The 56810-nt window shown below is 73.1% G+C and carries 53 protein-coding genes (2 of these 53 cut by a window edge); 26 read left to right on the top strand and 27 right to left on the bottom strand.

Translation table 11 applies throughout. The annotated features are described in order from the left end of the window. A protein-coding gene (locus tag ACZ619_RS26245) for an AfsR/SARP family transcriptional regulator (RefSeq protein ID WP_469603529.1) crosses the window boundary here: on the top strand, window positions 1-2207 show its 3' portion. It extends 832 nt beyond the left edge of the window; 2207 of the gene's 3039 nt are visible here — the last part of the coding sequence; the start codon falls outside the window, past its left edge; its stop codon occupies window positions 2205-2207. Window positions 2208-2390: 183 nt separating this feature from the next. On the opposite strand, the gene ACZ619_RS26240 is transcribed toward ACZ619_RS26245, so the two are convergent. Both ACZ619_RS26240 and ACZ619_RS26235 read right to left on the bottom strand, forming a co-directional pair. Beyond that, window positions 2391-3545, bottom strand: coding sequence for a damage-control phosphatase ARMT1 family protein (locus ACZ619_RS26240; RefSeq protein WP_469603526.1), 1155 nt, complete (start codon window positions 3543-3545; stop codon window positions 2391-2393). 64 nt (window positions 3546-3609) lie between these two features. Continuing rightward, the gene (locus ACZ619_RS26235; RefSeq protein ID WP_469603523.1) at window positions 3610-4257 is read right to left on the bottom strand and encodes a ScbR family autoregulator-binding transcription factor; all 648 of its coding nucleotides are present in this window, start codon (window positions 4255-4257) and stop codon (window positions 3610-3612) included. 441 nt (window positions 4258-4698) lie between these two features. Between ACZ619_RS26235 and ACZ619_RS26230 the strand changes: the two genes are divergently transcribed. After that, the gene (locus ACZ619_RS26230; protein ID WP_469603521.1) at window positions 4699-5634 is read left to right on the top strand and encodes a lytic polysaccharide monooxygenase; all 936 of its coding nucleotides are present in this window, start codon (window positions 4699-4701) and stop codon (window positions 5632-5634) included. A gap of 17 nt (window positions 5635-5651) precedes the next feature. Here the strand turns inward: ACZ619_RS26230 and ACZ619_RS26225 are convergent, their stop codons facing one another. Beyond that, entirely contained in the window at window positions 5652-6296 is a 645-nt protein-coding gene (locus ACZ619_RS26225) for a Tat pathway signal sequence domain protein (RefSeq protein WP_469603518.1), read from the bottom strand. A 612-nt stretch (window positions 6297-6908) separates the two neighbouring features. On the opposite strand from ACZ619_RS26225, the gene ACZ619_RS26220 reads away from it, so the two are divergent. The 3 genes from ACZ619_RS26220 (at window position 6909) to ACZ619_RS26210 (ending at window position 9468) form a co-directional block, all read left to right on the top strand. Further along, complete coding sequence (locus tag ACZ619_RS26220) at window positions 6909-7610, top strand: DUF6230 family protein (RefSeq protein ID WP_469603516.1); 702 nt, start codon at window positions 6909-6911, stop codon at window positions 7608-7610. Next, window positions 7610-8053 (top strand): DUF6114 domain-containing protein, encoded by a 444-nt coding sequence (locus ACZ619_RS26215; protein ID WP_469603513.1) that lies wholly within the window; start codon window positions 7610-7612, stop codon window positions 8051-8053. The genes ACZ619_RS26220 and ACZ619_RS26215 overlap by 1 nt, the downstream gene beginning before the upstream one ends. 395 nt (window positions 8054-8448) lie before the next feature. After that, entirely contained in the window at window positions 8449-9468 is a 1020-nt protein-coding gene (locus ACZ619_RS26210; RefSeq protein ID WP_469603510.1) for a sporulation protein, read from the top strand. Between the two features lie 79 nt (window positions 9469-9547). On the opposite strand, the gene tatA is transcribed toward ACZ619_RS26210, so the two are convergent. From tatA to ACZ619_RS26195, 3 genes are all read right to left on the bottom strand, one after another. After that, window positions 9548-9829: a Sec-independent protein translocase subunit TatA gene (tatA, locus tag ACZ619_RS26205; RefSeq protein ID WP_469603507.1), complete on the bottom strand. Its 282-nt coding sequence runs from the start codon at window positions 9827-9829 to the stop codon at window positions 9548-9550. A gap of 129 nt (window positions 9830-9958) precedes the next feature. Beyond that, window positions 9959-12463, bottom strand: coding sequence for a magnesium-translocating P-type ATPase (mgtA, locus tag ACZ619_RS26200; protein ID WP_469603504.1), 2505 nt, complete (start codon window positions 12461-12463; stop codon window positions 9959-9961). Next, a complete protein-coding gene (locus ACZ619_RS26195; RefSeq protein WP_469603502.1) occupies window positions 12453-12815 on the bottom strand; it encodes an ArsR/SmtB family transcription factor in 363 nt (120 codons plus the stop codon). The genes mgtA and ACZ619_RS26195 overlap by 11 nt, the downstream gene beginning before the upstream one ends. A 150-nt stretch (window positions 12816-12965) precedes the next feature. Between ACZ619_RS26195 and ACZ619_RS26190 the strand changes: the two genes are divergently transcribed. Next, on the top strand, window positions 12966-13421 hold the full coding sequence (locus ACZ619_RS26190) for a tellurite resistance TerB family protein (RefSeq protein WP_362322500.1): 456 nt from the start codon (window positions 12966-12968) through the stop codon (window positions 13419-13421). Between the two features lie 68 nt (window positions 13422-13489). On the opposite strand, the gene ACZ619_RS26185 is transcribed toward ACZ619_RS26190, so the two are convergent. The 8 genes from ACZ619_RS26185 to ACZ619_RS26150 form a co-directional block, all read right to left on the bottom strand. Further along, window positions 13490-14206, bottom strand: a complete 717-nt coding sequence (locus tag ACZ619_RS26185) for an ABC transporter ATP-binding protein (RefSeq protein ID WP_469603498.1) — start codon at window positions 14204-14206, stop codon at window positions 13490-13492. Continuing rightward, entirely contained in the window at window positions 14203-14976 is a 774-nt protein-coding gene (locus ACZ619_RS26180) for an ABC transporter ATP-binding protein (protein ID WP_469603495.1), read from the bottom strand. The genes ACZ619_RS26185 and ACZ619_RS26180 overlap by 4 nt, the downstream gene beginning before the upstream one ends. Next, window positions 14973-16583: a branched-chain amino acid ABC transporter permease gene (locus tag ACZ619_RS26175; RefSeq protein WP_469603493.1), complete on the bottom strand. Its 1611-nt coding sequence runs from the start codon at window positions 16581-16583 to the stop codon at window positions 14973-14975. Before ACZ619_RS26175 ends, ACZ619_RS26180 begins: the two co-directional genes overlap by 4 nt. Window positions 16584-16588: 5 nt before the next feature. Continuing rightward, the gene (locus ACZ619_RS26170) at window positions 16589-17494 is read right to left on the bottom strand and encodes a branched-chain amino acid ABC transporter permease (protein WP_469603727.1); all 906 of its coding nucleotides are present in this window, start codon (window positions 17492-17494) and stop codon (window positions 16589-16591) included. 50 nt (window positions 17495-17544) lie between these two features. Next, window positions 17545-18771 (bottom strand): branched-chain amino acid ABC transporter substrate-binding protein, encoded by a 1227-nt coding sequence (locus tag ACZ619_RS26165; RefSeq protein WP_469603490.1) that lies wholly within the window; start codon window positions 18769-18771, stop codon window positions 17545-17547. 145 nt (window positions 18772-18916) lie between these two features. Next, entirely contained in the window at window positions 18917-20527 is a 1611-nt protein-coding gene (locus ACZ619_RS26160; protein WP_469603488.1) for a PucR family transcriptional regulator, read from the bottom strand. Between the two features lie 50 nt (window positions 20528-20577). Then, on the bottom strand, window positions 20578-22071 hold the full coding sequence (locus ACZ619_RS26155) for an aromatic amino acid ammonia-lyase (RefSeq protein WP_469603486.1): 1494 nt from the start codon (window positions 22069-22071) through the stop codon (window positions 20578-20580). 5 nt (window positions 22072-22076) lie between these two features. Continuing rightward, window positions 22077-23036 carry an ABC transporter substrate-binding protein gene (locus ACZ619_RS26150; protein ID WP_469603484.1) on the bottom strand — a complete coding sequence of 320 codons (960 nt, stop codon included), beginning with the start codon at window positions 23034-23036 and terminating at the stop codon, window positions 22077-22079. 320 nt (window positions 23037-23356) lie between these two features. Between ACZ619_RS26150 and ACZ619_RS26145 the strand changes: the two genes are divergently transcribed. The 4 genes from ACZ619_RS26145 to ACZ619_RS26130 are packed head-to-tail and all read left to right on the top strand — an operon-like array spanning window position 23357 to window position 27320. Then, on the top strand, window positions 23357-25813 hold the full coding sequence (locus ACZ619_RS26145; RefSeq protein WP_469603481.1) for an ATP-binding protein: 2457 nt from the start codon (window positions 23357-23359) through the stop codon (window positions 25811-25813). Further along, a complete protein-coding gene (locus ACZ619_RS26140; protein ID WP_469603478.1) occupies window positions 25810-26286 on the top strand; it encodes a roadblock/LC7 domain-containing protein in 477 nt (158 codons plus the stop codon). The genes ACZ619_RS26145 and ACZ619_RS26140 overlap by 4 nt, the downstream gene beginning before the upstream one ends. Before the next feature lie 34 nt (window positions 26287-26320). Beyond that, entirely contained in the window at window positions 26321-26737 is a 417-nt protein-coding gene (locus ACZ619_RS26135) for a DUF742 domain-containing protein (RefSeq protein ID WP_469603476.1), read from the top strand. Further along, window positions 26724-27320: a GTP-binding protein gene (locus ACZ619_RS26130; protein WP_469603474.1), complete on the top strand. Its 597-nt coding sequence runs from the start codon at window positions 26724-26726 to the stop codon at window positions 27318-27320. Before ACZ619_RS26135 ends, ACZ619_RS26130 begins: the two co-directional genes overlap by 14 nt. A 58-nt stretch (window positions 27321-27378) precedes the next feature. On the opposite strand, the gene ACZ619_RS26125 is transcribed toward ACZ619_RS26130, so the two are convergent. Genes ACZ619_RS26125 through ACZ619_RS26115 form a run of 3 tightly spaced genes read right to left on the bottom strand, consistent with a single transcriptional unit; the run spans window position 27379 to window position 29821 of the window. Then, on the bottom strand, window positions 27379-28047 hold the full coding sequence (locus ACZ619_RS26125) for an ABC transporter permease (protein WP_469603471.1): 669 nt from the start codon (window positions 28045-28047) through the stop codon (window positions 27379-27381). Beyond that, a complete protein-coding gene (locus ACZ619_RS26120) occupies window positions 28044-28694 on the bottom strand; it encodes an ABC transporter permease (RefSeq protein WP_469603468.1) in 651 nt (216 codons plus the stop codon). The genes ACZ619_RS26125 and ACZ619_RS26120 overlap by 4 nt, the downstream gene beginning before the upstream one ends. Next, window positions 28691-29821, bottom strand: coding sequence for an ABC transporter ATP-binding protein (locus tag ACZ619_RS26115; protein WP_469603466.1), 1131 nt, complete (start codon window positions 29819-29821; stop codon window positions 28691-28693). Before ACZ619_RS26115 ends, ACZ619_RS26120 begins: the two co-directional genes overlap by 4 nt. 278 nt (window positions 29822-30099) lie before the next feature. Here ACZ619_RS26115 and ACZ619_RS26110 point away from each other — a divergent pair, with 278 nt between their 5' ends. Together ACZ619_RS26110 and ACZ619_RS26105 are read left to right on the top strand one after the other, a co-directional pair. Next, window positions 30100-30945: a dolichyl-phosphate beta-glucosyltransferase gene (locus ACZ619_RS26110; RefSeq protein ID WP_469603464.1), complete on the top strand. Its 846-nt coding sequence runs from the start codon at window positions 30100-30102 to the stop codon at window positions 30943-30945. Continuing rightward, window positions 30942-33014: an ArnT family glycosyltransferase gene (locus tag ACZ619_RS26105; protein WP_469603461.1), complete on the top strand. Its 2073-nt coding sequence runs from the start codon at window positions 30942-30944 to the stop codon at window positions 33012-33014. Before ACZ619_RS26110 ends, ACZ619_RS26105 begins: the two co-directional genes overlap by 4 nt. 71 nt (window positions 33015-33085) lie before the next feature. Here the strand turns inward: ACZ619_RS26105 and ACZ619_RS26100 are convergent, their stop codons facing one another. Genes ACZ619_RS26100 through ACZ619_RS26090 form a run of 3 tightly spaced genes read right to left on the bottom strand, consistent with a single transcriptional unit; the run spans window position 33086 to window position 35578 of the window. After that, a complete protein-coding gene (locus ACZ619_RS26100; RefSeq protein WP_469603459.1) occupies window positions 33086-33826 on the bottom strand; it encodes an FAD:protein FMN transferase in 741 nt (246 codons plus the stop codon). A gap of 2 nt (window positions 33827-33828) precedes the next feature. After that, a complete protein-coding gene (locus ACZ619_RS26095; protein ID WP_469603457.1) occupies window positions 33829-34230 on the bottom strand; it encodes an FMN-binding protein in 402 nt (133 codons plus the stop codon). Between the two features lie 10 nt (window positions 34231-34240). Continuing rightward, on the bottom strand, window positions 34241-35578 hold the full coding sequence (locus tag ACZ619_RS26090; RefSeq protein ID WP_469603456.1) for a ferredoxin reductase family protein: 1338 nt from the start codon (window positions 35576-35578) through the stop codon (window positions 34241-34243). Window positions 35579-35729: 151 nt separating this feature from the next. Between ACZ619_RS26090 and ACZ619_RS26085 the strand changes: the two genes are divergently transcribed. Together ACZ619_RS26085 and ACZ619_RS26080 are read left to right on the top strand one after the other, a co-directional pair. Continuing rightward, window positions 35730-36425, top strand: a complete 696-nt coding sequence (locus tag ACZ619_RS26085) for a response regulator transcription factor (protein WP_469603453.1) — start codon at window positions 35730-35732, stop codon at window positions 36423-36425. Continuing rightward, entirely contained in the window at window positions 36422-37873 is a 1452-nt protein-coding gene (locus ACZ619_RS26080; RefSeq protein WP_469603450.1) for a sensor histidine kinase, read from the top strand. Before ACZ619_RS26085 ends, ACZ619_RS26080 begins: the two co-directional genes overlap by 4 nt. Window positions 37874-37883: 10 nt before the next feature. Here ACZ619_RS26080 and ACZ619_RS26075 read toward each other — a convergent pair whose 3' ends face one another. The 5 genes from ACZ619_RS26075 to ACZ619_RS26055 all read right to left on the bottom strand — a co-directional run bounded on the left by ACZ619_RS26075 (window position 37884) and on the right by ACZ619_RS26055 (window position 42737). Next, window positions 37884-39185 carry a PP2C family protein-serine/threonine phosphatase gene (locus tag ACZ619_RS26075; protein WP_469603447.1) on the bottom strand — a complete coding sequence of 434 codons (1302 nt, stop codon included), beginning with the start codon at window positions 39183-39185 and terminating at the stop codon, window positions 37884-37886. 76 nt (window positions 39186-39261) lie between these two features. Beyond that, window positions 39262-39669 (bottom strand): peptide-methionine (R)-S-oxide reductase MsrB, encoded by a 408-nt coding sequence (gene msrB / locus ACZ619_RS26070; protein ID WP_469603446.1) that lies wholly within the window; start codon window positions 39667-39669, stop codon window positions 39262-39264. A 15-nt stretch (window positions 39670-39684) separates the two neighbouring features. Then, entirely contained in the window at window positions 39685-41073 is a 1389-nt protein-coding gene (gene murC, locus ACZ619_RS26065; protein WP_469603443.1) for a UDP-N-acetylmuramate--L-alanine ligase, read from the bottom strand. A gap of 244 nt (window positions 41074-41317) precedes the next feature. Next, on the bottom strand, window positions 41318-41791 hold the full coding sequence (locus tag ACZ619_RS26060) for an indole-3-glycerol phosphate synthase (RefSeq protein WP_469603441.1): 474 nt from the start codon (window positions 41789-41791) through the stop codon (window positions 41318-41320). A 154-nt stretch (window positions 41792-41945) separates the two neighbouring features. Then, window positions 41946-42737: a pyrimidine reductase family protein gene (locus ACZ619_RS26055; RefSeq protein ID WP_469603438.1), complete on the bottom strand. Its 792-nt coding sequence runs from the start codon at window positions 42735-42737 to the stop codon at window positions 41946-41948. A 37-nt stretch (window positions 42738-42774) separates the two neighbouring features. On the opposite strand from ACZ619_RS26055, the gene zapE reads away from it, so the two are divergent. From zapE to ACZ619_RS26025, 6 genes are all read left to right on the top strand, one after another. Beyond that, entirely contained in the window at window positions 42775-43878 is a 1104-nt protein-coding gene (zapE, locus tag ACZ619_RS26050; protein WP_469603437.1) for a cell division protein ZapE, read from the top strand. Window positions 43879-44071: 193 nt separating this feature from the next. Further along, complete coding sequence (locus ACZ619_RS26045; RefSeq protein WP_469603434.1) at window positions 44072-44440, top strand: hypothetical protein; 369 nt, start codon at window positions 44072-44074, stop codon at window positions 44438-44440. An 87-nt stretch (window positions 44441-44527) separates the two neighbouring features. Next, a complete protein-coding gene (locus tag ACZ619_RS26040; RefSeq protein ID WP_469603432.1) occupies window positions 44528-45106 on the top strand; it encodes a carbonic anhydrase in 579 nt (192 codons plus the stop codon). 8 nt (window positions 45107-45114) lie between these two features. Continuing rightward, window positions 45115-46584, top strand: a complete 1470-nt coding sequence (locus tag ACZ619_RS26035) for a SulP family inorganic anion transporter (protein ID WP_469603430.1) — start codon at window positions 45115-45117, stop codon at window positions 46582-46584. 338 nt (window positions 46585-46922) lie between these two features. Then, entirely contained in the window at window positions 46923-47747 is an 825-nt protein-coding gene (locus tag ACZ619_RS26030) for a slipin family protein (RefSeq protein WP_469603428.1), read from the top strand. 53 nt (window positions 47748-47800) lie between these two features. Continuing rightward, the gene (locus ACZ619_RS26025) at window positions 47801-48664 is read left to right on the top strand and encodes a polysaccharide deacetylase family protein (protein WP_469603724.1); all 864 of its coding nucleotides are present in this window, start codon (window positions 47801-47803) and stop codon (window positions 48662-48664) included. A 176-nt stretch (window positions 48665-48840) separates the two neighbouring features. Here the strand turns inward: ACZ619_RS26025 and ACZ619_RS26020 are convergent, their stop codons facing one another. Beyond that, on the bottom strand, window positions 48841-49512 hold the full coding sequence (locus ACZ619_RS26020) for an ABC transporter (RefSeq protein WP_469603426.1): 672 nt from the start codon (window positions 49510-49512) through the stop codon (window positions 48841-48843). Then, a complete protein-coding gene (locus tag ACZ619_RS26015) occupies window positions 49509-50381 on the bottom strand; it encodes an ABC transporter ATP-binding protein (protein ID WP_469603424.1) in 873 nt (290 codons plus the stop codon). Before ACZ619_RS26015 ends, ACZ619_RS26020 begins: the two co-directional genes overlap by 4 nt. A gap of 75 nt (window positions 50382-50456) precedes the next feature. On the opposite strand from ACZ619_RS26015, the gene ACZ619_RS26010 reads away from it, so the two are divergent. From ACZ619_RS26010 to ACZ619_RS25985, 6 genes are all read left to right on the top strand, one after another. After that, complete coding sequence (locus tag ACZ619_RS26010; protein ID WP_469603421.1) at window positions 50457-51173, top strand: aminoacyl-tRNA hydrolase; 717 nt, start codon at window positions 50457-50459, stop codon at window positions 51171-51173. A gap of 105 nt (window positions 51174-51278) precedes the next feature. Continuing rightward, entirely contained in the window at window positions 51279-52073 is a 795-nt protein-coding gene (locus ACZ619_RS26005; protein ID WP_469603418.1) for a DUF4142 domain-containing protein, read from the top strand. Window positions 52074-52204: 131 nt separating this feature from the next. Then, a complete protein-coding gene (locus ACZ619_RS26000) occupies window positions 52205-53482 on the top strand; it encodes an MbnB/TglH/ChrH family RiPP precursor modification enzyme (RefSeq protein ID WP_469603416.1) in 1278 nt (425 codons plus the stop codon). A 220-nt stretch (window positions 53483-53702) separates the two neighbouring features. After that, window positions 53703-54491, top strand: a complete 789-nt coding sequence (locus ACZ619_RS25995) for a DUF4142 domain-containing protein (RefSeq protein ID WP_469603413.1) — start codon at window positions 53703-53705, stop codon at window positions 54489-54491. A gap of 96 nt (window positions 54492-54587) precedes the next feature. Then, a complete protein-coding gene (locus tag ACZ619_RS25990; RefSeq protein ID WP_469603411.1) occupies window positions 54588-55367 on the top strand; it encodes a TIGR04222 domain-containing membrane protein in 780 nt (259 codons plus the stop codon). Window positions 55368-55520: 153 nt separating this feature from the next. Next, on the top strand, window positions 55521-56810 hold the 5' portion of the coding sequence (locus tag ACZ619_RS25985; protein WP_469603408.1) for an alpha/beta hydrolase. 357 nt of this gene lie beyond the right edge of the window; the window shows 1290 of its 1647 coding nt (coding positions 1-1290); its start codon is at window positions 55521-55523; its stop codon lies off the right edge, out of view.

Here is a 56810-nt window from a genome sequence, read left to right as displayed (position 1 = left end):
AGGAACTGGCGCGGCTGGAGAAGGTGTTGCTGGGCGGGGCGGACCGGCCGTCCGCGGTGGTGGTCTCGGCGGTGTCGGGGACGGCGGGCGTGGGCAAGACGGCCCTGGCGGTGCACTGGGCGCACCGGGTCCGGGACCGTTTCCCCGACGGCCAGTTGTACGTGAACCTGCGCGGCTACGACCCCGAGCGGCCGATGACCGCGCCGGACGCGCTGGTGCGGTTCCTGACCGCGCTCGGGGTGTCCGGACAGGACATCCCGCTGGAGACGGACGACCGGGCGGCGCGCTTCCGCACCGAGGTCGCGGGCCGGCGCATGCTGATCGTGCTCGACAACGCGGCCACCGTCGAGCAGGTCCGTCCGCTGCTGCCCGGTACCGCCTCCTGCGCGGTGCTGGTGACCAGCCGGGACAGCCTGGCCGGGCTGGTGGTGCGGGAGGGCGCCCGGCGTCTCGACCTCGGCCTGCTGCCCGCGGACGCCGCCCGTACCCTGCTGCGCCGGCTGATCGGGCCCCGGGCCGAGGCCGAGCCCGACGCGGTCGACGTCCTGGCCGCCCAGTGCGCGCGGCTGCCGCTGGCGCTGCGGGTCGCCGCGGAGCTCGCCGCCGCCCGTCCGGCCACGTCGCTGGCCGAACTCGTCGCCGAACTCGCCGACCAGCAGCGGCGGCTGGACCTGTTCGACGCGGACGGCGACTCCCGGGCCGCCGTCGCGTCGGTGTTCTCCTGGTCGCTGCGGCAGTTGCCGGCGGACGCGGCCCGTGCGTTCCGGCTGCTCGGCCTGCACCCCGGCCCCGACCTCGACGCCCACGCCGCCGCGGCGCTGACCGGCGCCGACCTGGCGGACGCCCGCCGGGCCCTGGACGTCCTGGCCCGCGCCCATCTGGTGCAGCCGGCGGACGGCGGCCGGTACGGCATGCACGACCTGCTGCGCGCCTACGCCCTGCGCCTCGCCGCGGCCGAGGACGCGCCACCGGCCCGGGAGGCGGCGCTGGACCGGCTCTTCGACCACTACCTGGCCACCGCGGCCGCCGCGATGGACCGTCTCCATCCGGCCGAGGCCCACCTGCGGCCCGCCGCCCCCGGGTCCGCCGCCCCCGCCGTCGACCTGCCCGGCCCGGACGCCGCGCGCGCCTGGCTGGACGCCGAGCGGATGTGCCTGCTGGCGATGTCCGCCCACACCGCCGCCCACGGCCGGCCCGCGCACGCCGTACGGCTCTCGCTCACCCTGTACCGGCATCTGGTCAGCGGCCGTCACACCGACGGCCTCACGATCCACGGCCACGCCCGGGATGCCGCCCGGGCGACGGCCGACCCCGCGAACGAGGCACGGGCGCTGCTGGGGCTCGGGACCGCCTGCTACCAGCTCGCCCGGCACGAACCGGCGCGCACGCACCTGGAGGAGGCGCTGGCCCTGTTCCGGGTGGCGGACGAACCGACCGGCCAGGCCCGCGCCCTGGTCAACCTGGGTCTCGTCGACGAGCGGTGCGGCCGTTTCCTGTCGGCCGTCGAGTACCTGGAACGGGCCCTTGAGCTGTACCGGAGCGCCGGCGACCGGTCGGGCGAGGCGATCGCCCTCAAGGACCTGGCCAGTGTCGAGGCGCAGCTGGGCCGGTACGGGCAGGCCGCCGGTCATCTCCAGGAGGCCCTGGCCCTGCTGCGGCGGACCGGCAACCGGTATCTGGAGGCGCACGCGCTCAACGACCTCGGCACGGTCGAGGCGCGGCTCGGCCGGCTCGACCCGGCCGCCCGCCACCAGGAACAGGCCCTGGTCCTGCAACGGGAGATCGGCGACCGTTACGGCGAGGCGGGGGCGCTGCACGGCCTCGGCCTCGTGCACACGCTGCGCGAGGAGCACACCCGGGCCGCCGAGTGCCACCGGCAGGCGCTCGGTCTCTACCGTCACAACGGCGACCGGGACGGGGAGGCCCGGGCGCTGAACGGGCTCGGTGAGGCCGTCCGGGCCGCCGGGCGCCCGGCGGACGCGTTCGCCCACCACGACGAGGCCCTCGCCATCGCCGAGGACACCGGCAACCCGGGCCAGCAGGCCCGCGCGCACGAGGGCCTCGGCGACGCGCACAGCGCCCTCGGTGACACGGCCCGTGCGGTGGGCCGCTACGAGCGGGCGCTCGCCCTCTACGCCGGGCTCGGCATGCCCGAGGCCGACGCCGTCAGGACGAGACTGGCCGCGCTGACCGGCCCCCGCGCCTAGGCCGTCCCCTCCACGGGGCACCGGACCCGCGCCCTTGCCGCACCGCCCGTTCCCGGCGTCTTCGATCCGCGCCGGCAGGAGGCCGCCGTGGCGTGCGCCGACCACCGCGTGCTGCGCGGCCACCGCCCGGTGGCCCGGCACGCGGACGGGGTGCGGGTGTTCGAGCGCCCGGGCACGTCCTCGTCAAGCCACTGCCGACGGGCGTGGGTTGACCTGGATCAGGGCATGGGTGCCGGCCGTGCGCCAGCGTTGCCCCTCCGCCGCGTCGAGCGCCGCCACGGTGTCCGGGGAAAGCCCGGTGACCACATCGGACTTGAGGGTGCGCAGCGCGGCCACCGGCCCCGGGAACCAGTCCGTGACCCGGGTGAACGGCGTGGTCGGCGGCCACAGCCGATCGCCCACCAGGCGGCGGTAGTTGAGATCTCCCTTGAAGATCGTGAGCGCGGCTCGGGCGAACTCGGCGCGCAGGTCGGCGGGCATCTCGGCGTACGGCAGCGGGGCGCAGGAGAACGGGTGGGCGCGGACCGTGAGGCGGCCGTCGGCCATCGCGGACCATAGGGTGCGGCCGTGGCGGGCCGCGGCGCCCGGGGCCGCGGTGAGCCGGCGCAGGGCGTCGACGACGTCGGCGGTGGTGGCGTCGGAGACGTAGTAGGGGTACGGCTTGACGTGCAGGACCGCGTTCCGGACGCGGCGGGTGTCCAGGAGGTGGGCGATCAGCAGCAGGTCGGGGACGAGTTCGCGGCCCGCGTTGTCGGCGACGAGGCAGAGCGTGCCGCCGTCGAGCAGCGGCCACAGGGCGGCGCTGTCGTCGGCGACGAGCGCCGGGACGGCCTCGCCCGACTCGGCGGAGAGGCGAAAGCCGAGGTCGGCGCGGTTGCCCCAGAGGGAGCCGTGCAGGAGGGCCCGGTCCGCGTCGGCGCCGAGGGCGTCCAGCGCGGCCAGTTCCTCGTCGGTCTCCTTGGCGTCCAGCTCGGCGAGCTTGAACGGGCGGAACGGGTCGATGCCCTGCCAGGGTCCGGGGCCGAAGTAGCCGGTGGCGTCCAGGAGCCGGCGGTAGAACCAGCTCTCGGACCACAGCCACGGCACGTCGAACCAGGACTGTCCGGCGTAGGTGTCCAGGCCCCAGTCGCGCCACCGGGTCCCCGCGTCCGGGAGGGGTTCGACGGTGCCCTCGGTGCAGTCGCGCAGCAGCGCGTCGAGGGCGCGGTGCTGTTCGGGGCCGTAGGGGAAGGCGTCCCGCACCTGGCGGATGATCGCGGGGTGCCGTTCGGCCAGCACGCTGTGCGGGAACGGGCCGGTGGTGCCGAGGATCACGGGTGCGGCGGCGGAGTCGGGCATGGGCGTCACGCTACCGCGCGGGCCGCCCGGCCCCGCCGTCCCACGACGGGGGTGGCGGTGCCGGTCAGGCCGGCCGGATCTCGCGCTCCAGCTGGGTGGCGAGGGTCATGTAGCGGGCGCGCCGGTGCACCGGGACCAGGCCGCGGATCATCAGGTACCACATCTCGGCGACCCTGCGCGGCAGTCGTCCCACCGGTTCCAGGTTGCGGCCGGCGACACGGGTGCCGACGAAGAAGCAGACCAGCGAGTGCGCGACCGCGTTCACGTCTATGTCGGGGTGTACGTCGGACTCCTTGACGGCGCCGAGGAGTTTGCGGGTGGCGAACTCCAGCCACTCCGTGAACGGGTGCCGCAGCGGTGGCCGTACGGGGACGTCCGCGGTGGCGAGCCGCAGTCCGGCGCGCGGGATCGGACCGTCGACGGCGAGCCTGGCGATCGCGAAGGTGGTGCGCATCAGGCCCTCCAGCGAGGAGTAGCCGCGGCTGTCCATCTCCTTCACCAACTGGCCGGAGGTGTGCGACTGGAGCTCCATGATGGCGTGCGCCAGGTCCTCCTTGGCGGCGAAGTGGAAGTAGAGCGCCCCCTTGGTGACCTTCGCGTGTTCGACGATCTCGCTCAGACTGGTGGATTCGTAGCCGTGCCGGTCGAAGAGGTCGGCGGCGGCCGTGATGATCGTGGCGCGGGTCTGCTCCGCGCGTAACTGCCTCGCCATCGACTCGACACTCCTTCGCGGCTTCACGGCTCCCAAACCGACGGGGCATGCGGTTTGTTTCTTACCCCGTGCACACGATAGCTCACCGTGCGGCAACAGGAGCCAAGTGTGCGGACCTGGTGACCGACACGCGCAACTCGCGCACCTGACCGCACGATCGGCGTCCGTCCTGCGCAAACGGACCGGATCGGAACGGGTCGCCACCGTGTCGCCGTGGTGGTCGCGGGGAGCGGTGCGCCGGCCGGGCGCGCATCGGTGATCACCACGATACGAGCCGCGCGGTTGGTTCTCAACGGCGCCCGGGCGTCCGCGAACGGGACGAGCCGGTCGGCGCCGCCCACATCGACCGGCGCTGTGATCAACCGCACTGAACAGTGCGCCCGCGGTTCCCGTACTCATTGCGCAGACCCTGTACCCGCGCCCGCCGAGGAGGCGTCCCGGATGACTCGGACCGCCCAACTGAGAGTCACGGGAGCCGCCCTGGCGGCCCCGCTCCTGCTCCTGTCGTGGGCGGCGGGGACCGCCCGGGCGCACGGCGCGCCCACCGATCCCGTCAGCCGCGTCTACGCCTGCTCACCGAGCGGCGGCAGCGCCACGACGGTGGCCTGCAAGGCGGCGATCGCGGCGAGCGGGCAGAACTTCGTCGCGTGGGACAACCTGCGGGTGGCGGGCGTCGGCGGCCGGGACCGGCAGGTGATCCCGGACGGGAAACTGTGCAGCGGGAACCTGGCGGCGTACAAGGGGCTCGACCTGGCGCGCGCGGACTGGCCCGCGACCCGGCTGGCCCCGGGCGCCCGGCTGACGATGACGTACGCCTCGACGATCGCGCACACCGGCACGTTCAAGCTGTATCTGACGAAGCCGGGTTACGACCCGACGAAGCCGCTGAAGTGGTCGGACCTGCCGGCGCAGCCGTTCGCCGAGGTCAAGGACCCGCCGCTGACGAACGGGGCGTACCACTTCAGCGCGACGCTGCCGGCCGACCGGACGGGCCGTCAGATACTGTACACCATCTGGCAGAACAGCAGTACGCCGGACACCTATTACTCGTGCTCCGACGTGGTGTTCACGGCCGGCGGGAAGAAGGCCACCGCCTCGGCGAGCGCGCGGGCGCGGTCGAGCGCCACGCCTTCCGCCACCGCCTCGACGGCCGCCGCGACGACCGCGGGCGCGTCGAGCACCGGGACCCCGGCACGCCGGAAGGCGGCGGCCCCGGTCGCCCCAACGACCGGAACCGCCGCCGCCGACAGCACTCCGGTGGCCTCCGACACGGACTCCGGTGCGAGCCCGTCGGCGCCACTGCTGGCGGGCGGCGCCGCCGCGGTGCTGGTGCTCACCGGCGGCGCCGCCCTGGCGTTGCGCCTTCGTCGACGCTGACGCCTCGCGTCCTCAGGTCAGTTGACGAAGACGGCGGCGCCGTTGTCGCTGACCGGGGCGTACTTCGCGGTGAAGTAGCCGGCGGACGGGCAGAGCACGGAGCCGGAGGACTTCGTGAACGCCTGGTTGCTGAAGGCGAGGCTGTTGTCGCTGTTGGCGCTCGTGCCGGCCAGGCCGGAGGCCTGGTAGACGCAGGTGATGCTGCCCAGCAGGGTGGTCAGCTTGACCGTGGTCTGGATGGTCGAGCCGCTCGGCGGGGTGACCGCGACCGAACCGTCCGAGGACACCGTGGTGGTGTACGGCAGGTTGTCGACCGTGATGCTGGAGACGCCGGTCACGCCGGTCACGTTGCTGGTGCAGCTGCCGAAGGTCTGCGCGGTGGCCGACTCGGTGGCGGTACCGGTGGCGGCGGGGTTGTCGGTGACCGTCGCGGTGAAGGTCGAGTCCGCACAGGTGATGCCGCTGGTGCTGGTCGAGCTGGAGTACAGGGTGGCGCTGGTGCCGCTGGCCAGCGAAGCGGTGAGGGTGTCGCCGACCGCGACGGCGGTGCCGCCGGCGCTGCCGGTGGTGAGCACGGCGCCGTCGGCGGAGGCGGGGACGGTGGCCGCGACCGAGAGGGCGACGACGGTACCGGCGAGGGCGAGGAGGGATCGCGTACGCATGCGGGTTGCCTCTTTCCTTGGGGGGACTTGCCTGAGGTGAGGTGGGGGGTTGGGGGGCGCATGATGCGGCGCCAGCCGTTGCCGGCTCGTCACGCCTTCTCCGTACGTGACGGACCGGCAACGGCAGCCAGCCCGGACACCGGTCGAAAGCCTGGGGGGGTTAGGCCTCCGGCCGGGCCGGTCGAGGGCGTCCTGCGCACGGCCCCTGGGGGGAAGCGACCGTGCCGACGCCGCTGACGGAGCGGTGAATCGAGGAGGCCGGGAAGCGGTCGATGCCGCTCAGCGGATCCGGCGCCACGGATCCGAAGAAACCAGGGAGATTTGTAGACCTGATCAACCGTCAACGTCAAGACTGATCAAGGGAGTTGAGAAATCCGATCAAGGTAACGCATGGTCGGAACACGGCTGACGCATATTCGACACCCTTTTTTCACAACTGCCTTGACCCCGAAAAGTAACCGCCGGTAACTTTCGGCGTGGCTACTGCTGCGTAACGAGAAAGCCCTTGCGCCCGCCGGGAGTTGTGAGGAGGCGTGCGCGGCAGCCGCTGTCCGCGCCAGGACAACGCGCCAACTGAAGCCCAACCAGCGTGACTAATGCATGGGAGCAGACATGGCCTCGTCCCCGGACGTTCCGTCCGCCGACAACACGCCTGAGAACCCGGGAAGCGGTTCTCCTTCCGCAACAGCAGACACCACCGGGGCCACCGGAGGGGGACAGAGACGGGGACGGGTCCGGGCACGCCGGGCCGCGGTCATGGCGGTTCCCGCCACCCTGGCCGCCGTCGGCCTCGCGATCTTCACCGCGCAGGGGGTGCTGGGAGTGCAGTTCGCCATCTCCGGCATGCCCTTCGTCGTCACCGCCGACCGGCTCGACGGCACCGGCTTCGAACAGTTCGGCGCCCTCGACAACATGATCGACAACAGCCCCAACGCCGGCGACACCGGCGGCCAGGAGCTGGTCGTCACCTCGGTGGTGAAGAACGGCACGATCACCAACATGTGCCAGAGCGTCGACCTCGGCGGCATTCAGCTGCTGCTCACGGCCGGCGGCGGGTCCAAGCCGGTGTCCGTGAACAACCTGGCGATCGACTCCGACGACATCAAGGGCGACGCCACCTTCAACAACATCGAGATCGGCCGCGACGCCAGCACCTTCGACAAGGGCGGCGTCCAGGGTCCGAAGGGCGTCTACGGCCAGCAGGCCGACACCGTCGTGATCGAGCACCTCTACCAGCACAACTACGCCGCCACCGCGGCCGTCTTCAAGCTCCCCAACCTGCACATGAGCTTCGCCGACCACGGTTGCAGCTGATGGGCGGCCCGGGGACCCGCGGGGAACGCTTCCGGCGGTGGCGCGGCGAGCGCCCGTTCGCGGGCGGCGTACTGCTCGTGCTGGCCGGCGCCGAGATCCTGGTGACCATGAAGGCACCCCTTCCGGTCATCCTGCACATCGGCGTGCAGGGCCTGGCAGGCTACCTGCTGCCGGCCCTGATGGTCGTCTGCGGGCTGCTGATCGTGTTCAACCCGGCTCAGCGGCTCTTCTACTCCATCCTCGGCATCCTGCTCTCCCTGGGCACCTGGCTCACCTCGAACCTCGGCGGTTTCATGGTCGGCCTGCTCCTCGGGGCCGTCGGCAGCTGCATCGCCTTCGGGTGGCTGCCGGACCAGGAACCACGCATCAGCCGACGGCAACGACGCAAGGCGGCGCGAGCCACCGCGCAGAGCTTCGGGGACGGCGCGGGAGAGCCTGCCTGAAGCACACGGGAGCGGCGGACCGGCACACCTGCGGTCCGCCGCTTCCGCGTGTCCGGACAGATGAGGACACCCGGGGAACCGTAGGCCACCGCCCTCGACGACGGCGCCGCCGCCCGGGTGCGTCCCCGGCCGCGCGCCGTATACGACCCGGACCCGGCGGACCGGCACCCGTACGGCAACGGCGCCCGCGCCGCACGCGCCTCGCCCACACCCGCACCCGCACCCGCACCGGAGCGGCGGCTCCTGTCGCGGCCGGGCCCTCGCCGGCGCGAACATGTCCTCCGAACAGGTGACTTGGGAACTTCTTTGCCGTCGCCGGGAGTTCATCGGGCAGCCGGAGGGCGTGTGGCCGTCCGGGGTGTGAGTGACGAGAGCGGCGAAGGAGCGGCGGCTTCATGGTGTTCAAACGGCTGCTGGGGGCGATCGGGGTCGGCGGCCCCTCGGTGGACACGGTGCTGGACGGCGGCCCGGCGCTGCCCGGCGGGGCGTTGTCGGGCCGGGTGCGGCTGAAGGGCGGCTCGGCGGCGGTGGAGGTCGAGCACATCGGCCTGGAGCTGCTCGCGCGGGTGGAGGCGGAGCACGAGGAGGGGGAGAGCGAGGGCGCGGTCGTCTTCGAGCGGTTCACCGTGGGCGGCGGCTTCCGGCTGGACGCGGAGGCCGAGCTGGAGGTGCCGTTCAGCGTGCCGCTGCCGTGGGAGACCCCGGTCACCGAGCTGTACGGCCAGCCGCTGGGCATCGTGCTCGGGGTGCGCACGGAGGTCGGGGTGGCCGGCGCCCGGGACAAGGGCGACCTGGACCCGCTCACGGTCGGCCCGCTGCCGGTCCAGGAGGCGATCCTGGAGGCCCTCGGCCAGCTGGGCTTCGGCTTCCGCTCGGCCGATCTGGAGTACGGCCGGATCGGCGGCACCGGCCAGCGGCTGCCGTTCTACCAGGAGGTCGAGCTGACCCCGGCGCCGAGATACGCCCACGCGGTCAACGAGATCGAGCTGACCTTCCTCGCCTCCCCCGCCGGGCTGGAGGTGGTCCTGGAGGCGGACAAGCGCGGCGGTCCGTACTCCTCGGGTCACGACACGCTGACCCGCTTCACGGTGCGCCACGAGGACACCCACACCCTCGACTGGAACACCGAGGTCGACACCTGGATCGGCCAGCTGATCGCCCACCGCGAGGCCTACGGCGCCCACGCGGCGTACGGCCACGGCGAACACCGCGGTGAGTACCACGGCGGGTACCACGGTGAGTACCAGGGCGACCACCACGGCGGGCACGACGACGGCCGCCACCACTCCGGACCCGGCATCGGCACGGCGGTCGCCGCGGGTGCGGCGGGCCTGGCGGTGGGCGTGGTCGGCGGAATGGTGGCGGCCGAGGTCGTCGACGAGATCGGGGACTTCTTCGAGGGCGACGAGGACTAGGACAGCGCCCGGTCCGCGGGCCTGTCGGCGGGCACCGGTCCGCGGGGCCCGGTCCGCGGGCCCCGTCCGGTGGCCGGTGTCAGCCGGCGGTGACCGTCGGCTCGCCGGCCGTCGTGGGCTTCGCCTGGGCGGTGGCGGGGGCGGGTGCCTCGGCCGGCTCCGCCGCCATCCGTACCGCGGTCGGCTCGACCGGCGCCGCCTCGGCGTCGTCGGTCTTCATCGCCTTCGCCTCGCTCTTGAGGATGCGCATCGACTTGCCCAGGGCCCGGGCGGTGTCGGGCAGCTTCCGGGAGCCGAAGAGCACGATGAAGACGATCGCGACGATCAGCAGGTGCCAGGGTTCCAGTCCGTTGCGGAGCATGACCGCCCCCTCCCTTTCTCACGTTTTCCGGTACCGACGGAGGGTGCTTCGTACGCCTCGCCGGGCAGCGATGGTTGCTACATTGCGCAACTGTACAACCCGGGAGGCGGACAGAACCCTGACACGTGCCTACGGATGTTCCCGTCTTCGCCGCTCGTGGCGGGCCCGCAGTGCCCGCAGCGCCACGGCGTACAGCCCGAGGACGGCGGCGAGCAGCAGGTGGTAGGCGGGCGGCAGCCCGGTCATGCCGAGGGCCGCGCCGAGCGGGCCGGGCGGGAGCAGCAGGCCGACGGCGGCGAGCGCGGCGGCGGCCCGGCCGATGGCCCCGGACCGGGTGCCCCCGCGCAGCAGGAACATCACCAGCGCCTGGGTGAGCAGGTTCTCGGTGAACCAGGCGGAGTGGAAGACGGCCTGGTCGTCGAGGGCGTCGGGGCCGCGCAGGGCCAGCGCGAGGACACCGAAGGTGGCGAGGTCGGCGATCGCGTTGAGGGCGCCGAAGCCGGTGATGAAGCGCAGGAAGGCACGGGGCCGCAGCACGGTGGGGCGGCGCAGGGCCGCCGGGCCGGGCCGGTCGTGGGCGAAGGCGAGCTGGGCGGCGTCGAAGCAGAGGTTCTGGGCGAGCACCTGGGCCGGGAGCATCGGCAGGAAGGGCAGGAGGAGGCCGGCGCAGAGCATCGCGACGACGTTGCCGAGGTTGGAGGAGAGCGTGACCCGCAGATAGGAGGCGATGTTGGCGCCGCTGTGCCGCCCGGCGGTGACGGCGTGCCCGATCGCGCCGAGGTCCTTCTCGGCGAGGACGACGTCGGCGGTCTCCCGGGCGAGGTCCACACCGCCGCGCGGGGCGATCCCGACGTCGGCCGCGCGCAGGGCGGGGATGTCGTTGACCCCGTCCCCGAGGAACCCGACGGTGTGCCCGGCGGCGCGCAGTCCGGTGACGATACGGGCCTTGTCGGCGGGGGTGCAGCGGGCGACGACGGTGGCGTCGAGGTCGTCCGGATCGCCCGCCACGGCGACCCGCGCGGCGTCGAGGCCGAGGTCCCGGCAGGCGCGGGCCGCCGTCGCCGGGTGGTCGCCGGTCAGGATCCGGACCGTGACGCCCAGACCGGTCAGGCCGCGCAGCGCCTCGGCGGCGCCGGGGGCGAGGGCGTCGCGGAAGGTGACCAGGCCGCGGAAGGCGAGGCCGCGTTCGTCGGCGGGGGTGTAGGGGCGGGTGCGGGCCGGGACCTCGGCGGTGGCGACGGCGAGGACGCGCAGTCCGGCGCCGGCCTCGCGGGCGGCGAGGGCGAGCAGCCGCGCGCGGGCGGCGGGGTCGAGGTCGCAGCGGTCCAGGACGTCCTCGGCGGCGCCCTTGGTGACCAGGAGGTGGGTGCCGAGGGCGGTTCCGGCGACGACCGCGGTGGCGGTGCGCCGCTCGGGGCCGAAGGGGACGGCGCCGAGGCCGTCGTACTCCTCCCCCACCGGTCCGGCCGCCGTGAGCAGGGCCTCGTCGAGGGCGTCGGGGGCGGGCAGTTCGGCGAGCTGGAGGGTCCACCAGGCGCCGACGGCGGCCCAGCGCAGCACCTCGGGGTCGTCGCGGCCGTCCGGTCCGAGCACGCGCTCGACCACCGGCCGGTCCTGGGTGAGGGTGCCGGTCTTGTCGAGGCAGAGCACGTCGGCCGCGCCCAGGTCGTGCAGCGCGGGCAGCCGCCGTACGACGACCCGGTGGGCGCGGGCGAGCAGCGCGGCGCCCCGGGCCAGACAGCCGGTGACGACCACCGGGAGCATCTCGGGGGTGAGCCCGACGGCGACCGCGACCGCGAAGGGCAGGGTCTCCAGGCCCCGGCCGCGCAGGGCCGCGTTGGCCATCAGGACCAGCGGCGGGGTGAGCAGCATGAACCGGATCAGCACCCAGGAGATGCCGTGCACGGACCGGTCGAAGGCGCTCGGCTCACGCGGCCCCGCGGTGCCCTGGGCGACGGCGAACCGGGTCCGCGCCCCCGTCCGCACCACGACCGCCGTGGCGCTGCCCGAGGCGACCCCGCTGCCCTGGAAGCAGAGGTACGGCTCGTCGAAGGGGCCGCCGTCCACCGGTGCGGGGACGTCGGCGGCGGTCTTGGCGACGGGCACCGACTCGCCGGTGAGCACGGCCTGGTGCACGGTCAGGGCGCGGGCGCGCAGCAGCCGTACGTCGGCCGGGACGAGGTCGCCGGGGCCGAGCCGCACGACATCGCCGGGGACCAGGTCGGCGACAGGTACCTCCCGGGCCCTCGGCTCCGTGTCCGCCCCGGCGCGGCGCAGCACGGTGGCCGTGCCGGCGACGAGTTCGCGCAGGGCGGCCAGCGAGCGGTCGGCGCGGTGCTCGCCGGCGGCGCGCAGCCCGCAGCTGACCGCGACCAGGGCGAGGATCACGACGGCCGTGCCCCAGGAGGCGACGAGCGCGGAGACCAGGCCGAGGGTGAGGAGGACGGCGGTGAAGGGGTCGCGCAGCGCGCGGGCGCAGCGCAGCGGCCAGGAGGCGGGGCGGGCGAGCGGCGGGGTGTTCTCGCCGGCGTCCGCGAGGCGGGCGGCGGCCTCGGCCTCGGTCAGCCCGCGCGGTCCCGTCTCCAGTCGGCGCAGCACCTGCAACGAGGTGGCGGCCTCGCCCTCAGAGGCCACGGAGGCGGCGGGGTTCCGGGATGCCGGCACCGGTGGTGCGGGTGGTGAGCCGGTCGACGAGGAGCCGGACGACGTCGACGACGTCGGGGTCGTCCACGAGGTAGACCTGGCGGCGGCCCTCGCGGCGGGAGCGGACCAGTCCGGCGAGCTTCAGTTTGGTGAGGTGCTGGCTGACGGCGGGCAGCGCGCCGCCGACGCGTTCGGCGAGGCCGGTGACATCGCTCTCGCCCTGGGCCAGCGCCCAGACGATGTGCAGCCGGGCGGGCGAGGCGAGCAGCCCGAAGGACGCGGCCGCCTCCGTGAGGACGTCCGCGGTGGGGTCGTCGTGTGCGCTGCCGGGCGTCGTCGCCACCGTCGTTGTCCTCCTGTCCACCGCGTCGTAGGGACCGGCCGTCGAGGAGAACAGTCTAGGGCGCGGGAACTTATCGGCCGCCGGGTCGGTTTCTACGTTGTTGTAGAAGTTATTTTCCGGCGAGCGTTACCGACCGAGGAGTGAGCGCGCATGGCCCTGTGGGACCGCATCAAGGATTCCGCGACGCAGATGCAGACCCAGCTCGTGGCGAAGAAGAACGACCTGAAGAGCGGTGCGTTCCGCGACGCGAGCATGGCGATGTGCGCGCTCGTGGCGGCGGCCGACGGCACCATCGATCCGTCGGAGCGGCAGCGGGTGGCCCAGCTCATCGCCACCAACGAGGTGTTGCAGAACTTCCCGGCGGACGACCTGCGCCGTCGTTTCGAGGAGAACCTGAACAAGCTGACCACCGACTTCGCCTTCGGCAAGGTGAGCGTGCTCCAGGAGATCGCCAAGGCGAAGAAGAAGCCGGCCGAGGCGCGTGCCGTGGTCCAGATCGGCATCGTGATCGGCGGCGCCGACGGCGACTTCGACAAGACCGAGCAGGCCGTGGTCCGCGAGGCCTGTTACACCCTGGACCTGCCGCCGCACGAGTTCGACCTCTGACGGTCCGCCAGGAGCGGGGCGGGGGCGCGGCCGGTGTCCCGGCCGCGCCCCGTCCCCGCCCGGCGCGGTCAGTCCTCGCCCAGGTAGGCCTTCCGGACGCTCTCGTCGTGGGTCAGCTCCGCACCCGTGCCCTCCAGGACGATCCGGCCGGTCTCCATGACGTAGGCGCGGTCCGCCAGGGCCAGGGCCGCCCGGGCGTTCTGCTCGACGAGCAGGATCGTGGTGCCGGTGCGCTTGAGTTCGGCGACCGTGTCCATGATCTTCCGCATCATGATCGGCGAGAGGCCCATGGACGGCTCGTCGAGCATCAGCAGCGTCGGCCGGCACATCAGCGCGCGGCCCATGGCGAGCATCTGCTGCTCACCGCCGGAGAGGGTGCCGGCCGCCTGGGCGCGGCGTTCCCGGAGCCGTTCGAAGAGGGTGTAGGCCCGCTCGACGTCGTCGGCGATGCCCTGGGCGTCCTTGCGGAGGTACGCCCCGAGCAGCAGGTTCTCCTCCACGGTGAGGCGCGGGAAGATGTGCCGGCCCTCCGGGGAGTGGGCGAGGCCGAGGGCCACCACCCGGTGGGCGGGGACCCCGGCGAGGTCCTGCCCCCGGAACCGCACCGAGCCGCCGACGGGCCGCAGCAGTCCGCTGAGGGTGTGCAGGGTGGTGGTCTTGCCCGCGCCGTTGGTGCCGATCAGGGTGACCGCCTCGCCCTCCTCGACCGTGAAGGAGACGCCCTTGACGGCCTCCACCTTCCCGTAGGCCACGCGCAGGTTCTCGACTTCCAGCAGCGCGCTCACGCGGTCTCCTCGTGGGGTGCGCCGAGGTACGCCTCGACGACTCGGGGGTCGGCCTGTACGTCGGCGGGGGCGCCCTCGACCAGCTTCGCGCCCTGGACCAGGACGGCGACCCGGTCGCAGAGGTTCATGATGAAGCGCATGTCGTGCTCGATCACGAGGACGGAGACCCCCCGGTCCCGGATCGCGCAGACCAGTTCCTCCGTCTCCCTCGTCTCCTGGGGGTTCATGCCGGCGGTCGGCTCGTCGAGGAGCAGCAGGCCGGGGTCGGAGGCGAGGGCGCGGGCGATCTCCAGGCGGCGCTGACCGCCGTAGGAGAGGTTGCGGGCGGTGGTGTGCGCGTGCTCGCCGAGGCCGACGAAGTCGAGCAGTTCCCGCCCCACCGCGCGGGACTCGGCCTCCGTGCGCCGGTAGCGGGGGCCGCGTCCGATGGCGGAGAACAGGCCCTCCCTGGTGCGGGTGTGGCGGCCGACCATGACGTTCTCCAGGACGGTCATCCCCGCGAACAGGCGGATGTTCTGGAAGGTGCGGGCGATGCCCGCGCGGGTCACCTTGGCCGGCCGCGGTGGCAACAGCTCGTCGCGGAAGCGGACTTCGCCCTCGGTGGGGACGTAGAGCCCGGTCAGGCAGTTGAAGAAGGTGGTCTTCCCGGCTCCGTTGGGGCCGATGAGGCCGACGATCTCGCCGGTGCCGACGGTCAGGTCGACGCCGTCGACCGCGGTGAGGCCGCCGAAGCGCATGGTGACGCCGTCGGCCCGCAGCAGGGTGCTCATGTCGCGACCGCCTCTTCGTGGAACTCCAGCTGCCGCTTGCGGTCGGGGATCAGACCTTCGGGGCGGTAGATCATCATCACCACCAGGGCGAGTCCGAACAGCATCATCTGGTACTTGCTGAAGAACTCGAACTTGGCGGGGATCAGGTAGAGCAGCGCGGCGCCGAGCAGCGGCCCGGAGACGGTGCCCATGCCGCCGAGGACGACGGCGGCCAGCAGGAAGGCCGAGTTGGGCGGGGCCGTGTCGGCGAACTTGTAGTTGTCGGGTACGGCGTTGGTCTGGAGGTGGGCCATCACGGTGCCGGCCAGGCCCGCGAGGGAGGCACCCATGCCGAAGGCGAGCAGCTTGAAGCGGAAGCCCTCGATGCCCATCGCGGTGGCGGCCTTCTCGTCCTCGCGCAGGGCGATCCAGGCCCGGCCGATCCGGGAGTCGGTGACCCGGGAGTAGAGGAAGACGACCAGCGCCATCACCGCGAGGAGCAGCAGGTAGTAGTTGGCGAACCGGCCGAACTCGACGCCCAGGATGCGGTGTGCGGCCCCGAAGTCGAAGCCGAACAGCTCGATGTCCGGTACCGAGTTGATGCCGTTGGGCCCGTTGGTCAGGGACGGTCCGGAGCTGCCGTCGAGGTTGTTGACGGTGATCCGGAAGATCTCGCCGAAGCCCAGGGTGACGATGGCGAGGTAGTCGCCGTGCAGCCGCAGGGTGGGCGCGCCGATCACGATGCCCGCGACCAGGGAGACCGCCATGCCGAGCAGCGCGGTCGCCCAGAACGGCAGCGGGCCGATGTGGAGGGTGGAGAAGCTGGAGCCGGAGACCAGGGCCGCGGTGTAGGCGCCGGTGCCGAGGAAGGCGACGTAGCCGAGGTCGAGGAGGCCGACCAGGCCGACGACGATGTTCAGGCCGAGGGCGACGGCGGCGAAGATGAGGATGTTGTCCGCGATCGCCGTGTACTGGCCGTTGGACTGGGTGAACGGGAAGACCAGCGCGGCGGCGAGGGTGGCGACGGCGGTGGCGGTGCGGTGGCGGGCGGTCAGCGTGGCGAGCCGGGCGCCGAGGCCGGAGACCGTCAGGGCGCGCCCGCCGAAGAGGGCGGCCGGCAGGAACGCCAGGAACTCCTCCGGCGAGCCGGTGGTGATGCCGTAGGTCAGGACGTACATGGCGAGCACGAACACGACGGTGATGACGAGGACTTCGGCCCAGCGGGGCAGCCGCCGGGCCGGGGGCGCCGGCTCCCTGGTGTCGTCGGGGAGCCGGTGGGCGCCGGCGGCGAGCAGGGCGGTGCCGCCGGCGGCGAGCAGCGCGCCCGGCTCCAGGTTGACCACTCCCCCGAGGTCGACGGCGATGGCGACGACGGTCACCCAGACGGTGCCGAGGGCGGCGAGGGAGGCGGCCCGCAGCGCGCGGACCGCTCCGGCCGGCGCGAGCCGGGGTGCGGCGAGGAGGACGGCGGCGGCCGACGCGCAGACGAGGACGACCAGCTGGGTGCCGCCCGGGTAGCCGTAGAGGGTGAGGTTGCCGGGGTAGGCGGCGGTCCACGTCCAGGCCAGGAAGGGCGAGACGAGGGTGAGGGCGGCGCCCGTGGCGGTGGCGGCGAGGGTCTTGTTCACGGGTATCACGCCCGGTCCGCGACGCGTTCGCCGAACAGGCCCTGGGGTCTGATCAGCAGGACGACGATGAGGATCACGAAGGCCCAGACGTCCTTCCAGACCGAGCCGCTGAACATGGCCATCGCGTCGATGTGCGGCAGCGCCCCGGAGGCCAGCGACTCGGCGAGGCCGAGCACCACCCCGCCGGCCATGGCGCCCTGGATGTTGCCGATGCCGCCGAGGACGGCCGCGGTGAAGCCCTTCAGGCCGGTGATGAAGCCCATGTTGTAGGAGATGGTGCCGAGCCTGAGGCCCTGGGTGACGCAGGCGACGGCGGCGAGCGCGGCGCCGATGGCGAAGGCGATCACGATGATCCGGTCGGTGTCGATGCCCATCAGACGGGCGGTGGCGGGGTCCTGGGCGGTGGCCTGCATGGCCCGGCCGGTGCGGGTGCGCCGGACGAACCAGGTCAGCGAGACCATGCCGGCGGCGGCCAGCGCGAGGGTGAGCAGCCCGGCGGCCGAGATCTGCACCCCGGCCGCCTCGAACGGCGCGCCCTCGAACTGCGGGAACGGGACGGGGGCGGTGATGCCCATCGAACTCCCCGGCAGGACGAAGAAGTTGAAGACGACCTGCTGGAGGAAGAGGGACAGTCCGATGGCGCTGATCAGCGGGGCGAGCCGGGGCGCGCCGCGCAGCGGGCGGTAGGCGAACCGCTCGGCGCCGACCGCCGCGGCGACCGACACCAGGACGGCCACCACGAGCAGGACGGGCAGCGCGGCCCACAGCGGGACCGCGCGCAGGCCCGGCACCCAGGCGTAGACGAAGAGGGCGCCGAAGCCGCCGAGCATGTAGATCTCGCCGTGCGCGAAGTTGATGATCTGGAGGATGCCGTAGACCATCGTGTAGCCGACGGCGATCAGGCCGTACATGGAGCCGAGGATCAGCCCGTCGGCGAGGAGTTGGGTGAGTTCGGTGCCGCTCACTTCTTGAAGACCTTGATCCCGTCCTGCCAGGCGCCGTCCTTCACGGTGTTGATGCTGATCACCTTGTTGACGCTGTCGCCGTACTGGTCGAAGCCGACCTGGCCGGTGGCCCCGGTGAAGGAGACGGACCCCATGGCCTTGACGACCTTGGGCCGCAGGTCCTTCACCGCGCCCGCCTTCGCCCCGGCGGCGGCCTTCACGGCCTGGATGAGGGCGTTGGTCGCGTCGTAGGTGTAGGCGCCGAAGACGCCGTACGGCTCGCTGTAACCGGCCGCCTTGTAGGCGCTGATGAAGCTCTTGGCGGAGGCGAGGTCCTCCACCGGCTGGCCGTCGGAGGTGGTGTAGAGGCCGTCGGCGGCCTTGCTGCCGGCCAGCGGGATGACCGCGTCGTCCTTGACCGCGTCGCCGCCGCCGAGCGGGCCGTCGAAGCCGGCCGCGACCAGCTGCTTCTTCAGCGCGCCGGCCTGCGGGTACTCGCCGCCGTAGTAGACGGCCTGGGCGCCCGAGGACTTGACGGTGCCGACCACCGACGCGTAGTCGCTCTCGTCCGGGTTGATGCTCTGGTGGACGGCGACCTTGCCGCCGAGCTTGAGGAACGCCTCGGTGAACTCCTTGACCAGGCCGGCGCCGTAGACCTTCTTGTCGTCGACGGTGGCGATCTTCTTGATGCCGAGGTCCTGGTAGAAGTACTCGGCGGCGACCGGGGCCTGCACGTCGTCGGTGGTGATGACGCGGAAGTAGTTGTCGTACTGCCGCTCGGGCGCCGTCTTGTAGTCGGCGCCGCGGGTCAGCGCCGGGTTGGTGTTGGCGCCGGAGACCTGGACGATCCCCGCGTCGTGCAGGGTGGACTGCATCGCCGCCGACACCGAGGAGTTGTAGGCGCCGACCACGCCGACGACGTCGTCGGCCGCGGCGAAGGCGGCCGCGTTCTGCTGACCGATGGTCGGGGTCGCCTGGTCGTCCTTGGCGGACAGCTTGAAGGTGACGCCGGGGACGGTGTGGTTCTTGTTGGCCTGGTTCACGGCGAGTTCGGCCGCGTTCTTCATGCCGAGGCCGACGGCGGCCAGGTCCTTGGACAGCGGGGCGTCGAACCCGATCGTGACGGTGGTGCCGGCGCTCGATGCCGAGTCGCTGTCCCCCTGGTCCCGGCTTCCGCACGCGCACAGGGCCATGGCCCCGGCCACGAACGGCACCCCGAAACGGAACAGACGGGTGCTGTGCATGGGTTTTCCTCCCCTTGACCGATCAGCGGTGGCTGAAACCTAGGCATCGGGGGGTGCGTCGCATCCTGTTGCGGCGGCAGACGTACGGCGCCGGATGTTGTCCGCCCGGACGATGCCGGGCGGCTCGCGATCCGGTCCGGCGCGGTCAGTGCGGGAAGTACGGGGTGTTCCGCACCCCTGTGTCCGGTCCGGTCAGCAGCCGCAGGCCGATCATGGCCGCCAGCCGGTGTTCCGGGTCCTCCAGGTCCAGGCCGGCCACCGCCACCGCCTTGCGGACCCGGTAGCGCAGGGTGTTGGGGTGGACGTTCAGCTCCTTCGCCACCACGCCCACGTCGCCGAACGCGTCGAGGTAGAGGAGGAGCGAGCGGGCCATCTCGGTTCCGTGCGCGGTGTCGTGGGCGACCAGCGCGGCGAGTCCCTCGTGCCGTATCCCGCCGTGCCGGGCCAGGGTGTCGAGGGCCTCGCGGACCATCAGGGACGAGGTGAGGCCCTGGTGCGAGGCGACCGGGCGGTCCGGCGTGCGGGCGAGGATCTCCAGGCCGTGGTGGCCGCGCAGCTTCACCTCCGGGATGTCGTCGAGGCGGGCGGCCGTCCCCGCGACCACCGCCTGCACGGGCGTCCTGGTGTGGCCGCGCAGCACCGCCACCAGATCGCCGGCCCAGCGCAGCAGCGCGTCCTCGGCGCCGGCCGTGCAGGTCTCCGGGAGCATCGCGTAGATCTGGCCGCAGGCCTGGGCGACCAGGGCGTTCCTGCGGTAGGCGGCGGCGTGCACGGCGACCATGCCGGCGGCCTCGGCGAGCCTCGCGTCCCGGGCGGCCGGGTCGCCGTCCGGGTCGTCCCTGAGGTCGACGGCGACGACGGAGGCGCCGGCCGTGGGCGGCACGCCGAGGTGGACGGCGAGGGCCCGCGCGTTGAAGCGGCCGGTGAGCAGGCCGTGCGCGAGGTCCTCGTGCGAGCGGACGCGGCCGGTGGGGTCGCCGAGGTAGTAGTGGTCGACCAGGCGGCCCGCGGCGAGCCGGGCGGCGCCGCGCAGGATCTCGGCGGCGTGCGCGGCGAGGGGGCCGGCGCCCTCCTGGAGCCAGATGGTGCCGAGCGGCCGGGAGCCGGCCCGGATGCCGGCGACCAGGCGGCGCCGGGCGCCGAGGTCGGGCCGGGCGCCGACCTCGACGACGTCCTCGCTCTCCCGGACCCTGCGGTACACGCCCTCCTCCCGCAGCACGGCGAGATACGGCTCGGGGCAGGAGCGGCCCAGCACGGAGCGGCGGCGCAGGTCGTCGGCGTCGTCCACGGACCCGGCGTGGGCCAGGACGCGGTGGGCGGTGTCCTCGATGCTGACGGGGCCGCCGGCGAGGGCGGCGACGGTCTGGGCGAGGGAGTAGAGGTCGCCGTGCGAGCGGTCGTCGGCCGCCGCGGCCCGGGCGAGTTCGCCCTGTACGGCGGCGGCGACCTCGTCCCAGCGGGTGCCGGGCGGGACGACCAGCAGGGTGGTGCCGGCCTTCTCGGCCGCCCGGCGCAGGGCGGGGTCCTGGCGGACGGCGACGACGGCACCGGCCGCCCGGCCGCCGACGTCCGCGGCCTGGGCGCCCACCGCGAGGACCAGGGTGCCGGGGGCGGCGGCGAGGTGGTCGCCGGGTTCGGTGATGACCACGTCGGTGACGGGCGTGGAGCGGCGGGAGGCGGGGACGACGGTGGCTCCGAGGAGGTCGGCTATGCGACCCAGCGGGGCGGGCACGGGGGTGCCGAGGTCGTGTGGCATGCGGGCACATTAGGGGACGGCGCTCCGCGGTGCGGGGGCGCGTGCGCTCCTCAGAGGCCGGCCAGCACCGGCAGCAGTTCCACGGCCGTGCTCACGTCTCCCGTCAGATCGCGGTCCGCCGGGTCGGACGGCAGCACGCGCGCCGCCGCCTCGAACGCCGGGATGCCCGGGGGGACCGGGGCGAGCCGCAGCGCCCGGACCGCCGTCACCAGCTCGCAGGCCAGTACCACCGCGTACGCGTCGGCCGCCCGCTCCGTCTGTTTCGCCGCCTGGCCCGCGAAACTCGCCGCCTCCTCCAGGCCGTGGGAGAGGACGGCGTGGCCCGCGGAGGCCGGGGCGGCGCTCGAACGGATCTCCGCGAGGGCCGAGTTGGCGGTGTACTCCAGGATCATCGTGCCGGAGCTGCCGGTCGGGCCCGCGGCCAGGAAGGCGGGCAGGCCGGTGAGGCCGGGGCGGGTGAGGGCCTGGAGGCGGGCCGCGGAGAGCTGGGCGGTCTGGAGGAGGGCCAGGTCGAGGCCGTCCAGGGCGAGGCCGAGCGGGGCCGCGAAGAAGCCGCCGTGGTGCTGGACGTCGCCCCCGGGGGTCAGCACGGGGTTCTCCGTGGGGCAGTTGGTCTCCGTCTCGATGATGTGGCGGAGCCGGTCGGCGGCTTCCAGGGCCGCGCCGTGCACCTGGGGGAAGGCGCGGAAGCCGTACGGGTCCTGGATGCGGCGGCCGGTGGTGAGGGGCCGGTCGGGGATCGCGAGCAGGCGCCGGGTCTCCGCCGCGACACGGGCCGGGCCCGGGTAGGGGCGCAGGGCGTGCACCTCGGCCGCGTAGGCCTCGAAGGAGCCGGAGACGGCGGCCAGCGAGAGGGCGGCCACCGCGTGCGCGGCGCGCAGCAGGACGTCGAGGTCGTGGCAGGCCAGGGCGGCGCGGCCGAGGGCCAGGGCGTTGCTGCTCAGCAGGGCGAGGGAGTCGCCGGGGCGCAGGGTGACGGGGGCGGGGAGCTCGGCGTCGGGGGACGCGGTGAGCCAGGGGCGTTCGCCGGTCAGGGTCAGACCGGTCTGGGCGAGGGCCGTGAGGTCGCCGGTGCCGACACCGCCGTACTCGTTGATCGCGGGGTGGACGCCGAGGCGCAGGGCCTCGGTGAGGGCCGTGACGAAGGAGGGGTGGATGCCGGAGCCCGCGGCCAGCAGCTGGTTGGCGCGGACGGCCATGAGCGCGCGGGCCTGGCGGGGCGTCAGCAGGGGGCCGGCGCCGCCGGCGTGGCTGCGCAGCAGGCGCAGGGCGTGGCCGGCCGCGTCGGAGGGGTCGACGGCCACCGAGCGGTGGGCGCCGACGCCGGTGCCGCGGCCGTACCAGCGGCCCTGTGCGGCGAGGCGGTCGGCCCGCTCGTGGGCACGCCGGACCCGGTCGAGCGCCTCGGGCCGGACGGCCGGGGCGGCGGTGGCGTCGGCGAGCCGGACCAGGGCGGGCAGGGTGAGGCCGCTGCCGTCGAGCACGACACGGGTGCCCGTGGGATCCGGCGGCACCCGTGTCGCTGCTTCGGTGGTGCGGGACAAGGGCGTCAGTCGAGACCCACGGACTTCAGCCAGGCCTTGGCGACGTCCAGCGGGTCCTTGTTGCCCGACTGCACCTGGGTGTCCAGGTCCAGCAGGGCCGCCGTGTCGAGCTTGGCGGAGACGGCGTCGAGGGCGTCGGTGGCCGTCTGGTTCAGGGCGCTCTTGTATACGAGGGGCTGGACGTTCTCGAAGCCGAAGAGGTTCTCCGGGTCCTGGAGGACGACGAACTTCTCGCTGGTGATGGTCGGGTCCGTGGTGAAGATGTCGGCGGCCTGCACCGCGTTCTTCTTCAGCGCCGCCTGGGTGAGCGGGCCGCCCGCGTCCAGGGCCTTGAAGGACTTGAACTCCAGGCCGTACACGGACTTCAGGCCGACCAGGCCCTGCTGGCGGGTCTGGAACTCCGGCGAGGCACCGATGACCAGGTCCTTGGCGATGTCCTTGAGGTCGGCGATCGAGGACTTCTCGGTGAGGTTGTACTTCGCCGCGGTCGTCGCGTTGAGCGTCACCGAGTCCTTGTCCTGCGCGGACGCGGGGTCGAGCAGGGTCAGCTTGGAGTCGAGCTTGGCCTCGATCGCGCTGGTGGTGTCCTCGACGGTCTTCGGGGTCGCCTTGGGGTCGAGGTAGGCGAGGAGCGCGCCGTTGTACTCGGGCAGGACCGAGATGGAACCGTTCTTGAGCAGGCCGTAGGTGGTTTCACGGCTGCCGATGTTCGACTTGTAAGTGACCTTGACACCCTTGGCCTTGAGTGCCTCGCCGTAGATGTCCGCTATCAGGATGCTCTCGGCGAAGTTGTTGGAGCCGACGACGACGGTGTCGCCGCCCGACTTATCGCCCTTGAGCGGGTCGGATCCACTGTCGTCGGAGGAGGAACAGCCCGCCAGCAGGGCCGTCGTCGCGGCGAGTGCGACGGCTGTCACACCTCGGTATGTCCGGATTGACCTGCTGGAAAGGGTGTTGGAAGTCACGGTTGCCGTTCCGGGAGCTGGGGAATGGTGGGGGTTGAGCGAACCACTCCGCCTGATCCAATCCAGCCCGTTCTTGGTCAGTCAAGTGCCTCCGGGTCACCGATTGGCTTCGATCCGTGGCCACTTGTGGACAGAGAGCGGTCTCTTTGTAACGGATTCTTGATAAAGCACAAGCGGAATCGCGCTTCAAGAACGCTGTAGTCTCACCGCAGTTGGTATCGGCCACAGCGGTGCACGGGGCCCGCTACACGGTGTCGTTCCGCAAGAGCACGGGGTGAAGACGCCCCCACCAGACCAGACACCCTCATGAAGGAGGCCCGGTGTCCACGAACCAGGTGGACGCGCCCGTCCGGCCCGCCCAGGCGCGGGGCGGGATAAGGGGATTCGCCGACCGCTGGCCTTTCCGGCGCAAGCTGAACCTGCTGGTCGGCGTGCCGCTCGCGGTGATCGTCGTCCTGCTGTCGTACGTCTTCACCGACCTGGTGCAGCAGTCCACCAGCGCGGAGTCCGCGGCGCAGATGGTCCGCGACAGCACCCAGGTGGCGCGGCTGGTGGACAAGGTCGAGGCGGAGCACCAGCAGGCGATCCTGCTCTCCGCGCGCTACGAGTCCGGCAACTCCGCCCCCTCGCCGACCGCCTACCGGACGGCCCAGGAGGATGTGAACTCCCAGGTCCAGAAGGTGCGCGACGCCTTCGGCGACCGGCTGCCGGACACCGAGGCGGACGCCCTCAAGCAGGTCGAGGGCCTGTCCAGCCTGCGCGACTCCGTCGAGGCGGCCTACCTGCCGGCCGACAACATCGACCCCGCGTACGCCAACGCGGCCAACGACCTGATCGACGGCCTCGGTCTGGACCGCAACAGCAACCTGGCCTCGACCTTCACCGGCAACCTGCTGGACTCGCTGCTGCGCGCGGACGCCGCCCACGGCGCCTTCGAGACCAACGTGCTCGCGGCGACCACCGGCGACACCAACGCGCTGATCGAGTTCACCAACGCGGTCGGCGCCTACGACCTCTACGAGCACCAGGTCGGCCGCTTCACCCGGTTCGCCACCGAGGGCCAGGCCCAGCAGCTCGCCGCGGTCGAGCACACCAAGGCCCAGAGCGCCATCGCCGAGTCCTACGCCGAGCTGCAGATCGACCCGAGCAAGCTGGAGTCCGGCAACCAGGAGCAGATCCGCCGGGCCGTCAAGGACGCGCTGTCCGACTACCCGGCCTATCTCGACCAGGCCGCCGCGCGACTGACCATCACCACCTCGCTGATCGGCCAGATCGCCGACCGGGCCGACGCCGCCGCCGACTCCGCGAAGTGGCGCGCGATCCTGCTGCTCAACGGCTCGCTGCTCGGCTTCGTGCTGTGGCTGGCCCTCTCCGTCCTGGTCCGCCGCTCGGTCATCCGCCCGGTGCAGGCGCTGACCGGGGTGGCGCACGAGGTCGCCGAGGTCGCCGGCCGTGAACTCGCCCGCGTCGCCGACGACGACGCCGAGGACTCCGGCCCGCCCCGGCTGCGGGACATGCCGGTCACCGCCCGCGACGAGATCGGCGACCTGGCCGAGGCGTTCAACAAGGTGCAGGCCACGGCCGCCGCGCTGCTGGAGCGCCAGGTGCTCAGCCGCCGCAACACCGCCGAGATGTTCGGCAACGTCGGCCGCCGCGTCAGCAACCTGACCACCCGCCAGCTCGCCTTCATCGACGCGGTGGAGCGCGCCGAGACCGACCCGGCGCTGCTCGAACGCCTCTACTCCATCGACCACATCGCGGTCCGTCTGCGCCGCAACGCCGACAGCCTGATGCTGCTGGCCGGCATCCGCGAGACCGTGCTGGCCTCCGGCCCCACCCCGATCTCCAACGTCGTACGGGCCGCGCTCGGCCAGATCGAGGGCTACCAGCGGGTACGGCTGTACGCCGGCACCGACGCCCTGATCGAGCCGGACATCATCGGCGACCTCACCCTGATGGTGGCCGAACTCCTGGAGAACGCGGTGTCGTTCTCGCCGGCCGGCAGCCCGGTCGAGGTGACCGTGCGCTCCAGCGACGAGGGCGCGCACATCGTCGTCACCGACCACGGCCTGGGCATGAGCGCCGACCGGCTGGCCGAGGAGAACGGCCGGCTGGTCCGCCGTGAGCGCCTCGACCTGATGCCGACCAAGGTGCTCGGTCTGTTCGTGGTGGGCGCGCTGGCCCGGCGCTGGGAGATCGGCGTCGACCTGACCCGCACCCCGGGCGGCGGTGTGACCGCCGAGGTGACGCTGCCCGCACGGCTGCTGCTGACGATGAGCGCGATGGCCGACACCGGCGGCAGCCCGGTCGCCGTGGAACCGGCGGCGCCGGCGACCGCGGCCGAGCCGACCGGGCCGACCCCGGCGGCCGAGGCGGCCGAGTCGGACAGCCTGCTCCCCCGCCGGGTGCCGCGCCGCGAACCGGCCGCCGAGGCGCGGCCCGCGCCGGCGCCGCTGATCCCGGCCGCCCGCGGCGGCGAACCGCCGGACGACGCGGGTGACCCCGGCGACGGCAACCGCCCGCTGCGCCGCCGGGTGCGCGGCGCGACCCTCCGCACCACCGTGGGCGCCGCCCAGTCCCTCTCCCAGGCGCCCCGCACCCGCGACGCCGAGGCCGAGCGGGACGAGCTGGACGAGTTCGAGGCCGCGGTGGAACGCGCCCGCCGCGACAGCGACACCGGCAGCCACGAACGGCCCGCCCCGCGCGTCGCCCCACAGATCCCCCCGCTGAACCCCCCGCAGGAACAGAACCACCTTCCGGAAGGAGCCGAGCAGTGAGCACGTCGACAGGTGACACCCCGACGGGCGGCATCACGCCGACCGACCTGCAGGCGGCCGCGGCAGACTTCACCTGGCTGCTGAACCGCTTCGCGACCGAGACCGCAGGCGTGGTCGACGCGATCGCCGTGTCGTCCGACGGTCTGCTGATCGCGGTGTCGGAGCTGCGCGAGCGCGCCCACTCCGAGCGGCTGGCCGCGATCGTCTCCGGCATCACCAGCCTGGCGGCCGGCGCGTCCGGCAACTACGGTCTGGGCGGCCTCAACAAGGTCATCATCGACCTGGAGGGCGGCCATGTGATCGTCTCGGCGATCGGCAGCGGCGCCGTCCTCGGTGTCGTCGCCGACAACGAGGCCAAGCTCGGCAACATCGCCTACGAGATGACCCTGTTCGCCAACCGGGCGGGTACGGCGCTCAGCCCGCAGCTCGTGCTGGAACTGAAGAACAGCGTCGGCGTCCCACAGACGCGCTGACCGGGGACACCGGTCGAGAGAGGAATACACAGCCATGGCGGACGGTTCACCTCCCCCGGGCAGAGACCCGGTAGGCCCCGCATCCGCCGTCAGGCCGTTCCTGGTCACCGCCGGCCGGGTGGCGGACAGCGCCTCCGGACCGGCGATGCCCGTGGAGACCCAGGTGGTGGCCACCACCGCCGGGCTCTACGCGCTCGAGCGGCTCTCCTTCGAGCAGCACGACATCATCGCCGCGTGCCGGATCCCGCTGTCGCTCGCGGAGCTGGCCGCCCGGCTGAGGCTGCACCTGAACGTCGTGCGGGTGCTGGCCGAAGACCTGCGCGAGGCCGGGCAACTGACCGTGCATGTGCCCGACTTCGAGGCCACCCACGACTCGTCCGTCCTGCGCAGGGTTATCGATGGCCTGCGGGCCATCCCCGACTCCCGAGGGGTACTCCGTGACACCGACTGACTCGCTGACCCGGGGCGCCGAGCGTACGGCCGTACGGCCGCCGCTGCCGGTGAAGATGGTCATCGCGGGCGGTTTCGGCGTGGGCAAGACCACCGCCGTCGGCTCGATCTCGGAGATCGAGCCACTGACCACCGAGGCGTCCATCACCGAGGTCGCGGCGGGGGTGGACGACCTCTCGCTCACCCCGCGCAAGACCACCACCACGGTGGCGATGGACTTCGGCTGCATCACCATCGACCCGACCCTGAAGCTGTACCTGTTCGGCACCCCCGGGCAGGAACGGTTCGGCTTCATGTGGGACGACATCGTGGAGGGGGCGCTCGGCGGTCTCGTGATCGTTGACACGCGTCGCCTGGACGACTGCTACGCCGCCGTCGACTACTTCGAGCACAAGGGGATCCCGTTCGCCGTCGCGATCAACGCGTTCGACGGGCGGGTGGAGCACACGCTGGACGAGGTGCGCTGGGCGCTGGACGTCGCCGAGGGGACGCCGCTGGTCGTCTTCGACGCGCGGGAGCGGGGTTCGGTGCGGGACGCGCTGCTCGTCGTGCTGGAACTGGCGCTGGCACGCAGCGGGGGGTAGCGCGGCGGACGGGGAACTGCGGGCCCGTCGTGGCGCGCGCAGTTCCCCGCACCCGGGGTCAGCTGCTCCGGCGCACTCCGGGGGAGACCGTCACCCGCGCCAGGGACCAGAAGATGCCCAGCGTGGCCAGGGCCATCGCCGCCACCAGGGTCGCGCCGCCCACGACCTTCTCGTAGTTCTTCTGGTAGAGGCCGTCGATGATGTAGCGGCCGAGGCCGCCGAGGCTGACGTAGGCCGCGATGGTGGCCGTCGAGACGATCTGGATCGCCGCCGAGCGCAGACCGCTGAGGATCAGCGGGAGGGCGACCGGGATTTCCACCTGGAAGAGGATGCGCGTCTCCGGCATGCCCATGCCCCGCGCCGCGTCCACCGGGGACGGGTCGACCGAGCGCAGCGCCTCGTACGTCGTGACCAGGATCGGCGGTACGGCGAGGACGACGAGCGGGATCATCACCGGCAGCATGCCGAAGCCGAGCCAGATGAACATCAGGACCAGCAGGCCGAAGCTGGGCAGCGCCCGGCCGGCCGTGGCGATCAGGGCGAGGGTGTTGCCGCCGCGGCCGTAGTGGCCGGTGACCAGGCCGATCGGCAGGCCGATGATGGCCGCGTAGAGAAGCGCCTCCAGGGAGTACTGGACGTGCTCCCACAGCCGGGTCGGGATGCCGTCGTAGCCGTGCCAGTGGGAGCCGTCGGCGAAGAAGGAGTGGATGAAGTGGAGGACGTTCACCGGGCGCCCTCCTTGGGCATCCAGGGGGTCAGCACACGGCGGACGAGGACGAGGAACGCGTCGGCGAGGATGGCCAGCACCGCCGTGGTGACGACCGAGTTCACCGCCAGTTCGGGGCGGTGGTAGATGTTCGCGTCGTTGAGCAGGTTGCCGAGGGCGCCCTGGTTGCCGATCAGCATGCCGACGCTGACCAGGGAGATGCTGGAGACGGTGGCGACGCGCAGGCCGGCGATGATCGCGGGGACGGCGATCGGCAACTGGACCTGGAAGTAACGGCGTACGGGGCCGAGGCCCATCGCGGTGGCGGCGGCCAGGGTCTCGGCCGGGACCGAGCGGACGCCGTCCACGATGGCCGGGACCAGGACCACCAGGCTGTACACCGAGAGCGGGATCATCACCGTCGTCTCGGTCTGGCCGGTGTAGTCGATGAGGACGACGAAGAAGGCCAGGGACGGGATGGCGTACAGGATCGTCGTGACACCCAGGACCGGCGGGTAAAGCCAGCGGAAGCGCACGCAGAGCTGGGCGATCGGGAGGGACACCAGCAGGCCGGCCAGGACCGGGATCAGGGCCTCGCGCAGATGGAGGCCGATCAGCCCGAAGTAGGTGTTCTGGAGGTCGCTGGGGATGTCGAAGAAACCGCTCATCCCCCGGCCCTCGCGTCGTCGCGGCCCGCCGCGTGGGCGGTGCGGATGGCGGCGCCGATGGCCTGCTGCGAGACGACGCCGACCGCGCGGCCCTCGCCGTCCACGGCCACGGCCCAGCCGGTCGGGGAGAGCACGGAGCCGTCGAGGGCGGCGCGCAGGGAGTCCTTGCCGGGCACGAAGGGCCGCCCGTACGGCAGCAGCCGCTCCGGGGCGATGGAGCCGGCCCTGAGGTCGCCCGGCTCGCCCCAGCCGAGCGGCCTGCCGTCCAGGTCGGTCACGAGGAGATAGGGGGTGTCGGCCGAGGCACGGGCACCGAGCTTGCCGGCGTCGGCGTCGACCGGGACGATCGGCGCGGTCCTCAACTCCAGCGCTTCGGACGGGAAGAAGGAGAGCCGGCGGATACCGCGGTCGGCGCCGAGGAAGTCCTCGACGAACGCGTCGGCGGGGTCGGTGAGCAGTTCGGCGGGCGGGGCGAACTGGGCGAGGTGGCCGCCGGTGCGCATCACGGCGACCATCGTGCCGAGCTTGATCGCCTCGTCGATGTCATGGGTGACGAAGACGATGGTCTTGCCCAACTCGCCCTGGATGCGTAGGAGTTCGTCCTGAAGCCCCTTGCGGACCACGGGGTCGACGGCGGAGAACGGCTCGTCCATCAGCAGCACCGGCGGGTCGGCCGCGAGCGCCCGGGCCACACCGACGCGCTGCTGCTGACCGCCGGAGAGCTGGTAGGGGTAGCGCTTGGCGAGGGACGGGTCGAGCCCCACCCGCTCCATCAGCTCGGCCGCCCGCGCGCGTGCCCGCTGCTTGCTCCAGCCGAGCAGCCGGGGCACGGTGGCGATGTTGTCGACGATCGTGCGGTGCTGGAAGAGACCGGCGTTCTGGATCACGTAACCCATCGACCGGCGCAGGGTGTTGACCGACTGCGCCTGGACGTCGGCACCGTTGAGGAGGATCCGGCCCTCGCTCGGCTCGACCATCCGGTTGATCATCCGCAGGGTCGTCGTCTTGCCGCAGCCCGAGGGGCCGACGAAGACGGTGATCGAGCGGTCCGGTATCTCCAGAGAGAGCCGGTCGACGGCGACCGTACCGTCCGGGTACCGCTTGGTGACTGAATCTATCCGTATCAAAACGCCGAATACCCTTCGGGTTTGGCAGAAAGTGCCCGGTTTTCGACCACGGTCGCCGTGGCGCAGGTCGTTGCGGGGAGAGTCTAGACCGGAACTGTTTCAGCACTTCGGCGTCTGACTGACTTTCTTCACCCACGGGTGGTTTGAAGACGCGACCCCGCCGAACCCTGGGCCTGCACCCGGCGACCGCTGTGCACAACCTGTGGGTTCCCTGATTCTCATTCCCCGCTCAGTGAAGCCTCACGGCCGCCCCAGACGGCACCCGGATCGTCATGGTCATGAACGAAACGAACGCGGGAGGCGTCCGGCGCCGGTCGGTCGAGATCGTGGTGCCGGTGTACAACGAGGCGCACGTCCTCGCCGACAGCATCGGCCGTCTCCACGCATACCTCGAAGAGTCCTTCCCGTTCCCGTTCCGCATCACGATCGCGGACAACGCGAGCACGGACGCCACCTGGACGGTGGCGACCGGCCTGACCCTGCGCCTGCCGCACGTCCACGCACGGCGGCTGGAGCAGAAGGGCCGGGGCCGCGCCCTGAAGCACGTGTGGAGCCGCTCCTCGGCCGATGTCGTCGCCTACATGGACGTCGACCTCTCGACGGGCCTCGAAGGCTTCCTGCCCCTCGTCGCCCCGCTCCTGTCCGGCCACAGCGACCTCGCCGTCGGCAGCCGGCTGCACCGGCAGTCGGCCGTGGTGCGGGGCCCGAAGCGGGAGTTCGTCTCGCGCTCCTACAACCTGCTGCTCAAGGCGGGCCTCGGGGCCCGGTTCTCGGACGCGCAGTGCGGCTTCAAGGCCGTGCGCACCGACGTGTTCCGCGCCCTCGCCCCGCACATCGAGGACACCGCCTGGTTCTTCGACACCGAACTGCTCGTGCTCGCCCAGCGCAACGGACTGCGGGTGCACGAGGTCCCGGTCGACTGGGTCGACGACCCCGACAGCCGGGTCGACATCGTCCGCACCGCCCTCGACGACCTCAGGGGCATGGGCCGGATGCTCCGGGCCACCGTCACCGGCCGCACCCGCGTCGACGCCGTGCCCCGCCGCACCCCCGTCCCCCGCGACGTCACGGCCCTGCCCACCGCGGCAGCCACCGCCGCCGAGTCCATGGAGTACGCGTCATGACGACCCTCGCCCCGCCGCCCGCCCCGCCCCAGGACGGCCGGCACCGGGCCGCCGCCCCGCCGGTCTCCCGCGCCAGGAGGCTGTTCCTCGGCAGCCCCGAGGACCCGCGCTGGGCCCGCCCGGCCCTCTGGGCGGTCCTGCTGCTGGCCACCGCCCTGTACGCCTGGAACCTCACCTCCGTCACCGGCAACACCTTCTACGACGCGGCGGTCTACTCCGGCACCAGGAGCTGGAAGGCGTTCTTCTTCGGCGCCCTGGACTCGGGCAGCTTCATCACCGTCGACAAACCCCCCTTCGCGCTCTGGGTGATGGGCCTGTCCGCCCGCGCCTTCGGCTACGGCACCTGGCAGTTGATGCTGCCGATGGTCGCCGTCGGCACCGGCTCGGTCGCCCTGCTGTACCGCCTGGTCAAGCGGGACTTCGGCGTCGTGGCCGGCACCGTCTCCGCGCTCGCCCTGGCCCTCACGCCGATCACCGTCGCCATCAACCGCGACACCAACCCCGACCCGATCCTGGTCTTCCTGATGCTGCTCGGCGCGGCCGCCCTGCTCAAGGCCGTCCGCACCGGCAGGCTGACGCCCCTGCTCTGGTCGGCGGTGGCGATCGGCTTCGCCTTCAACACCAAGATGATGCAGGCCTACGTCGTCCTGCCCGCGTTCTTCCTGGTCTACCTGTGGGCCGCCCGGGGCAGCCTGGGCCGGCGCGTGCGCAACCTGGCCGTCGGCACGGTCGCGCTGATCGTGAGCAGCGCCTGGTGGATGGTGGTCGTCGACCTGATCCCGGCCTCCTCGCGGCCCTACATCGGCGGCTCCTCCGACAACACGGTCTGGGACCTGGTCATCGGCTACAACGGCTTCGGCCGGATCTTCGGGGCGAGCTCCTCGGTGGGCTCGCAGGGCAACGGCGCGAGCTTCGGCGGCAGTTCGGGCCTGTACCGGATGTTCAACGACATCATGGGCGGCCAGATCTCCTGGCTGATCCCGTTCGCCGCGATCGCCCTCGTCGCCGGTCTGGTCCTGCGCGGCCGGGCGCCGCGCACCGACGCCCGGCGGGCCGCGCTGATGCTCTGGGGCGGCTGGTTCGTCCTGCACTTCCTGACCTTCTCGCTCGCCGAGGGCACCTTCCACCCGTACTACGTCACCGCCATGGCGCCGGGGATCGCCGCCCTGGCCGGCGCCGGCGGGGTCATGCTGTACCGGGCCTTCCGGGACGGTTCGGCGGCCAGGTGGGGCTGGGTGCTCCCGGCGGCCGTCGCCGCCGGCGCCGTCTGGGCGGTCGTGCTGCTCCAGCGGGTCTCCGGCTCCGGCACGGTGTACACGGTCGCCGAGGTGGTGGCCGGGCTGGGCGGTGCGCTCGCGGTGACCGGCCTGCTCGTCGGGCGGTTCACGAAGCGGCGCGGGCTGGTGGGGATCGCGGCCGTCGCGGCGGTGGTCGCCCTGCTGGCCGGACCGGCCGCGTACTCCGTCTCGGCGGCGACCACGAGCACCAACGGCACCAACCCGACGGCCGGACCGAGCACCGGCGGCATGGGCGGGATGGGCGGCGGCGGTGGTCAGCGCCCGAGCGGCAGCGCCCCCAGCGGAACGGAGAGCGGCAGCGCCCCGGCCGGCGGCTTCCCCGGCGGCACCGGCTCCGCCCCGTCGGACGGCTCCTCGTCCGCCGGGTCCTCGGCCGAGGCCGGCCGGACGTCCGACGGCGGTGGCGGCGACGGCGGTGGCGGCATGGGCGGTGACACCCAGGTCGGCTCGGCGATGATCTCGTACCTGAAGAAGCACCAGGACGGCGCCACCTGGCTGGTGGCGGTGGCCACCGACCAGACGGCCTCCTCGATCATCCTGGAGTCCGGTCAGCCGGTCATCTCCATGGGCGGCTGGTCCGGCAGCGACGACGCGATGACCCTCGCGAAGCTCAAGAGCCTGGTGAAGTCCGGCAAGCTCCACTACATCGTGGTCAGCAGCACCGGCGGCCAGGGCACCGCCTCCGAGATCGCCACCTGGGTCGAGAAGCACGGCACGGTGGTCAGCGCCTACAGCGGCCTCTACCGCCTGGACGCCTCCGACATCGGCTGAGCCGACCCGGACGAAGGGGGGGCGGGCCACCGGAAGAGATCCCGGTGGCCCGCCCCCCCTTCGTTCTCCGCTCAGGCCGCGGCCGAGGAATCCGGTGCGGTGGGGAAGCCGGGGGTCCGCAGCACCCGGCCGGTGGTGTCGACCGCGAACACCTCGCAGCCGGGGCGGGCGGCCGCCCAGGTGATGCCGTCGGCGCCCAGGGCGAAGGCGGCGGTGGCAACGGAGTCCGCCTCGGTGAGGGTGGGGGCGACGACCGTCAGGCTGAGCAGTCCGGTCGCCGGGCGCCCGGTGCGTCCGTCGATGATGTGGTCGCCGCGCTCGTAGCGGGCGGAGGTGGCGACCGCGCCGTCGGTCAGCTCCAGGACGGCGCAGAGCCTGTCGGCCTGCTCGGGGTGCCGTACCCCCACCCGCCAGGGCCCGCCGGCGGCGACCACGTCACCGCCGGCGTTCAGCACGAACCGCCGGGCCCCGGCCGCGGACAGCAGTTCCGCCGCCCGCTGCACGGACCAGCCCTTGACCACCGCGCACGGGTCGAGCCCGCGCCCCGGCAGCCGTACGTCGAACGCGCCACCGGTCGCCAGACGGTACTCCTCGCAGAGCGCCAGCACCTCGGCGAGGTCCGGGCTCAGCTCGGACGCGGTGAGTTCGCCCCGGTCCAGGCGGCAGACCTCGCTGTCCGGCCGGAACGGGCTGAACCGCGCGTCGACCTCGCGCAGCCACGCGAAGACGGCGTCCGCGGCCCCGCCGAAGTCCCCCTCGCCGTCGATCCGCAGCGACACGGGGAAGCCCATGACGTGTTCGACCCTGTGCATGATCAGCCCTTCGCGTCGATGGCGGCCTGGAGGGACTCCTTGTAGGCGTCGCTGGTGATCGTGGCACCGGACACGGTGTCGATGTCCGCGCTCTGCGCCTTCAGCGTCTCCGAGACCAGCACCGGAACCGCCGCCGCGGTCTGCGGATGGTTCGGCTGCTGAAGCAGCCTCACCGCCGAGATCCTCTCACCCGAGAACGTCACCTGGACCTGGACCGGCCCCTTGTCGGTGGTGACCGTCGTGCCCTTGACGACGGTTCCGGAGGCGGACCCGGAGGACGCCTCGGACGGTGTGGTGACGGGCGCGGCGGCGGAGGACGTCGTACCGGCGACGGAGGGCTCGTAGCGCCAGACGGGGATGAGGCCCGCGATGCTCAGGGCGACGACAGGTATGGCTCGCTTCACGGTGTCTCTCTCATCCCGCCAGGCTGAAACGCTCGAAGTGGATCTGCGGCTTGGGCACGCCCAGGTCTTCCAGGGCGCTCAGGACCGCGTTCATCATCGGGGGCGGCCCGCACAGGAAGACGTCCCGGTCGGCGATGTCCGGCACCAGCCGGGCCAGCTCGCGCGGGGCCAGCCTGTCCGGCACCGGCGGCCCGGTCACCAGGTGCAGCTCGGCGCCCTTGGCGACGGCGAGGTCGCGCAGCTCGTCGTAGAGGACGGCGTCGCGCTCGCCGGCGACGCGGTAGATGACGACCGCGTGGCCCTCCAGGTCCTCCAGCAGCGCGCGGATCGGGGTGACGCCGACGCCGCCCGCGATGAGCAGCGACTCGGTCTTCCTGCGGTGCAGCGTGGTGAAGGCGCCGTAGGGGCCCTCGGCGAAGACCCGGGTGCCGGGCTTGAGGTGGCGCAGGGCCGCGCTGCCGTCGCCGGCCGCCTTGGCGGTCAGCCGCAGGGTGCGGCCGTCGGGGGCGGCGGAGAGCGAGAAGGGGTTGGCCTGCCAGTAGCGGTCCTTGGTCAGAAAGCGCCACAGGAAGAACTGGCCGGCCTGGGCGGGGAGCCGGTCGAGGTCGCGGCCGGTGACGTACACCGAGACCACGTTGTCGGACTCGGGGACCACGGCGGACACCCGGAACCGGTGCCGGAGGTTCCGCCACAGGGGCAGCACCGCGCGCCCCACGGCCACCGAGCCGAGGGCGGCGCCCCACAGCGCGTACCAGTACGCCTTCGCGGCCGGCGAGGACGTGAAGGTTGTGCCGACCGCGACCTGGTGGCCGAAGGCGAGCACCACGGCCACGTAGGTGTACAGGTGGATGAAGTGCCAGGTCTCGTAGGCGAGGCGGCGGCGGGCGTAGCGGGCGGAGGCGGCGCCCACGACGAGGACGAGGACGAGCGCGACGGTCGCGCGGAGCACGCCCTCGGTGGTCTCGGCGAGGTCGACGATCTCGTCGACCGGGCCGACGCCCGCGCCGTCCGCGTAGCCGAAGGTGATGAAGACGGCGTGCGCGAGCAGCGTCCAGAGCAGGGCGAAGCCGGTCCAGCGGTGCCAGGAGGTCAGCCGGTCCATGCCGATCCGGCGGTCCAGCCAGGGCAGCCGGGCCACCAGCAGCAGCTGGAAGGCCATGACGAGAGCGCCGTAGAGGCCGAAGAGGCGGCCGATGACGATCAGGGCGTTGGAGGCGAAGCCCGCCTGGGCGAAGAAGTAGGCGACCACGGCCACGTTCGCGGCGAGCACGGCGTACAGGCCCGTGCGGGCCACCACCCTGGGGCGTATCGCCGTGGGGGGCGCAGGGGGCGATTGGACGGTCGTCACGGGTGGGAAGCTCCTTGATCGGGTCCTGGGAGTCGAGCTTCACCCGCGTCGGCTGTCGTTTTCCTGTCGATCGACTTTCAACTGGTTATCGATGTGTTCTCTGTGTGTGCACGGGTCTGGCGTCCACGGCCGGGTGGCGCAATATGAGCGGGTGGAAAAAGTACGACTCCTCGTCGTGGACGACGACCCGCCGATCGCCGACCTGGTCGCGACCGTGGCACGGTACGAGGGCTGGGAGGCGGTCACCGCCTACTCCGGTGAGGACGCGCTGGCCCGGGCGGTCGAGTTCCGGCCGGACATCGTCGTGCTCGACCTGATGCTGCCCGATCTCGACGGTTTCGGTGTCCTGGACCGGCTGCGGCGGTCCGGGACGATGGTGCCGGTGGTGTTCCTCACGGCGCGCGACGGGGTCGCCGACCGGGTCGCGGGGCTGACCCGGGGCGGGGACGACTACCTGGTGAAGCCGTTCGCGGTGGAGGAGCTGATGGCCCGGCTGCGCACCGTGCTGCGGCGCAGCGCGGGCCCCGCCTTCCAGCGCTCGGTGCTCCGGGTCGCCGACCTGACGATGGACGAGGACACCCGCGAGGTCCGCCGCGGCGGCCGGCTGGTCTCCCTCACCCCCACCGAGTTCGAGGTGCTCCGCTACCTGATGCGCAAGTCGCCGACCGTGCTCACCAAGGCGCAGATCCTCGACCACGTGTGGGAGTACGGCTTCGGCGGCCGCTCCAACGTCGTCGAGCTGGTCGTCAGCCGGCTGCGCCGCAAGATGGACGAGACCGGCGGGGAGCCGCTGATCCACACCGTGCGCGGCTTCGGGTACGTGATCCGGCAGCAGGCGGCCCAGTGATCGGGAGGCTGCTGCGCTCGTACCGGAGCACGCGCCTGGGCACCCGGCTGGCGCTCGGGCTCGGGGCGCTGGCCCTGGTGGTCTTCGCGGTCGTCGGCACGGCCCTGACCACCTACATGCGCGACTACCTCTCGGCCCAGCTCGACGACCAGCTCGGGCTGGCCCAGACCGCCCAGTCGAAGAGCATCGAGCAGAACGGCACCCTCCAGGGCAAGAAGTACTACCGCTGGTACTACGCGGTGTACGACGTCTCGGACGGCACCCCGGTGCTGCGCAAGCCCGAGGAGAGCAGCGATCTGCCGGCCGACATCACCGGCCTCACCTCGGTGGCGAAGGCGCAGATCACCGCGGGCAGGGAGGTGCTGCGCACCAAGGACCTGAGCGGCGAGGGCGAGTACCGGCTGCGCGGCTGCGAGGTGGAGCCGGGCGTGGTGCTGGTCAGCGGCGCGCCGATGGACAGCATCGACGACACGGTACGGCAGCTGGTCACGGTCCAGGTGGTGGCCTTCGGGCTGGCCCTGCTGGCGCTGGTGGTGTTCGGCCGGCGGCTGCTGCGCAACGGCCTGGAGCCGCTGAGCGACATGGCGCACACCGCCCACGGCATCGCCTCCCACAACCTGACGGAGTCGGCGGCCCGGCTGCCGCTGCGCGCGGCCAAGCGGGGCGGCGGGCCGGAGGTCGAGGAGCTGCGCACCGCGTTCAACACGATGCTCGAACACATCGACCACTCCCTCGCCGTGCGCGCGGAGGCCGAACAGCGGCTGCGCCGCTTCGTCGCCGACGCCTCCCACGAGCTGCGCACCCCGCTGATGTCGGTACGGGGCTACGCCGACCTCTTCCAGTACGCGGCCGCCAACGCCCCCGAGGAACGCGACAAGCACCTGCGGCGGCTGCGCGCCGAGGCGGCCCGGATGGGCGTCCTCCTCGACGACCTGCTGCTCCTCGCCCGGCTGGACGCGGCCGAGGTGGAGGCGCCGCTGCGGCTGGAGGACACCGACCTGACGGAGCTGGTGCGGGAGGCCGCCGACGCCTTCCGCGCGGCCCACGCCGACCGCCCCCTGACGGTCACGGCCGGCCCGCGCACCGTCCCGCTGCGCCTCGACCCGGTCCGCATCCGTCAGGTCCTGGACAACCTCCTCACCAACGCGGCGGTGCACACACCCGCGGGCACCCCGGTCGCCGTGACGGTCACCGTCGCCCCCGGTTCGGTCTCGGTGACCGTCACCGACGAGGGCCCCGGCATCCCGCCCGCCGACCGCGCCCGCGTCTTCGACCGCTTCTACCGGGTCGACAAGGCCCGCAGCCGCGACCGCGGCGGCAGCGGCCTGGGCCTGTCGGTGGCCCGCGCGCTGGTGGAGGCGCACGGGGGGAGCATCGGGCTGGGCGAGGGGCCGGGGGGGAGCACGGCGTTCACGCTGACGCTGCCCGCGCCCCGGCCCGGCCGGTGACCACCGCGGTTCAGGAACCGCCCGCCCCCGTCCCGCCCCCGGGACCGGCCGCTGCCTGCCGTGCGCGCGGGCGGGCCGCCAGGACCGCGACGTCGTCCTCGGCGTTGTGGGCGTCGAGGCGGGTGAGGACGGTCTCCAGGAGGGTGGCGACGGCGGCGGCCGGGGTGAAGCGGAGGTCGGCGAGGCGGTGCAGGGAGCGGTCGATGTCCTCGCCGCGGTGTTCCACCAGGCCGTCCGTGAAGAGGACCAGTGCCTGGTCGGGGTCGATCCGGTGGGTGGCGGACTCGTAGCCGCCGAAGCCGGTGCCGAGGGGCGGGCCGACCGGCACCGGCAGGAGTGAGGTCCGGCCGTCACCGGTGACCAGCGCGGGCGGCAGGTGGCCGGCGCTGGAGAGCGTGACCTGGCCGCGGCCCGGGTCGACGCGGGCCAGCAGGCAGGTGGCGGGTCTTCGGTCCGCCTCGGCGGCGGCGATGTCGTCCATCTGGCGGAGCACCCGGTGCGGCGGCAGGTCGGAGGAGGCGATGTAGCGCAGCGAGGACCGGTAGGCGTTCATGTCCACCGCGGCCTCCAGCCCGTGCCCCATCACGTCGCCGACGACGAGCAGGGTGCGGCCGAAGTGCAGCCGTACGGTCTCGCACCAGTCGCCGCCGACCAGGACGCGCCGGCCGGCCGGGAGGTAGCGGATCGCCACGTCCAGGTTGGGGTGCGGGCGGCCGGGCTCGGCGAGCAGGGCGCGTTGCAGGTCGCCGGCGGTGCGGTTGACCCGTTCGTACTCGCGGGCGTGCCGGACGTGGGAGGCGGCGCGTTCGGCGAGGAGGGCGAGCAGTTCGGCCTCCGCGCGGGAGAAGGCGATCCCCTCACGGGCGCACACCAGGACGCCGTACTGGTCGGAGCCGCTGGTCAGGGGCGTGCACAGGGCCGGGCGGGGGTGGCTGCCGGCCGGGCGGGACAGCCAGGGGTCCGCCCGGTGGCCGGCCGCCGGGGTGCCCGCCTCCCGGGCCATCGCGGTGGCCCAGCGGGCGTCGGGCAGCAGGTCGGGGTCGCCGGTGACCGACTCGTAGCCGGAGACGGTGTCCCCGAGCCGCCGCATCACGGCCGCGCCGCCGCCGGCCAGCCGTACCGCCGCCCGGGTCAGCTCCGTGCAGGTGGTCGATTCGTCGAGGGTGGTGCCGATGCCCGCCGCGGCCGTCCGCAGCGTCCGCAGCGGCGCGGCCGCGTCGGCGCCGGCCGCGGGCCCGCCCCGCGCACCCGGTGCGGCCGGGCCGTGCGCGGGCCCCCGCCGGGACCGGAACCATCGCTCGACACCCAACACCCTCACAGAATCTCAAACACCACCGCACCGGGCACCAGCCACGCCCGCCGCCCCGCGCCGGTGGCCGGACCGGGGGTCAGGACTCGTCGGGGGTCAGACGCAGCGAGATCGAGTTGATGCAGTACCGCTGGTCGGTCGGGGTCGCGTACCCCTCACCCTCGAACACGTGCCCGAGGTGGGAGCCGCAGCGGGCGCAGCGCACCTCGGTGCGGACCATCCCGTGGGAGCGGTCCTCGATCAGCTCCACCGCGTCGGTGTCCTTCGGGTCGTAGAAGGACGGCCAGCCGCAGTGCGACGCGAACTTCGTGGCGGAGGTGAAGAGTTCGGCACCGCAGGCGCGGCAGGAGTAGACGCCCTCGGTCTTGGTGTCGGTGTACTCGCCCCTGAAGGCCGGCTCGGTCCCGGCCTGACGCAGCACGGCGTACTCGGCCGGGGTCAGCTCCGCCCGCCACTGCTCGTCCGGCTTCTCCACGTCGTACGACATGACTCTCTCAGCCCCTCACTTCGCCAGGCGTTCCAGGATCTTCGGGCCCAGGTCGGTCACGTCGCCCGCGCCCATGGTGAGAACCAGATCACCGGGCCCGGACATTCCCGCGACCACGGCGGGGACCTCGTCCTTGTCGTGCCCGGCGGTGACGTCGGCGCCCGCGGCCCGCGCCGCCTCGATGATCAGCTCGCTGGTGATGCCGGGGATCGGGTCCTCGCGGGCCGGGTAGATGTCGAGGACGACGGAGGCGTCGGCGAGGGCCAGCGCGTCGCCCATCTCCTTGCCCAGCTCCTGGGTGCGGGAGAACAGGTGCGGCTGGAAGACGACGAGGATGCGGCGGTCGCCGGCGGCGCCGCGCATCGCCTCCAGGTCGGCGGTCATCTCGGTCGGGTGGTGGGCGTAGGAGTCGATCACCTGGACGCCGGCCTCCTCGCCCTTGAGCTGGAGGCGGCGCTTCACACCGGTGTACGCGGCCAGGGCGGGTGCGAGTTCGGCGGCCGGGACCCCGAGGGCCACGCCCGCGGCGAGCGCGGCGACGGCGTTGTGCGCGTAGTGGCGTCCGGGGACGGAGACGGCGAAGGTCAGCTCGGTGCCGTCCAGCAGGACGGTGACCTCGCTCCTCAGGCCCTGCGGTACGACGGAGAGCACCCGTACGTCGGCGTCCGCGGCCTCGCCGTACGTCACCGTGCGCACCTGGCCGGCGACCCGCCGGGTGAGCTCGCGGGCGCCCTCGTGGTCGGCGTTGATCACCAGGGCGCCGCCGGGCACGATCCGGCCCGCGAAGGCCTCGAAGGACTCGTGGATCTCGTCCATCGAGGCGTAGTTGGCGTGGTGGTCCAGCTCCACGTTGAGGACGATGGCGACCTCGGGCGCGTACTTGTGGAAGCTGCGGTCCGACTCGTCCGCCTCGGCGACGAAGATCTCGCCCTCGCCGTGCAGGGCGTTGGAGCCGGGCGCGTCCAGGTCGCCGCCGATGGCGTACGACGGCTCGCGGCCCAGCTCGGTCAGCGACACGGCCAGCATCGAGGTGGTCGTGGTCTTGCCGTGGGTGCCCGCGACCGCGATCGGCCGCAGGCCGTCCATCAGCGCGGCCAGCGCGTCCGCGCGGTGCACCACCGGGATGCCCAGCTCGGCCGCGCGGGCCAGCTCGGGGTTGTCCTGGCGGATCGCCGAGGAGACCACGACACAGCTGGCGTCGTCGGCCAGGTGTCCGGCCGCGTGCCCGATGTGCACGGTGACACCGAGCGCCCGCAGCGCCTCGGCGGTGCCGGACTCCTTGGCGTCGCTGCCGGCCACCGCGGCCCCGCGCTGGGCGAGGATCTTGGCGATCCCCGACATCCCGGCGCCGCCGATGCCGATGAAGTGCGGTCGGTCCATGGCGGCAGGAAGGCCGGGTGCCATGTGGTTCTCCCCAGAGACGGTGCGGGTGCGAAAGCGTGCCTAGCCTATGCGCTCGGCCACCGGACACCTCGCAAGGGGCGGGGGCGTCGGCGCCCCTGGAGGAGCGCGGGCATCAGCGTCCCTCCAGGGGCGCGGGGAACTGCGCGATCAGCCAGGACGCACCCGCGGCCGCGGGTGCACCCGCACGCACCGCACAGCTCCCTTCGCCCCTTCGCCCCTTCGCCCCTTCGCCCCCTACCCCTCCCTACGCCTTGCTGTGCGAGAACAGCTTCAGCACCGGCACGCCCACCTTGTGGCGTGCCCGCGAGGCCCAGTCGCGGTGGAAGAACTCCTCCACGTAGTGCGGATCGGTCAGCACGATCACCTCGTCCGCACCGGTCTCCTCGACCAGCGTCTTCAGCGCGTCCAGCGGGTGGTCCTCGACCATCCGCCCCTCAGCCGTGCTGCCCGCGGCCCGCAGGGCCGTGAGGGACACGGCCAGCGCCTGCTCGGCCGGGCCCTTCGCCGCCTCGCCCTCCGGTGTCTCCCGTTCCCGGGCCGCTTCGTCCAGTTCGCCGAGCGCGATGTCGTCGATGGCCCGCAGCAGGCGGTCCGCCTGGTCGCCGCGTGGCTGCATCAGCACGTGGAACGAGACCTGCTCGTCGCCGTGCAAGGTGGTGACGAACTCCACGTCGGCGGACGTCAGGGCCTTCTCGATCATCAGAACGCTTGTGAACACCAGGCGCCTCTTCTCCTGAGAGGGCCTTTCGGACCCTCTGTCCTCCGTGGGGGCCGGCACCCCTGCGGAAACCATCCTGCCCCGTGCTCGCACGGGTTCTGCCGCACTTAGTGTGCCCGCAGGAAGCTAAACGGAACGGTAGATTCCGCCGTTTTCAGGAGCGGCGGTACCGACTGAACAGGAATCCGGAATCCTCCAGCAGGGACACTAGTTCGAAACGCCGGGGTACGGCGACTCCTGGTCCCCCCGAGATCCGCTGCGCGCCGCCCGCCGTGAGCATCGGCGAGAGCGTCAGGCACAGCTCGTCGAGGACGCCCGCCGCGATGAACTGCCCAAGCAGCCGGGGGCCGCCCTCGGTGAGCAGCCGGGTGTGGCCGAGGCCGGCCAGGGCGCGCACCGCGCGGGCCGGGTCGACGCCCGCGCCGTCCCCGGCGGCCACCACCCGGGCACCGGCCTTCTCGGCGGCGGCGACGCGGTCCGGCGCGGCGGCCGCGCCGGTGAGGACCAGGGTGGGCACGAGCGGCGAGGTGTACAGCGGCAGCGAGAAGTCCAGGTCCAGGCTTGCGCTGACGACGGCCACGGCCGGCGCCGGGCCCTGCCCCGCCGCCGCCCGGCCGGCCGCGAACTCGGCACGCGCGCGGGCGGGCCGGTACCCCTCCTGCCGTACCGTTTCCGCACCCACCACGACGACATCCGCGAGCGCGCGCAGGGTGCCGAAGACCCGCATGTCGGTGTCGCTGGAGATGGGCTGCGAGCGCCCGTCGTGCTGGGCGGCCCCGTCGAGCGTGGAGACCATGTTGGCCCGCAGCCAGGGGCCCGGCCCGGCGGGATAGGCGTAGGCGCGGGCCAGCTCGGCGAGCCCCCACTCCCTGTCCGCCGTCTCCCCGCCCCCCGCTGCGGAGGTCCGGGCTGCTGTCTCTTCGGTCACAGGGAACAGGCGTCGCATGCGGTGCAGTGTGGCACGGCAACTAGCATGGGTAACCGTGTCGTCTTCTCCCGCCGCATCCGAGGTCAGCCCCATAGCCGACGCGGCCCCCCTGTCCCTGTGCGCCCGCTCGCCGCACGTCCCCGCGGACCGGCTGGTCGCCGAGATGGTGCCACCGCCCCGCTTCGACTCGGTCCGCTTCGCCACGTACATCCCGGACCCCGGACAGCCGAGCCAGACCGAGGCCGTACGGGTCCTGGAGGGCTTCGCCGGCGGTCTCGGCGGGGCGCACGCGGCCGGCGGCGGCAGGCGCGGCTTCTTCGGCCTCGGCCGGGCCAGGGCGCCCAAGACCCCGGCGGGACCCCGCGGTGTCTACCTCGACGGCGGCTACGGCGTCGGCAAGACCCATCTGCTCGCCTCCCTCTGGCACGCCACCCCGGCCGAGCCCGCGCTGAAGGCGTTCGGCACCTTCGTGGAGCTGACCAACCTGGTCGGCGCCCTCGGCTTCCAGCAGACCGTGCGGACCCTCTCCGGCCACCGGCTGCTGTGCATCGACGAGTTCGAGCTGGACGACCCCGGGGACACGGTCCTGGTGTCCAGCCTGCTCAGCCGGCTGGTCGAGGCCGGTGTGGCGCTCGCCGCCACCTCCAACACGCTGCCGGGCAAGCTGGGCGAGGGCCGGTTCGCGGCCGCCGACTTCCTGCGCGAGATCCAGGGCCTGTCCGCCCACTTCCGCACCCAGCGCATCGACGGCGAGGACTACCGCCACCGCGGTCTGCCCGAGGCGCCGGCGCCGTACTCCGAGGAGCAGGTGACCAGGGCGGCGTACGCCACGCCGGGCACCTCGCTGGACGGCTTCCCGCAGCTCCTGGACCACCTGGCCAAGGTGCACCCCAGCCGGTACGGCGCGCTGACCGACGACCTGCGGGCCGTGTGCCTGACGGACGTGCAACCGGTGCCGGACCAGTCGACGGCGCTGCGGCTGGTGGTCCTCGCGGACCGGCTCTACGACCGCGAGGTCCCCGTCCTGGCCTCCGGGCTGCCCTTCGACCGGCTGTTCAGCGAGGAGATGCTCGACGGCGGGTACCGGAAGAAGTACTTCCGGGCGATATCGCGGCTCACCGCCCTCGCCAGGGACGCCAAGGGGCTCGTGACCCCCTAGGTCAAGGGCTCGATCAGGCCACACCACCGACGCTTTTCACGCTCTCTTCGGCGCGCAACACGGAGTTAACCCTGCAAACAACTTTGCAGGGTTAACGTGTTTCTTGACCAACCATTGACTTGCGTTTGGTGCGCACGAGAGGCGCGAACTGCCGTTAGGGGGGCTCATGTTCCGAGGTGCGACGGCCCGGACCGTGCTTTCGCTCCTGGCCGTCGTCCTGCTCGCCGTGCAGTTCTTCGCTCCTTCGGCAACCTTCGCAAGCGCGCACACCCTCAGTCATGTCGAGGCCAAAGCCCAGCCCGGATCCACACCCCCGGTGAAGGCCGTGCGCGACGGCTCGCACACACTGCGCGACGACGGCCTCTGCGGCGAGCCCCCCAGTGCGCCGCAGACCGCGGACCGCCACCGCACCGCCACCGCCGGCTGGGCGGACGACCGTCCGCTCCCCGCCCGGCGCCCCCAGGCCATACGCGCCTCCGTCGCTCCCGACGCCCGGCTCCGGCACCCGTCGAGAACATCGAGAGCCCACTCCCCGGCCGCGCTCCAGGTCTTCCGCTGCTGAGGGACGGGTTCCGTCTCGGCTCACCCCCCACAACCGTCGTGCAAGCCCGACGCGCCCTTCCGGCGCGCCAGGAGGAGTCCACACGTCATGCAGCCCCTCATCGACAACGCCCGTACGTTCGGACAGCGCCCTGAGGAGTTCGCCGGACTGGCCGCCGGCCAGTCCCCGCAGGTGCTGTTCATCACCTGCTCCGACTCCCGGGTCGTCCCGGCCCTGATCACGGGCGCCCGTCCCGGCGAGCTCTTCGAGCTGCGCACCGCGGGCAACATCGTCCCGCCGTACGCCTCGGCCCACCCCACCAGCGAGGCGGCCACCATCGAATACGCCGTCGAGGTGCTCGGTGTCCGCGACATCGTCGTCTGCGGGCACTCGCACTGCGGAGCCGTCGGCGCGCTGGTGCGCGGCGACGACCTGACCGCCGTCCCCGCCGTACGGGACTGGCTGGCCAGCGCCGAGCCGCGCCCGACCGGGGCGGCCGAGGACCCGGCCGTCGCCGAGGGCGTGCAGAGCCATGTGCTCGCCCAGCTGCTGCGGCTGCGTTCCTACCCGTTCGTCGACCGGAAGCTGGCGCGGGGCGAACTGACCCTGCGCGGCTGGTACTACGAGGTCCACACCGGTGCCGTGCGCGAACACCGCGCCGACACCGACGCGTTCGAGACCCTGTGAGCGTCGCGATGACCAAGTTCCCCCACCTCGGGTTCCCTTACATACGGCAGGACTTCGCCGCCTCCCTCGTCGTCTTCCTGGTCGCGCTCCCGCTGTGCGTGGGCGTGGCCGTGGCCTCCGGTGTCCCGGCCGAACTCGGCCTGGTCACCGGCATCGTGGGCGGTCTCGTCACCGGGATGCTGCGCGGCAGCAGCCTTCAGGTGTCGGGGCCGGCCGCCGGCCTGACCGTGCTCGTCTTCGAGGCGGTGCGCGAGTTCGGGCTGCCCGTGCTCGGTGTGATCGTGCTCGTCACCGGCGTGCTCCAGATCGCCATGGGCGCCCTGCGGCTCGGGCGCTGGTTCCGGGCCATCTCCGTCTCGGTCGTCGAGGGCATGCTGGCCGGCATCGGCCTGGTGCTGATCGCCGGCCAGCTCTACCCGGCGCTCGCCGCCAAGGCCCCCGACTCCGGCCCGGGCAAGATAGCCGGGCTGCCCGGGGCGTTCCTGGACGCCCTCGGGAACGGCAGGGCGCTCGCCTCGCTGGCCCTCGGCGCGGGCACCGTCGCCGTCCTCGTGCTGTGGAAGCACGTCCCGAAGAAGGTGCGCACGCTCCCCGGCCCGCTGGCCGCCGTCGGACTCGCCACCCTGGCCGCGCTCCTGCTGGGCCTCCCGGTCGCCACCGTCGAGGTGCACGGACTGCTGGGTTCCGTCCAGCCGCCGCCGCTGAGCGCCTTCGGCGAGCTGGCGAGCCCGGGGGTGATCGGCACGATCGTCGCGTTCACGCTGATCGCGTCGGCGGAGTCGCTGTTCAGCGCGGCGGCCGTGGACCGGCTGCACCACGGCCCGCGCACCGAGTACAACCGGGAGCTGATCGCGCAGGGCGCGGGCAACGCGCTCTGCGGGGTGCTCGGGGCGCTGCCGATGACCGCGGTGATCGTGCGCAGCGCGGCCAACGTCCAGGCCGGCGCCCGGACGAAGGCCTCCCGGGTCATGCACGGCCTCTGGCTGCTGCTGTTCGCGGCGCTGCTGCCGGGCGCCCTCGCCCACATCCCGATCCCGGCGCTGGCCGGCGTGCTGGTCTACTCGGGCGCCAAGCTGATCCCCCTGCGCCCGCTGGCCGCGCTCTGGCGCGAACACCGGGGCGAGGCGTTGATCCTGGTGGTCACGGCGGTGTCGATCGTCGCGGTCAGCATGTTCGAGGGGGTGCTCATCGGGCTCGCCCTGTCGATCGTCAAGACCGCCTGGGAGGCCTCGCACCTCAAGCTGGAGGTCTTCGACAAGGGCGCCGGCCCGATCGACGCCCAGCTGTCGGGCAACGCGACCTTCCTGCGGCTGCCCAGGATCCTGGACAGCCTGGAGGCGCTGCCGCACGACCGTCCGATCCGGCTGGACCTGTCGGGGCTGCACCACCTGGACCACGCCTGCCGGACCGCGCTGGAGAACTGGGCCGAGCGGCACAGCGACGCCGGCACCGAACCGGTGCGGCTCACGGCCGCCTGAGCGGTCGGGCCGCGGCACTTCCGGCCCGGGCTCGGGCCGGAAGTGCCGCGGTCCGCCGTCGAGACCGGCCGCGGCGCCGACGGGACCGGCCGCGCGGTTCCCCGCGCCCCTTCGAGCGCACCACTCGGAGCGCACCACTCAGAGCGCGGCCGTCCGGAGCGGCGGCCGCTCCCGGGCCGGGACGCCGACGCCCCTCGGCGTCCCGGCCCGGACCCGTACCCGTACCCCTTGCCCGCCCCCTGTGCCCACCCCGTGCCCGGTGGCCGTGGCCCCGAGCCACCTGCCGGGCATATCGTTGCAGCATCAGACATACCGGACCTCTCACCCTGGAGGTCGTGATGGCTCAGGAGCTGCTGGTCGCGGTGGTGACCGCGCTGTGCGCCGGCGCGCTCTGCCTGGCCGCCGCCGCACGGGTCGTCAAACAGTACGAACAAGGCGTGCTGTTCCGGCTCGGCCGTGTGTCGGGAAAGGTGCGACAGCCCGGCCTCGCCCTGGTGATCCCGCTCGTGGACCGGCTGTACAAGGTCAACCTTCAGATCGTGACGCTGCCGGTCCCCGCCCAGGAGGGCATCACCCGGGACAACGTCACCGTGCGCGTGGACGCGGTCGTCTACTTCCGGGTGGTCGACGCGGTGAGCGCGCTGGTCAAGGTCGAGGACTACAAGTTCGCCGTCTCGCAGATGGCCCAGACCTCGCTGCGGTCCATCATCGGCAAGAGCGACCTGGACGACCTGCTCTCCAACCGCGAGAAGCTCAACCAGGGCCTGGAGCTGATGATCGACAGCCCGGCCGTGGGCTGGGGCGTGCAGGTGGACCGGGTCGAGATCAAGGACGTCTCGCTGCCGGACACCATGAAGCGCTCGATGGCCCGGCAGGCCGAGGCCGACCGGGAGCGCCGGGCCCGGATCATCAACGCCGACGCCGAGCTCCAGGCCTCGAAGAAGCTGGCCGAGGCGGCCCAGCAGATGGCGAGCACGCCGTCCGCCCTGCAACTGCGGCTGCTCCAGACGATCGTGGCGGTGGCGGCCGAGAAGAACTCCACCCTGGTGCTGCCCTTCCCGGTGGAACTGCTGCGGTTCCTGGAACGGGCCCAACAGCCGGCGGTGCCGAACGGCAGGGCGACGCTCGGCCTCACCGAACCGGGCGGGCCGCCGCCCGGGTGACCCCGGCGCCGCGCCCTCCATGAAAATCGGACATTCCACCCTACGTTCGTATGGTGATCCGATCAGCACGCCGTCTTGCCGGTACGACCGCCGTCTGCGCCCTGGCCGCCGCGCTCGCCGCCTGCGGCAGCGCCCAGACACCCCAGGCCGGACACCCGGCCCCCGCGAAGTCCTCGCCCACACCCTCCGCCACCGCCACCAGGCCGCCCACCCTCGCCCAGGGCTCCGACGGCGCGGCCGCCGTCTTCATGCACGGTCCTCGCAACCTGGGCAAGACCGTCGCCCTGACCTTCGACGCCGACATGACCGCCGACCAGGGGCCGCGTGCCGCCTCGGGCGAGCACTTCGACAACCCGGCGCTGATCGCGACCCTGCGCAGGCTGAAGGTGCCGGCCACCGTCTTCATGACCGGCCGCTGGGCCGACGAGTACCCGGACCAGGCCCGCTCCCTCGGCCACGACCCGCAGTTCGACGTGGCCAACCACTCCTACAGCCACTACGCGTTCACCGGCGACTGCTACGGCCTGCCCACCGTCCCGGCCGACAGGATGAAGTCGGAGGTGACCCGCGCCTACACCGCGCTGCTGCGCGCCGGGGTGCCGCACCCGATGCCGTACTTCCGCTTCCCCGGCGGCTGTTACGACCAGCAGGCGCTGCGCGCGGTCGGCTCGCTCGGGGTCACCGCGGTGCAGTGGGACGTGGTGAGCGGGGACGCGTTCGCGACGGACGCCGACGCCGTGACCCAGCAGGTGCTGGACGGGGTCAAGCCCGGTTCCGTGGTCGTCATGCACTGCACCCGCAGCGCCGCGCCGACCACCGAGGAGGTCGTGCGCACCGTCGTACCGGAGCTGCGTAAGCGCGGCTTCCGCTTCGTCAAGGTCTCCCAGCTGATCGGGGAGACGCCCGGTCACCGCTGACCGTCCCACGCTGGACGCATGAGCGACGCCCCCTGCGCCGAGTGCGTGCTGTGCCGGGAGCCGACCGAGTACCCGGAGTCGTACAAGGGCGTCACGCTGTGTCCGCGGTGCTGGGGGTCCCCCCGCTCGAACGAAGCCGAGAGTGGGGGAGGCCGGAAAGACAGCGGAGCGCGTGTTCAGGGTGAGCGGCGGGCGTTGAGGGCGCAGGCCAGGGTGAAGGCCCCGGCCGCGGCCAGGGCCGCGGCGGCGAACGGCAGCAGGGGCACCGGAACGCGGCCGGACTCCGAGCCGGTGACCAGGCCGGTGACCGCCGCGTGCGCCGGGGAGCCCGAGAGCACCACCGAGAGCAGCGCGGCCAGCAGCATCGCGGGCACCGCACGGCCGTCGGAGCGCAGCAGCGGCCGGTTGGTGAGCGCGCCGACGGCGCTGCCGAGCAGCGCGCAGGCGAGGGTCGCGAGCAGACCGGCGGCTCCGGCCCGCAGGGGCGGGACGGGGAGCCGGTGGTCGTTGGTGGCGTGCCGGCTGATCAGCGTCACGACCAGGGTGGCCGCCGCGCCGAGCAGCGCGGCGGCGAAAAACGCGGTGAGCAGGGCGGCCAGGTGCGCCCTGACCGGGCCGCGGGCCGCGACGACGCAGGCACGGGCGGCGGGCGGCTCGCCCGTGACACAGATCCGCACCAGCCAGGCGGCCACCGGCAGCAGCGCGGCGGCCGCGTAGCCGAGCGAGTCCAGCACCGGCTGGCCGTTCTGCACCCCCACACCCAGGAACACGGCGTAGAGGATCACCGGGGGCAGCCAGCGCTGGGAGCGCAGGAGGAGGGCGGTCTGGTAGCGCAGGAGCGGGATCATGGGCGGGCTCTCTCGTCCGGGGGGACGTCGGTGGGGCTCACGGACACCACGTGCCAGGGCGGGCGGGCCGCGAGCAGGGCGCGCAGCACCACGTCCGAGTGGGACGCGGGAACCGTAAGACGGTACGTGCCGGGGGCGGGTTCCCGGGCCGAGACGGCGGTGCGGGTGGCGTCGGCGGGGAGCCGGCCGCCGGCCGGGCCCTGGACGGTGACGACGGTGTGCGGTCCGGCGGCCGGTGCCGCGGGTCCGGTACGGGGTTCGAGGGCGCCGTCGACGACCCGGTGGGCCGCGTCGACCGCGCCCGCGAGGCGCCGTGGGTCGTGGTCGACGAAGACGACGGCGCCCCCGGCGGCGGTGCGTTCGGCGACGGCCCGCTCCAGTTCCGCGCGGGCGCCGGTGTCCAGGCCGGTCCAGGCCTCGTCGAGGACGAGCAGTTCGGGGTCGGCGAGCAGGGCCTGGGCGACGGCGACCTTCTGGCTGGTGCCCTTGGAGAGCTGGGCCATGGGGGTCGCCGCGTGGGCCGCGGCGCCGAACCGCTCCAGCCAGTCCGCCGCGCGGGCCGTCGCGGTGCGGCGGGAGAGGCCGTGGACGGTGCCGAGGTGGGTGAGGTAGCCGACGGGGGTGAAGGGAAGGGCCGACGGGAAGCGTTCGGGCACGTACGCGGTGCGCGGGCGGCCGGTGATACGGCCCTCGGTGGGGGTGTCCAGACCGGCGACCAGGCGCAGCAGGGTGGATTTTCCGGTGCCGTTGGCCCCTTCCACGCGGGTGAGGGTGCCGGGGGTGATGGTGAGGTCGACGCCTCGTAACACCCAGGGGCCGCGTATGCCGTAACGGCGGCCTACGCGGGCCAGTTCAAGATCACGGTGCATGGGGACATTGTCGTGCGGGACCGGGGTGGTGGGGTGCGCTCGTGTGCGTCCCGGGCCCCTTATAGGTTGGCCGGTGTGAGCGAAGATCCCACGCGCCCCGGCGACAGTCCCTTCCGGCCGGAGCCCACCGAGCGCGACGAGGCACCCCAGTTCGTGCTGCCCCTCGTCGTACGGATAGAGAAGGCGGCTCCGCCCGCCCGCACCGACGCCCTGGAGACGGCCGCGCGGGCCGTGCTGACCCTGCTCGGTGACGAGCGGGCAGTGGGGGACGGGGAATGGGCCCGGGCCGTCCGGAACTGGGAGGACGCCCGGATCCGCAAGGTCGTGCGGCGGGCCCGGGGCGCCGAGTGGCGGCGGGCCGAGGGGCTGCCCGGGATCACCCTGACGGGGAAGAGCGCCGAGGTGCGGGTGTTTCCGCCCGTCCCCCTCGACGGCTGGCCCAAGGACCTGGCGAAGCTCCAGGTGTCCGGGACCGAGCTGGAGGATCCCGAGGCGCCCGGCGACGCCGACCGGACGGGGGCCGTGCTGTGGCTGAACCCGGAGCTGGAGATGTCGGCCGGGAAGACGATGGCGCAGGCCGGGCACGGGGCCCAGCTGGCCTGGTGGGCGCTGTCGCGGGAGGAGCGGGAGGCCTGGCGCGACGCCGGGTTCCCGCTCGCCGTGCGCACCGCCGACCCGGCCGAGTGGCGGCGCCTGACGGAAAGCGGGCTGCCGTTGGTCCGGGACGCCGGGTTCACCGAGATCGCGCCCGGGTCCTGCACGGTCGTCGCCGACCATCCTTCGCTGCGCTGAGCTGCGGTTTTTTACCTTTCCTTGAAAACTTTACCGTTTGTTTGAACGTCGCCTCCGTCACACCCGTACGTCTCGGCACCGAGCCAGAGACACAGGGAGGCAGCCTTGCGGCGTCTTAACGGTACGGCCATGATCCTGGCGGCCCTCGCCGGAACCGTCGGCGCGCTCGTCTACCCCGTGTGGTCCTACGGCGACCGCTCGGGCACCGGGCAGGCGAACGTGGCGGCGGGGACCGTGAACACCGAGTGGGGCCCGCTGACGGCCGCCGACCGCGATCTGATCGTGCGGGTCCGGCTGGCCGGACTGTGGGAGCTGCCGGCCGGGCAGCAGGCCGTTCAGCGGGCGCCGAGCGCGGCCATCAAGGAGGCCGGCGACCATCTGATCGTCGGCCACACCGACCTGGACAGACGGGTGCGGATCGTCGCGGCGCAACTGGGTGTCGAGCTGCCGAACGTGCCCAACGAACAGCAGCAGGGCTGGCTCCAGGAGATGTCGGCGGCGACCGGCGAGGAGTACGAGTACAAGTTCGTCAACCTGCTGCGGGCCGCGCACGGCAAGATCTTCCCGGCGATCGGGACCGTACGGAACACCACCCGCAACAGCCTGGTGCGGCAGCTGGCCTCGGACACCAACCAGACCGTGCTCGACCACATCACGATCCTGGAGAAGACCGGCAAGGTCGACTTCGAGGCCATCGCCAACGAGATCGCCAACTCCACCACGGCCAGCCCGACCGGACCGGCCGTGCCGGCCCCGGGCGTGGTGGTGCCCTCCGCGCCGGCCGCGCAGGCCAGCGGCGACGTGCGCACCACCTCCAGCCCCTCCCCCGGCGCGCCGGGCACGGTGAACACCGCGCGTCCCGACCCGGAGGCGTCCGAGGGCGGCGTGCTCAGCCGGTAGCCGCACAGCTCCCCGGAGCGCGGACCCGAACCTCAAATGTTGCTCTGAAGCGGCAGGCGACGAGGTTCGCGGACGCGCTCCGGGGCCATATCCCTCTCACGTCGTCACGCGCGGCAGAAGGGGGGCGGACCATGGGCTCGGAGCGGCTGGGCACGGGCATCGGCTGGCGGCCGGAGATCGCGGACGCCGTGGAGCGGATGCCGGGCATCGACTGGGTCGAGGTGGTGGCCGAGAACACCTGTCCGGGCCATCTCCCCGAGTCGCTCGGGCGGTTGCGCGAGCGCGGGGTGACGGTCGTCCCGCACGGCGTCTCGCTGGGCCTCGGCGGCGCGGACCGCCCGGACGGGGACCGGCTCGCCGCGCTCGCCGAGCGGGTCGCGGCCCTGGGGTCGCCACTGGTCACCGAGCACATCGCGTTCGTCCGCGCGGGCGGCCCGCGGACGGCCTCACCGGTGCTGGAGGCGGGCCATCTGCTGCCCGTCCCGCGCACCCGGGACGCCCTCGACGTCCTCTGCGAGAACGTCCGCGTCGCCCAGGCCGCGCTGCCGGTGCCGCTCGCCGTGGAGAACATCGCCGCGCTGTTCGCCTGGCCGGGCGAGGAGATGACCGAGGGCCAGTTCCTGTACGACCTCGTGGACCGCACCGGGGTACGGCTGCTGATCGACGTGGCCAACCTGCACACCAACCACGTCAACCGCGGCGAGGACCCGGCGAAGGCGCTCGCCGAACTGCCCGTCGAGGCCATCGCCTACGTCCATGTCGCGGGCGGCTTCGAGCGGGACGGCGTCTGGCACGACAGCCACGCGCACCCGGTGCCCCGCCCGGTCCTGGACATCCTCACCGACCTCGCGTCCCGGATCGCGCCGCCGGGCGTCCTGCTGGAGCGCGACGACAACTTCCCCGAACCGGCCGAGCTGGAGCGGGAACTGACGCGGATCCGGGCGGCGGTGGCGGCGGCGGGGGACGCGCCCGCCGGCCGCGGGTGGACGCCGGCCGCGCGGCCGGCGGGCGAGGCCGAGGTCGCCGACGCCACCCGGCAGCGGGTCGGGCTCGCCCAGACCGCGGTGCTGTCCTCGCTGGTCGCGGGGGCGCCGGTGCCGGAGGGGTTCGACCCGGTGCGGATGGACGTGCAGGCACGGGCGCTCGCGGCGAAGCGGGCGGACGTGGTGGCGAAGGTGGCGCCGGAGCTGCCGCGCATCCTCGGGGACGCGTACCGTCCGGAGTTCCTCGCGTACGCGCACGAGCGGCCGATGACGGGCGGCTACCGGCGGGACGCCCTGGACTTCGCCGGGCAACTGCTGCGCGAGGGACGGCCGCCGGGCAGGACGGCGCACCGCAGACTGCGAGCCTGGTGGCTGGACCGCGCGGGCCCGGCACCGCGCCGCGGGGGCCTGCTGCGCAGAAGGTGACCGGCGCGGAGCGCCCCGCAAGGGGCGCGGGGAACCGCGCGGCCAGCCCCCACCGGCCCGCACGCACCCCCGATCCGCACGCACCCCTCGGCCCCGATCCGCACGCCCCCCAGGGCCCCGGCCCGCACGCACCGTCCCCTCGGCCCAACGCCCTTACGCGGCCTATCGGTAAAATGCCACCTCGCACGGCGAAACCCCACCGTGCGGTGCAGGAGGCATCATGCGCGCGCGACCCCGACCCCCCGTCCAGGGGCGAGGCATATTCAGCGGCACCGGGCTGATCATCACCGGTCTCACGGCGACCCTCGCCGCGCTCGTCTTCCCGATCTGGTCGTACGCCGACCGCGCCGACCCCACCGGCGCGGTGAACGTGCTCAACGCGCAGACCGTGGCGACGGATTACGGCCCGCTGTCCGCAGCGGACCGGGACTTCGTCGTCAAGGTGAGGCTGGCCGGGCTCTGGGAGGTGCCGGCCGGGGAGATGGCGGAGCAGAAGGGCACCACCCAGGCCGTACGGACGGCGGGTCAGCACCTCGTCGACGGACACGCCTCCCTCGACGCCCACGTGCGCAGCGTCGCCACCCAGCTCGGCGTGCCGTTGCCGAACCAGCCGAGCGACCAGCAGCAGCAGTGGCTCGCCACGCTGAACGGCGTGCACGGGCAGGACTTCGACCGGCAGTTCGCGAACATCGTGCGGCTGGCCCACGGCCGGGTCTTCTCCGTCGTCGCCCAGGTCCGCGCCGGCACCCAGAACAGCCTCGTCCGCGACCTCGCCGACGACGCCAACACCACCGTCCTGGACCACATCAAGGTCCTGGAGGCGACGGGGTACGTCGACTTCGCCACGCTGGCGCAGCAGTTGGCGGCCACCCCAGCCGCCGCCCCGTCCCCGCCGGTCGTCGCCCCGCGCGACGCGACCCCGGTCCTGCCCTCGCCGACCCCGTCGCCGGCCTCGACGTACACGCTGCCGCCCGCCGCCACCGGCCCGGCGCCCTCCGGGAGCCCCTGACCCGCGGGGCAAGTGGAACGTCACATACCGACAACACTCGGTCCGGAATGTGAACAGGGCATGGCGGTAGCCAGACCGCCGGCATAGAAACGTGTCATGTTCTGGGTCCTTCTCCTGCTCCTGGCCTGGGCCGTCGCCGGCACCGCCTGCACCCGGCTGTGCCTGGCCGCCGTACGGACGGCGGCCGCCGGCACGGACGCGGGCCGAGGACATGATCTGACGCTGTACGAGGCCGCGTTCCTGTCCGGCGGACCCGCGCGGGTCGCCGATCTGACGCTGGTCTCCATGGCCCGGCAGCAGCGGCTGCTGCTCGCGCACACCGGCTGGGCGACCGTCGTGGACCCGCGCGGGCGGGACGAGATGGAGCGGTCGGTGATCGGGGCCATCGGGCCCGGGGGACAGTCGCGGATAGCGCCCGTGCGGTCGGCCGCGGCCGGCGCGGACGCCGTGCGCAGTCTCGGCGAGGGGCTGGTGCGGGCGGGGCTCGCGGTGCCCGACACCACGGCGCGTACGACGGTGGCGTCCGGCATCCGGCAGGTCCGGGCGGCCGCGCTGGCGGTCCTCGGCCTCGGGGTGGCCGCGCTCACCCTGCCCGCGCCGACCGGGATGCCCCGCGACCTGGTCGCCGTCTGGTTCGCGCTGCCCCTCACCCTGACGCTGAGCTGCCTGGCCATCGCCCGGGTGGAGGTGCACCCGTACTCGCGCTGGGCCTCCCCGGCCGGCCAGCGGCTGCTGGGCGCGCTGCACCGGCGGGCGAACCGCGCGGCCGACGACCAGTCGCTGCTGGCCTCCGTCGCCATGCGCGGGGTCCGGGCGATAGGCGAGCCGGAGCTGCGTGCGGCCTTCGCACACCGGGACCAGCTCCCACGGGAGTGAGCGGGGGCGCATAGGGGGCATTGACGCCGACACCGCCCGGTGGTGCTTGCCTTCGCCGACAACCGGTCGAAATATCCCTTTTATTGCTGCCGTGCAGTCGCTGCGGTGCCGTTGCCGCCACGCCACCGCAGCCGTGCACCGAAGGGATACGCCATGAGAGCCCCCGCCCTGTACTCGGCCGCCGGGTCGCTGATCCTGACCACCCTGGCCGCCGCCCCGGCCGGGAGCGCCACCCGTGTCCCGGACGCGGCGGCGGCCGAACTGCGCGGTACCTCGGTCGCCGCGGAGCGGGCCCGCGCGGAGGGCATCGACTTCGGCGGCTGCCCCACCGACATGGAGGTGCCGGACTCCTTCGAGTGCGGCACGCTGAGCGTCCCGCTGGACTACGCGCACCCGGACGGCAAGCAGATCAGACTGACCGTCAGTCGGGTGCGGGCCACCCACAAGGACCCGCACAACAGCAAGCGCAAGGTGCCCCGGCAGGGCGTGCTGGTCTACAACCCGGGCGGCCCCGGCGCCTCCGGCATGGACTTCCCGATGATCGGCACGCTGCCCGAGTGGAAGCGCATCGCCGCCGCCTACGACCTGGTGGGCTACGCCCCGCGCGGTGTGGACCGTTCGGCACCGCTGTCGTGCGTGGACCCGGGGCACTTCTTCAAGGCGCCCTCCGCGTCGCCGACGCACCCCTCCGCGTCGTACAAGCGGGCGCGGATCAAGGAGGCGAAGGCGTACGCGCAGGGCTGCCTCAAGCGCTCCGGGAGCGTGCTGCGCCACTACACCTCGCTCAACAACGCCCGTGACCTGGACGTGCTGCGCGCCGCGCTGGACGAGGACCGGCTGACGTTCATGGGCGCCTCGTACGGCACCTACTTCGGCGCGCTGTACGCGACCCTGTTCCCCTCGCACGTGCGCCGGATGGTGCTGGACTCGGCGGTGGACCCGGACCCGGCGCAGATCTGGTACCGCGACAACCTGGAGCAGTCGGCCGCGTTCGAGAGCCGCTGGACGGACTTCCGGGAGTGGATCGCCGCGCACGACGACGTGTACGGACTCGGCGACACGGCGGAGAAGGTACAGGCGAGCTACGACCGGGCGAGCAGGCGGCTGGCGAAGAAGGCGGCCGGCGGGAAGGTCGGGCCGGGGCAGTTGCAGGGCGCGTTCCTGTCCGCCGGGTACTACGACGACTACTGGCCGAGCCGCGCGGAGGCGCTCTCGAAGTACCTGAAGGGCGACTCCAAGGCGCTGGTGCGGCTGGCGGCACCGGCCCGGGAGACGGCCGCCGCGGCGGAGAACGGCAGCGCGGTGTACACGGCCGTCGAGTGCAACGACGCGCCCTGGCCCACGGGCTGGCGGACCTGGGACCGGGACAACACCCGGCTCGCGCGGGTCGCGCCGTTCGAGACCTGGGACAACGCGTTCATGAACCTGCCGTGCGCCTACTGG

It is taken from the genome of Streptomyces sp. NPDC104367, from assembly GCF_055583825.1.
The sequence above is the reverse complement of the archived record's forward strand: the minus strand, read 5'-3'. Positions and strand labels throughout refer to the sequence as shown.

What these genes read in the sequence shown, in the direction of transcription:
- ACZ619_RS26240 (WP_469603526.1), bottom strand. Translation starts at nt 3,545, where the DNA reads ATGCCCGACTCCGCCGCCGCACCCGTGATCCTCGGCACCACCGGCCCG.
- ACZ619_RS26235 (WP_469603523.1), bottom strand. Translation starts at nt 4,257, where the DNA reads ATGGCGAGGCAGTTACGCGCGGAGCAGACCCGCGCCACGATCATCACG.
- ACZ619_RS26230 (WP_469603521.1), top strand. Translation starts at nt 4,699, where the DNA reads ATGACTCGGACCGCCCAACTGAGAGTCACGGGAGCCGCCCTGGCGGCC.
- ACZ619_RS26225 (WP_469603518.1), bottom strand. Translation starts at nt 6,296, where the DNA reads ATGCGTACGCGATCCCTCCTCGCCCTCGCCGGTACCGTCGTCGCCCTC.
- ACZ619_RS26220 (WP_469603516.1), top strand. Translation starts at nt 6,909, where the DNA reads ATGGCCTCGTCCCCGGACGTTCCGTCCGCCGACAACACGCCTGAGAAC.
- ACZ619_RS26215 (WP_469603513.1), top strand. Translation starts at nt 7,610, where the DNA reads ATGGGCGGCCCGGGGACCCGCGGGGAACGCTTCCGGCGGTGGCGCGGC.
- ACZ619_RS26210 (WP_469603510.1), top strand. Translation starts at nt 8,449, where the DNA reads ATGGTGTTCAAACGGCTGCTGGGGGCGATCGGGGTCGGCGGCCCCTCG.
- tatA (WP_469603507.1), bottom strand. Translation starts at nt 9,829, where the DNA reads ATGCTCCGCAACGGACTGGAACCCTGGCACCTGCTGATCGTCGCGATC.
- ACZ619_RS26190 (WP_362322500.1), top strand. Translation starts at nt 12,966, where the DNA reads ATGGCCCTGTGGGACCGCATCAAGGATTCCGCGACGCAGATGCAGACC.
- ACZ619_RS26180 (WP_469603495.1), bottom strand. Translation starts at nt 14,976, where the DNA reads ATGAGCACCCTGCTGCGGGCCGACGGCGTCACCATGCGCTTCGGCGGC.
- ACZ619_RS26170 (WP_469603727.1), bottom strand. Translation starts at nt 17,494, where the DNA reads ATGTACGGCCTGATCGCCGTCGGCTACACGATGGTCTACGGCATCCTC.
- ACZ619_RS26165 (WP_469603490.1), bottom strand. Translation starts at nt 18,771, where the DNA reads ATGCACAGCACCCGTCTGTTCCGTTTCGGGGTGCCGTTCGTGGCCGGG.
- ACZ619_RS26160 (WP_469603488.1), bottom strand. Translation starts at nt 20,527, where the DNA reads ATGCCACACGACCTCGGCACCCCCGTGCCCGCCCCGCTGGGTCGCATA.
- ACZ619_RS26135 (WP_469603476.1), top strand. Translation starts at nt 26,321, where the DNA reads ATGGCGGACGGTTCACCTCCCCCGGGCAGAGACCCGGTAGGCCCCGCA.
- ACZ619_RS26120 (WP_469603468.1), bottom strand. Translation starts at nt 28,694, where the DNA reads ATGAGCGGTTTCTTCGACATCCCCAGCGACCTCCAGAACACCTACTTC.
- ACZ619_RS26110 (WP_469603464.1), top strand. Translation starts at nt 30,100, where the DNA reads ATGAACGAAACGAACGCGGGAGGCGTCCGGCGCCGGTCGGTCGAGATC.
- ACZ619_RS26105 (WP_469603461.1), top strand. Translation starts at nt 30,942, where the DNA reads ATGACGACCCTCGCCCCGCCGCCCGCCCCGCCCCAGGACGGCCGGCAC.
- ACZ619_RS26100 (WP_469603459.1), bottom strand. Translation starts at nt 33,826, where the DNA reads ATGCACAGGGTCGAACACGTCATGGGCTTCCCCGTGTCGCTGCGGATC.
- msrB (WP_469603446.1), bottom strand. Translation starts at nt 39,669, where the DNA reads ATGTCGTACGACGTGGAGAAGCCGGACGAGCAGTGGCGGGCGGAGCTG.
- murC (WP_469603443.1), bottom strand. Translation starts at nt 41,073, where the DNA reads ATGGCACCCGGCCTTCCTGCCGCCATGGACCGACCGCACTTCATCGGC.
- ACZ619_RS26055 (WP_469603438.1), bottom strand. Translation starts at nt 42,737, where the DNA reads ATGCGACGCCTGTTCCCTGTGACCGAAGAGACAGCAGCCCGGACCTCC.
- ACZ619_RS26040 (WP_469603432.1), top strand. Translation starts at nt 44,528, where the DNA reads ATGCAGCCCCTCATCGACAACGCCCGTACGTTCGGACAGCGCCCTGAG.
- ACZ619_RS26035 (WP_469603430.1), top strand. Translation starts at nt 45,115, where the DNA reads ATGACCAAGTTCCCCCACCTCGGGTTCCCTTACATACGGCAGGACTTC.
- ACZ619_RS26030 (WP_469603428.1), top strand. Translation starts at nt 46,923, where the DNA reads ATGGCTCAGGAGCTGCTGGTCGCGGTGGTGACCGCGCTGTGCGCCGGC.
- ACZ619_RS26020 (WP_469603426.1), bottom strand. Translation starts at nt 49,512, where the DNA reads ATGATCCCGCTCCTGCGCTACCAGACCGCCCTCCTCCTGCGCTCCCAG.
- ACZ619_RS26015 (WP_469603424.1), bottom strand. Translation starts at nt 50,381, where the DNA reads ATGCACCGTGATCTTGAACTGGCCCGCGTAGGCCGCCGTTACGGCATA.
- ACZ619_RS26000 (WP_469603416.1), top strand. Translation starts at nt 52,205, where the DNA reads ATGGGCTCGGAGCGGCTGGGCACGGGCATCGGCTGGCGGCCGGAGATC.
- ACZ619_RS25995 (WP_469603413.1), top strand. Translation starts at nt 53,703, where the DNA reads ATGCGCGCGCGACCCCGACCCCCCGTCCAGGGGCGAGGCATATTCAGC.
- ACZ619_RS25990 (WP_469603411.1), top strand. Translation starts at nt 54,588, where the DNA reads ATGTTCTGGGTCCTTCTCCTGCTCCTGGCCTGGGCCGTCGCCGGCACC.